41 protein-coding genes (1 of these 41 running past the window's edge) are annotated in these 47,693 nt (G+C 39.2%); 24 read left to right on the plus strand and 17 right to left on the minus strand.

The genetic code is table 11. The features are described from left to right. The 3 genes from AC106S_RS16030 to AC106S_RS16040 form a co-directional block, all read left to right on the plus strand. A protein-coding gene (locus AC106S_RS16030) for a S8 family peptidase (RefSeq protein ID WP_482440541.1) crosses the window boundary here: on the plus strand, window positions 1–79 show its end. 1,184 nt of this gene lie to the left of the window's left edge; only the last 79 of its 1,263 coding nucleotides appear in the window; its start codon lies beyond the left edge, outside the window; its stop codon occupies window positions 77–79. Then, window positions 76–279, plus strand: a complete 204-nt coding sequence (locus AC106S_RS16035; RefSeq protein ID WP_482440542.1) for a hypothetical protein — start codon at window positions 76–78, stop codon at window positions 277–279. The genes AC106S_RS16030 and AC106S_RS16035 overlap by 4 nt, the downstream gene beginning before the upstream one ends. A gap of 66 nt (window positions 280–345) precedes the next feature. Continuing rightward, entirely contained in the window at window positions 346–1,173 is an 828-nt protein-coding gene (locus tag AC106S_RS16040) for an endonuclease/exonuclease/phosphatase family protein (protein ID WP_482440544.1), read from the plus strand. A 6-nt stretch (window positions 1,174–1,179) separates the two neighbouring features. On the opposite strand, the gene AC106S_RS16045 is transcribed toward AC106S_RS16040, so the two are convergent. Beyond that, window positions 1,180–1,866 carry a response regulator transcription factor gene (locus AC106S_RS16045; protein ID WP_482440545.1) on the minus strand — a complete coding sequence of 229 codons (687 nt, stop codon included), beginning with the start codon at window positions 1,864–1,866 and terminating at the stop codon, window positions 1,180–1,182. Further along, window positions 1,856–3,202, minus strand: coding sequence for a sensor histidine kinase (locus tag AC106S_RS16050; protein WP_482440547.1), 1,347 nt, complete (start codon window positions 3,200–3,202; stop codon window positions 1,856–1,858). Before AC106S_RS16050 ends, AC106S_RS16045 begins: the two co-directional genes overlap by 11 nt. An 82-nt stretch (window positions 3,203–3,284) precedes the next feature. Between AC106S_RS16050 and AC106S_RS16055 the strand changes: the two genes are divergently transcribed. Continuing rightward, on the plus strand, window positions 3,285–5,657 hold the full coding sequence (locus AC106S_RS16055; RefSeq protein WP_482440548.1) for an outer membrane beta-barrel protein: 2,373 nt from the start codon (window positions 3,285–3,287) through the stop codon (window positions 5,655–5,657). Window positions 5,658–5,764: 107 nt separating this feature from the next. Further along, window positions 5,765–7,630, plus strand: coding sequence for a M1 family metallopeptidase (locus AC106S_RS16060; RefSeq protein WP_482440549.1), 1,866 nt, complete (start codon window positions 5,765–5,767; stop codon window positions 7,628–7,630). 557 nt (window positions 7,631–8,187) lie between these two features. On the opposite strand, the gene AC106S_RS16065 is transcribed toward AC106S_RS16060, so the two are convergent. The 5 genes from AC106S_RS16065 to AC106S_RS16085 all read right to left on the minus strand — a co-directional run bounded on the left by AC106S_RS16065 (window position 8,188) and on the right by AC106S_RS16085 (window position 14,357). Next, the gene (locus tag AC106S_RS16065; RefSeq protein ID WP_482440550.1) at window positions 8,188–10,890 is read right to left on the minus strand and encodes a TonB-dependent receptor domain-containing protein; all 2,703 of its coding nucleotides are present in this window, start codon (window positions 10,888–10,890) and stop codon (window positions 8,188–8,190) included. A 68-nt stretch (window positions 10,891–10,958) separates the two neighbouring features. After that, window positions 10,959–11,318 carry a hypothetical protein gene (locus tag AC106S_RS16070; protein WP_482440552.1) on the minus strand — a complete coding sequence of 120 codons (360 nt, stop codon included), beginning with the start codon at window positions 11,316–11,318 and terminating at the stop codon, window positions 10,959–10,961. A 19-nt stretch (window positions 11,319–11,337) separates the two neighbouring features. Next, window positions 11,338–11,967, minus strand: coding sequence for a hypothetical protein (locus AC106S_RS16075; protein ID WP_482440553.1), 630 nt, complete (start codon window positions 11,965–11,967; stop codon window positions 11,338–11,340). 72 nt (window positions 11,968–12,039) lie between these two features. Continuing rightward, window positions 12,040–12,726 carry a response regulator transcription factor gene (locus AC106S_RS16080; protein WP_002982671.1) on the minus strand — a complete coding sequence of 229 codons (687 nt, stop codon included), beginning with the start codon at window positions 12,724–12,726 and terminating at the stop codon, window positions 12,040–12,042. An 83-nt stretch (window positions 12,727–12,809) separates the two neighbouring features. Beyond that, a complete protein-coding gene (locus AC106S_RS16085) occupies window positions 12,810–14,357 on the minus strand; it encodes a sensor histidine kinase (RefSeq protein WP_482440555.1) in 1,548 nt (515 codons plus the stop codon). A gap of 369 nt (window positions 14,358–14,726) precedes the next feature. Here AC106S_RS16085 and AC106S_RS16090 point away from each other — a divergent pair, with 369 nt between their 5' ends. Then, window positions 14,727–15,698: an alpha/beta hydrolase family protein gene (locus tag AC106S_RS16090; RefSeq protein ID WP_482440557.1), complete on the plus strand. Its 972-nt coding sequence runs from the start codon at window positions 14,727–14,729 to the stop codon at window positions 15,696–15,698. Between the two features lie 124 nt (window positions 15,699–15,822). Beyond that, window positions 15,823–16,308 carry an SRPBCC family protein gene (locus AC106S_RS16095; RefSeq protein ID WP_482440559.1) on the plus strand — a complete coding sequence of 162 codons (486 nt, stop codon included), beginning with the start codon at window positions 15,823–15,825 and terminating at the stop codon, window positions 16,306–16,308. Between the two features lie 237 nt (window positions 16,309–16,545). On the opposite strand, the gene AC106S_RS16100 is transcribed toward AC106S_RS16095, so the two are convergent. From AC106S_RS16100 to AC106S_RS16115, 4 genes are all read right to left on the minus strand, one after another. Further along, entirely contained in the window at window positions 16,546–16,884 is a 339-nt protein-coding gene (locus AC106S_RS16100) for a hypothetical protein (protein WP_482440561.1), read from the minus strand. A 67-nt stretch (window positions 16,885–16,951) separates the two neighbouring features. Continuing rightward, a complete protein-coding gene (locus tag AC106S_RS16105; protein ID WP_482440563.1) occupies window positions 16,952–18,994 on the minus strand; it encodes a S9 family peptidase in 2,043 nt (680 codons plus the stop codon). A 155-nt stretch (window positions 18,995–19,149) separates the two neighbouring features. Further along, a complete protein-coding gene (locus AC106S_RS16110) occupies window positions 19,150–19,890 on the minus strand; it encodes a uroporphyrinogen-III synthase (protein WP_482440619.1) in 741 nt (246 codons plus the stop codon). A gap of 12 nt (window positions 19,891–19,902) precedes the next feature. Beyond that, window positions 19,903–20,571: a DUF4271 domain-containing protein gene (locus AC106S_RS16115; RefSeq protein ID WP_482440564.1), complete on the minus strand. Its 669-nt coding sequence runs from the start codon at window positions 20,569–20,571 to the stop codon at window positions 19,903–19,905. Window positions 20,572–20,647: 76 nt separating this feature from the next. On the opposite strand from AC106S_RS16115, the gene AC106S_RS16120 reads away from it, so the two are divergent. The 4 genes from AC106S_RS16120 (at window position 20,648) to AC106S_RS16135 (ending at window position 24,057) form a co-directional block, all read left to right on the plus strand. Beyond that, window positions 20,648–21,364 (plus strand): polyprenol monophosphomannose synthase, encoded by a 717-nt coding sequence (locus tag AC106S_RS16120; protein WP_482440565.1) that lies wholly within the window; start codon window positions 20,648–20,650, stop codon window positions 21,362–21,364. Then, window positions 21,361–21,729 (plus strand): DUF4296 domain-containing protein, encoded by a 369-nt coding sequence (locus AC106S_RS16125; RefSeq protein ID WP_482440567.1) that lies wholly within the window; start codon window positions 21,361–21,363, stop codon window positions 21,727–21,729. The genes AC106S_RS16120 and AC106S_RS16125 overlap by 4 nt, the downstream gene beginning before the upstream one ends. 70 nt (window positions 21,730–21,799) lie before the next feature. Then, window positions 21,800–22,930 (plus strand): tRNA guanosine(34) transglycosylase Tgt, encoded by a 1,131-nt coding sequence (gene tgt / locus AC106S_RS16130; protein WP_482440569.1) that lies wholly within the window; start codon window positions 21,800–21,802, stop codon window positions 22,928–22,930. Window positions 22,931–22,947: 17 nt separating this feature from the next. Then, the gene (locus AC106S_RS16135; protein ID WP_482440620.1) at window positions 22,948–24,057 is read left to right on the plus strand and encodes an LptF/LptG family permease; all 1,110 of its coding nucleotides are present in this window, start codon (window positions 22,948–22,950) and stop codon (window positions 24,055–24,057) included. 2 nt (window positions 24,058–24,059) lie between these two features. Here AC106S_RS16135 and AC106S_RS16140 read toward each other — a convergent pair whose 3' ends face one another. Continuing rightward, window positions 24,060–24,776: a biotin--[acetyl-CoA-carboxylase] ligase gene (locus AC106S_RS16140; protein ID WP_482440570.1), complete on the minus strand. Its 717-nt coding sequence runs from the start codon at window positions 24,774–24,776 to the stop codon at window positions 24,060–24,062. Between the two features lie 87 nt (window positions 24,777–24,863). Between AC106S_RS16140 and rsfS the strand changes: the two genes are divergently transcribed. The 9 genes from rsfS (at window position 24,864) to AC106S_RS16185 (ending at window position 33,883) form a co-directional block, all read left to right on the plus strand. Beyond that, entirely contained in the window at window positions 24,864–25,232 is a 369-nt protein-coding gene (gene rsfS / locus AC106S_RS16145) for a ribosome silencing factor (RefSeq protein WP_482440571.1), read from the plus strand. Between the two features lie 16 nt (window positions 25,233–25,248). After that, on the plus strand, window positions 25,249–27,267 hold the full coding sequence (gene ftsH / locus AC106S_RS16150; protein ID WP_482440573.1) for an ATP-dependent zinc metalloprotease FtsH: 2,019 nt from the start codon (window positions 25,249–25,251) through the stop codon (window positions 27,265–27,267). A 136-nt stretch (window positions 27,268–27,403) separates the two neighbouring features. Continuing rightward, window positions 27,404–27,982 carry an LUD domain-containing protein gene (locus tag AC106S_RS16155; protein ID WP_482440575.1) on the plus strand — a complete coding sequence of 193 codons (579 nt, stop codon included), beginning with the start codon at window positions 27,404–27,406 and terminating at the stop codon, window positions 27,980–27,982. 24 nt (window positions 27,983–28,006) lie between these two features. After that, entirely contained in the window at window positions 28,007–28,879 is an 873-nt protein-coding gene (locus tag AC106S_RS16160) for a phosphatidate cytidylyltransferase (protein WP_482440576.1), read from the plus strand. Between the two features lie 4 nt (window positions 28,880–28,883). Beyond that, window positions 28,884–29,537, plus strand: coding sequence for a phosphatidylserine decarboxylase family protein (locus AC106S_RS16165; RefSeq protein WP_482440578.1), 654 nt, complete (start codon window positions 28,884–28,886; stop codon window positions 29,535–29,537). A gap of 879 nt (window positions 29,538–30,416) precedes the next feature. Further along, the gene (locus AC106S_RS16170; protein WP_482440580.1) at window positions 30,417–31,076 is read left to right on the plus strand and encodes a helix-turn-helix transcriptional regulator; all 660 of its coding nucleotides are present in this window, start codon (window positions 30,417–30,419) and stop codon (window positions 31,074–31,076) included. Window positions 31,077–31,178: 102 nt separating this feature from the next. Then, the gene (locus AC106S_RS16175) at window positions 31,179–31,589 is read left to right on the plus strand and encodes a transposase (protein ID WP_482440581.1); all 411 of its coding nucleotides are present in this window, start codon (window positions 31,179–31,181) and stop codon (window positions 31,587–31,589) included. Further along, on the plus strand, window positions 31,574–31,915 hold the full coding sequence (locus tag AC106S_RS16180; RefSeq protein ID WP_482440582.1) for a helix-turn-helix domain-containing protein: 342 nt from the start codon (window positions 31,574–31,576) through the stop codon (window positions 31,913–31,915). The genes AC106S_RS16175 and AC106S_RS16180 overlap by 16 nt, the downstream gene beginning before the upstream one ends. 168 nt (window positions 31,916–32,083) lie before the next feature. Then, window positions 32,084–33,883, plus strand: a complete 1,800-nt coding sequence (locus tag AC106S_RS16185) for a hypothetical protein (RefSeq protein WP_482440584.1) — start codon at window positions 32,084–32,086, stop codon at window positions 33,881–33,883. 220 nt (window positions 33,884–34,103) lie between these two features. Here the strand turns inward: AC106S_RS16185 and AC106S_RS16190 are convergent, their stop codons facing one another. From AC106S_RS16190 to AC106S_RS16205, 4 genes are all read right to left on the minus strand, one after another. Continuing rightward, complete coding sequence (locus tag AC106S_RS16190) at window positions 34,104–34,451, minus strand: DUF1801 domain-containing protein (RefSeq protein ID WP_482440586.1); 348 nt, start codon at window positions 34,449–34,451, stop codon at window positions 34,104–34,106. 26 nt (window positions 34,452–34,477) lie between these two features. Continuing rightward, entirely contained in the window at window positions 34,478–36,310 is a 1,833-nt protein-coding gene (locus AC106S_RS16195) for an ABC transporter ATP-binding protein (RefSeq protein ID WP_482440588.1), read from the minus strand. Between the two features lie 219 nt (window positions 36,311–36,529). After that, window positions 36,530–37,450 carry a M28 family peptidase gene (locus AC106S_RS16200; RefSeq protein ID WP_482440590.1) on the minus strand — a complete coding sequence of 307 codons (921 nt, stop codon included), beginning with the start codon at window positions 37,448–37,450 and terminating at the stop codon, window positions 36,530–36,532. A gap of 569 nt (window positions 37,451–38,019) precedes the next feature. Next, window positions 38,020–38,409, minus strand: a complete 390-nt coding sequence (locus AC106S_RS16205) for a DUF4293 domain-containing protein (RefSeq protein ID WP_482440592.1) — start codon at window positions 38,407–38,409, stop codon at window positions 38,020–38,022. A gap of 144 nt (window positions 38,410–38,553) precedes the next feature. Here AC106S_RS16205 and rho point away from each other — a divergent pair, with 144 nt between their 5' ends. Together rho and AC106S_RS16215 are read left to right on the plus strand one after the other, a co-directional pair. Next, window positions 38,554–40,374 carry a transcription termination factor Rho gene (gene rho / locus AC106S_RS16210; protein WP_482440593.1) on the plus strand — a complete coding sequence of 607 codons (1,821 nt, stop codon included), beginning with the start codon at window positions 38,554–38,556 and terminating at the stop codon, window positions 40,372–40,374. Window positions 40,375–40,695: 321 nt separating this feature from the next. Beyond that, window positions 40,696–41,292 (plus strand): superoxide dismutase, encoded by a 597-nt coding sequence (locus AC106S_RS16215; protein WP_482440595.1) that lies wholly within the window; start codon window positions 40,696–40,698, stop codon window positions 41,290–41,292. Window positions 41,293–41,521: 229 nt separating this feature from the next. Here the strand turns inward: AC106S_RS16215 and AC106S_RS16220 are convergent, their stop codons facing one another. Next, window positions 41,522–42,709 (minus strand): endonuclease/exonuclease/phosphatase family protein, encoded by a 1,188-nt coding sequence (locus tag AC106S_RS16220; protein ID WP_482440597.1) that lies wholly within the window; start codon window positions 42,707–42,709, stop codon window positions 41,522–41,524. A gap of 247 nt (window positions 42,710–42,956) precedes the next feature. Here AC106S_RS16220 and AC106S_RS16225 point away from each other — a divergent pair, with 247 nt between their 5' ends. Continuing rightward, window positions 42,957–45,833: a carboxypeptidase regulatory-like domain-containing protein gene (locus AC106S_RS16225; protein WP_482440598.1), complete on the plus strand. Its 2,877-nt coding sequence runs from the start codon at window positions 42,957–42,959 to the stop codon at window positions 45,831–45,833. A gap of 20 nt (window positions 45,834–45,853) precedes the next feature. Beyond that, window positions 45,854–47,254, plus strand: a complete 1,401-nt coding sequence (locus AC106S_RS16230) for a M949_1556 family lipoprotein (protein WP_482440600.1) — start codon at window positions 45,854–45,856, stop codon at window positions 47,252–47,254. Window positions 47,255–47,693 lie beyond the last annotated feature (439 nt).

Genomic DNA, 47,693 nt, shown 5'->3' on the forward strand with positions numbered 1-47,693 from the left:
CATTGAAACCAGGGCCAGACCCATTGAAGGCCTGAAATACAGAGATATAGGAAACGGTTTAATACAGATATACATATGAGTACATACCTTGCTGTTTTAAAGAAAGATATCAATTTTAAAAAACTTGAAGCGCTCCTCAAAAACAGAGAAATCAGGCTGATGGCCCATTATAAAACCATTGGCGTTGTAAAGCTTCAAAGTAAGCAGCCGATTTCAGAAGATGCATTTCAGGATTATTTTATATCCATAGAAGAAGAAAAAGATAATTTAACAATATAATTACATCAATAAAGCTTCCCTGTCGCAGAGAAGTTTTATTTTTGTCTCTTATTGATAAAATAGCTTATGAATTTCAGATTTTCAATGATTTTCCTCATGCTTTTCGCACTGGGATTTTCACAGGACCTTACCGTAATGAGTTTCAATATCAGGCTGAACGTAGCATCGGACAAAGATAATGCATGGCCGGAAAGAAAACAGGATGTTGCAGATCTGCTCACCTATTATCATCCTGATTATTTTGGAGTACAGGAAGCACTTCCGGAGCAGATGAAAGACATTAAAAACGGACTTAAGAATTACGATTATGTTGGAGTGGGAAGAGACGACGGAAAAGAAAAAGGTGAGTTTTCTGCTATTTTTTATAATACAAACAGGCTTAAAGTTTTGAAATCCGGAACGTTCTGGCTTTCAGAAACCCCGGAGAAACCTTCCAAAGGATGGGATGCCGCATTGAACAGAATCTGTACCTACGCTGTTTTTAAAGATAAAAAGTCGGGGAAAGAATTCCTGGCGATGAATCTTCATTTCGACCATGTAGGAAATGTAGCCAGAGTGAAGTCTGCTGATCTTATCCTGAAGAAGATCAGGGAAATTAATCCCGGAAACCTTCCGGTAACGTTAAGCGGAGATTTCAACCTTACAGATGATACGGAACCTGTAAAGATCCTTTCACAGAATCTGAAAGACAGCTTTTACCATTCAGAAACGAAACATTACGGTCCGGTGGGAACATTCACTGCGTTCAATACAAACGAAATACCTAAAGACAGGATCGATTATATTTTTGTACAAGGATTCAGAATAAAATCCCACAGGCACATCAACGACAGACGGGAAAACCTGCTGTATCCGTCAGATCATTTCCCTGTTTTGGCAGAGCTTTCCTTCTAGGCAGATTCAGTCTTTGGGGAAATCTATTTCAAATCCTATCCCTCTGAGGGACTGGATTTTTATGTGGGGATCATGCACAAAATATTTCCTTAGCCTGCTGATGAATACATCGAGGCTTCTTCCTGTAAAATAATCATTTGTTTCCCAGAGAGTATCCAGAATGTCATCTCTTTTGATGGTACTTTGGTTATGCTTCAGAAGATAGAGCAGAAGCTCCTGTTCACGGGCTGTGAGACGGACGTTTCCTTCATGATGGGAAAGCAGGAGTTTCTCCGTATCCAGAGAATAGGTTCCTATTTTCATCATTTGCGGGAAAGCTGCGGGCTGTATTCTTTTCAGGATATTCCGGATGCGCAAGACCAGTTCTTCGGGATCGCAGGGCTTGGCAATATAATCGTCTGCTCCGATCTTCAGTCCGGTAAGACGGTCTATTTTCTGGTTTTTGGCGGTCAGGAAAAGCAGCGGAAAATCATTTTTTTCCTTTAATATCATTTTGGCAAGGGAAAAGCCGTCGATATTCGGCATCATAATATCCAGAATACCTAAGTGAAAAGGAAATCCTGATTGTAAAAGTGGCAGAATATCTTCAGGATTCTGATACCAGATTACTTCAAAATCTTCCAGTTCAAGGTACTGTTTCAGGATCATACCGAAATCCGGATCATCTTCTGCCAAAAGGATTTTAGTTTTCATAAGGAAGGATTATTTTAAAGGTGGTTCCCGTTTCAGGAGAGCTGGAAACATCAATTTTTCCGCGGTATTTGTTCACGATGTTCTTTACAAAGTACAGTCCAAGCCCAAGTCCTTTGCTGTTGTGGATATTATTGGGCTGAATCCTGTAAAATTTTTCAAAAATATTTTTAAGTTCTTTTTTCTCTATACCCTGTCCGTTATCCGTTACTTCTATTTCTACATATTCCGCAAGCCCGCTGAAGGAGATCTTTACCGCTGAAGCACCATACTTTACACTGTTTTCACAGAGGTTTTTAATAACGGTTTCCATCAGGTTTTTATCAAAAGGAAGTACATCTGAAATATTATTTTTCATTTCGAAACGGATCAGGGGATATGTGAAGGCCAGATCCTGGATGAAAAAATCCCAGTCTTCAGGTTGAGTCCGGTTCAGGCCATTTTCCGAATCATCTTTATGAAGCTGGAACATCAGATTTTCAAGGCGGCTGATCTGCCTGTCGATAAGGGGAAGTGTTTCAGGATCCCAGTTTTTTTTTAGTGTTTTTGATGCTATTTTCAGCGTGGCGATCGGAGTTTTGAACTCGTGGGAAATATTATCTACAACTGTGTGAAGAACTTCTACCTGCTTCTGTTGGCGGACCAGGTTGTTTACCGTGAAAATATACAGCATCATAACGCCTGCCAATAGCGCAATACAGCATAAGATCAGTAAAGTAAGGTTCTTAAAAACAATGCTTTTGATATTTGATATTTCAAATTCTGTTTTGCTTTTAACAAGAAATGAGTTGTTTTTAAATTTGTTTTTCCCTGATTCATTTTTTGATGAAGTTTCCCAGCTCCCTTCATTGGTGATTTTGGGATTGGTAACTTTATTACTGGTTTCAAAAAGAAGAATAGGTTTGTCGATCAGACGGGTACTGTCCGGTATATGAATGATAGATGTATATTCTATTTTTGCTGCAATATCGTAGCCGTTGGTTTTCAAACGGTAGTCGAGATAGCGGAGAAGCCTTTCTTTGATGGCTCTTCTGTTTTCAACAAAGAAATTATGAAATTCCTGTTGGCTGATCTCTTTGTCATAATACCGGATGAATGTTTTCTGAAGAGAATCATCCTTCATTTCTTTCACACTGCTGATGTCTTCCAGCTTGTCAGTGTATTCGGAAAGCCCGTCCTGGATGGTTCTGTACACCTCACGTTCCTTTACCTGGTAGGTTTTGTAGATAAAGTAAACCTGTATTCCCAGCAACAGCAGGAATAGAGTTGCGAATAAGGCAATCAGGTATTTACTTTTGGTGATCATCACAGCAAAGATAAAACTTTCGTATTTCCCCAAACAGGCATTAACCTGCCATTAACCTTTCGTTAACCGATATTCTCTCTACGAATCCGGAAGTTTGTGCAGTAAAACTAATGATATGTATAAAGCTTGTCTCTTTCTGCTTCTGCCACTGATGTTTTCTGCCCAGCAGCAGAAGACCGAAGGAATGGTAACGGATGCAGAGAACAGGAAGATATCTGCTGCGGAAGTAGAGGTCTATAACCTGAATAACGAACTGATCCGAACGGTAAAGTCAGATGAAAAAGGATATTTTTTACTGGAAGGAATTTCCGGTGACTCAGTCAGGCTGGCTGTGAAAAAAACAGATTATGCTCCGTTTGAAAAAACGGTTGCTTTAAAAGAAAGCCGTGAAATGCTGAAGATCATTCTGAAGAAAGCCACCCGGGAAATAGAGGGAATTGTAATGACTAAACAGAAACCCCAGGTGATAAGAAAAGTAGACCGGCTGGAATTTAATGTGGAAAACAGTAATATCTCTACACTGAATGCATGGGAGATCCTTCAAAAAACACCCAATGTAACGGTAAATAATGATGTTCTTACGGTAAAGGGAAGCACTGCGATCCTGGTAACAATCAATGATAAAAAAGTCATGCTGACAGGAGATGAACTGAAAAATCTTCTGGAAAATACACAGGGAAACGATGTGAAATCCGTAGAAGTCATTACGAATCCTCCTGCCAGATATGAAGCTTCCGGAAGTGCCGTGCTTAATATTGTGATGAAGAAAAATAAGATCGAAGGCTATCGTGGAATTCTTTCTTCCAAATACGTGCAGACCCAATATGCCAAAGGAAATGTGGGTCTTTCCCAATATTATAAAAAAGATAAACTTTCCCTGATGGGAAGCTATTACAGAGGAATGGGAACTTTTTACCGGGAAGGGACGGATGTTGTCAATTATCAGGAAAGCCAGACCCGCTGGGTAAGCATTATGAACCGTAAGGATAAAAACAATGCACAGAACACGGTAAATTTCAATGCAGAATATGAGATAGACAGCCTTACCAATATCAGCCTGAATTATTCAGGATATTTTTCACCGAAATCTTTCGGTACCTATTACGTGCCTACCCTCATCTATAATGCTCAGAATGCGGTGGAATCCAACTATACCACAGTTAATGACCATCACTCACGTACCGGCAATAATTCCCTGAGCTTCCAGGCAGACCGGAAACTGAATAAGAAAAGCAGCATTTCCTGGATCAGTTATTTTACCGGGAACAACGGTGATAAATACCAGAATGTGATCACAGAACTGAACTTTGCAGGACAGACACCCCGGGAAGATAATTTTTTTACCCGGAATAAAACCGATATAAAATTATATTCCACACAGGCAGATTATCAGTGGAAAGGAGATAAAATAGAGCTGGAATCCGGAGCAAAATACAGTTTTGTGAAAACAGAAAGCAGCCTCAGTTTTTCAGATAATCAAAGCGGAACTCTCCTGTACAGACCGGAAAAAAGCAGCCTCTTCGACTATAAGGAACATAATTTTGCCGTTTATACCTCATTAGCCTACAACCTCGGAAAATGGAATTTTAAAGGAGGTCTCCGGGCAGAAATGACAGATCTTGAGGGAGTGGTATCCGAGCCTTATGAACAGAATAAAAATAACTACTGGAGCCTGTTTCCTACTTTCTATGCCCAGTATACCACAGAAAATAAACATGAGTTCGGGTTTTCTTATGGAAAAAGGATCAGCAGACCCTACTACTCCTGGCTGAACCCCGCCAAATCCTATTACAATCTTTTCTCCTATTATCAGGGAGATCCGAAAATGAAAGCCACGATCATCCATAACCTGAATCTTACCTACTCATGGAAAGGCTGGAACGCAGAACTCTATTACCGGAAAGAACTGTATCCGTCTATGGAAATCTCTTTCCAGGAACCGAGTACCAACCAGATGATCTATTATTTCACCAATATTGAAAAAGATCAGGCGTATGGTCTCAGCCTTTATAAGAATTTCCAGGTTAAGCCGTGGTGGAATGTTGTGATGTCTCAGAATCTGGAACATAACGAAAATTATTTTAAAGGAATTGATGATCAGCTGTACAAAAATGAAATATGGAACTGGGTTTCCGATGTCTCCACAAGTTTTACGCTGGATAAGAGCAGCGACTGGAAAATGGAACTTGGGCACAGGTATTATTCTCCAGGAGTACAGGGAACATTCAGAATTTCAGGTAGGTGGTCTGCCTATTTCGTAATGAACCGTAAATTTTTGAATAAGAAATTAGAAGCGTCTTTTATTTTCAATGATATCTTCAGGAGTATGGAGCAGAAGGTCAGTACGAAATATGCCAATCAGGATAATTATTTCCTGGATTACTCAGATACCCGGGGCTTCACCCTTTCTTTAAAGTATAACTTTGGAAATCAGTCGGTGAAGAATGTTAAAAGCATAAAAAGAACGGATGAACAGAGCCGGCTGTAAATAATTTCAATGTAAAACTAATATCCATAAAACATTATTATAAAAGAAATGGTCATTCTGTGTCACATTTTCGCTAATTTTGATACCGATTTTTAAAAATTGGAGACATGAAAAGACTTCTTTATGCCCTGACTGTTGCTGTATCGATGCAATTGGTCTCTGCTCAGGAACTGTATATGCCGAGAAATATTAAAAAAGCATATGAAAAAGGAACCCGGGATATTTCCGGAGCACCCGGCAAAAATTACTGGCAGAATAAAGGAGTGTACAATGTAGACGTAAAGGTAGATGCAGGAACAAAAATGGTTTCAGGAAAAGAAACGATTATATACAGCAACAACAGCCCGGATCAGCTTAATGAGCTGGCGATAAGATTTGTGAATAACCTTCATAAGCCGCAGTCTCCGAGGTCCGGCTTCGTTTCAAAGGATTTTTTGTCTTCCGGCCTTCATATCAGATCATTCATTGTGAATGGTGAAAAGTATAATATCAACAGTGACGACTGGAGTACCGTTGAAAAAGTAAAACTGAATACACCGCTTAAAGCAGGTTCCAAAGCTGAGATTAAGATCGAATGGGAATATCCGCTTTCTGTACAGAGCGGAAGGGAAGGGCAGATTGACCCTGAAACCTTTTACGTAGCCTATTCATTCCCGAGAATATCGGTTTATGATGACTATAATGGCTGGGATATGCTGCCACACTCCGACAGGCAGGAGTTTTACAACGACTTTAATGATTACAGTTTCAGTATTACAGCGCCGAAGAATTTTGTAGTCTGGGCTACCGGGGATTTCCTGAATCCCGAAGCAGTTCTTCAGCCGGAATATCTGAAAAGATATAAAAGCTCATTGAAAAGCGATAAAGTGATACATATTGCCACTGAGCAGGAAATGAGATCCGGAAAAGTGACCAAACCCAACAAATGGAATGTCTGGAAATTCAAAGCCAGCCATATTACCGATTTCTGCTTTGCATTAAGCAGTCATTACGTTTGGGATGCCGCAAGTGTTCAGCTGAAAACCAAAAGAGCGAGCGTGCAGGCAGCCTACAAAACAGGAGCTAAAGATTTTGAGCATTATGCAGACTGGATGCGCTATAATTTAGACTGGTTCTCGAAAAACTGGCCGGGCGTGGAATATCCTTATAATGTAATGACCGCCATCCAGGGATATGCCGATATGGAATATCCAATGATGATCAACGACAGCAGTATCCCGGATAATTTCCAGGATGCAAGACTCACGGCAGATCATGAGATTGCCCATACCTATTTCCCTTTCTACATGGGAATCAATGAAACCCGGTATGCTTTTATGGATGAGGGCTGGGCAACCACACTGGAATATCTCATCGGAATTGATGAGAACGGTGAAGCTGCAGCAAAAGATTTTTATAAAAACTTCAGAGTGAAAAAATGGATCAAAGACCCTTCCGCAGAACAGGATCAGCCGATCATTACCATGAGTACGCAGGTAAGCGGAGCAGGATACGGAAACAATTCCTACGTAAAAGCCTCTCTTTCCTATCTGGCTCTTAAAGATTATCTGGGGGATGAACTGTTCAAAAAAGCATTACACCATTATATGGATAACTGGAACGGAAAACACCCTGTTCCGTGGGATTATTTTAATTCCATGAATACAGGATCCGGCAAAAACCTGACCTGGTTCTTCAATAACTGGTTCTACACCAATAATTATATTGATCTGAAAGTAAAAGGGGCCTCACAGCTTAATGATCTTCTTACGGTAAACGTAGACAACGTGGGAGGATTTGCCATCCCTTTTGATGCTATTCTGAATTATGAAGACGGAACGACAGAAAAACTTCATTTTTCACCCGCTCTCTGGGAGAAAAACCAGAAGCAGACAGATCTGGCTATTCCCATCAAGAAAAAAGTGAAATCGGTGACGCTGGATGGAGATCTTTTTATGGATTATACGCCGGATGATAATACAAAAGCTTTGTAAGGAGCTGGCTAAATTTTATTTGAAAACAATTTTACAGGATACTAAATAGCCTCGATTCGGGATAAAAAAATCTGAATTATATTATTATAGTAAGTGTTATAACTGATGATCAACGTATAAATTTTTGTAAAAAAATGATACTGTGAGTTTTTTAAGTGCTCCGTAGGAGTACTCTGTTCATAGCATTTAATAGATGATCTAAGGAGAGCTCCGTAGGAGCGACCTGATAATTATATTGATTAATATGTTGGTCTCGCAGAACCTTAATACGGGCAAATTTGAGAACAGTTTACAGCATACTAAATAACCTTAGTCCGGGATAAAAAAACTGATTCAGACTGGTTGGAGCTGAGAGGAAAAAGTTATGAAGGTCATTAAAAATAAGTCCTGAGTTTGTTTTTATCTTTTTAGGGTAATTTAATTTACAATGGTTTTCAATACTTCCGGATCAGCTAAATGAAACATTGCATAAAAAAATAAGCTTATAGGTTCAAAAACCTATAAGCTTTATTATATTCTTACGTAAAAAATCAGTAAAATATATGAGGTGGACGGGTTTAAAACGTTACATCCAGTCCCACATAGAAATTCGCTTTCATGATCGGGGCATATACCATTCCTCCGTCAAAATAATTTCCGAAAGGATTCCTGAAATCAACGATGGCATTTTTCTGATAATAAGAAGTTAAATTTTCACCTCCTACATACGCTCTGATCTTCTTGTTGAAGTTTCTTGAGATCTGGGCATTCAGTACAGCGTACGAATCGGAGTACACCGGAAGCTGAAATTCTGCAGGATTGCCGGAAGTATCAGGTAACCTTTGTTTTCCTACCCAGTTCAGCGTAGTATCAAAACTCCAGAATCCGCCTTTATCATTTTTACTGGTAGCATAAGCAAGGTTGACGAAACCTCTGTGCTTGGCCATAAAAGGAATCTCCCTTCTTCCGCCGATATAATCTGCCTGTACATCATAATATTTGTAAGCAAGCCTTACATCAAAATTTCTGAAAGGCGTAAAATCCCACTGAGTCTGGAAAGAGTTGGCAAAGGATTTTCCCTCCAGATTATAGAACGTAAGCTGCTGAGGAGATCTGTCCAGGTCCACAAGCACCTGATCCTGGAAATCCGTTCTGAAAAAATCAGCGATTACGGTAGATTTTCTTCCGAAAAGCTTAAATTCCTGCTGTAAGCTGGCTCCGTAGTTCCATGCGATTTCCGGTTTCAGTCCATAGATGTTCCCATTGTTCGGAAGAATCTGAATACTTCTGTTGGAAGCAAAGTACTGTTGGTTTTCCGCAAAAACATTAGCTGTTCTGAATCCTCTTCCTGCAGAAAGCCTTAAAATTGTCTGGGGAGTGAAATCGTATTTAAAATTAAGTCTTGGTGTAAACTGGGTTCCTGCCAGATTATGGAAATCTACCCTTGAACCGGCTACTAACGTATATTTTAAGCCTGTTAAAGTATATTCCGCAAAAATACCGGGAACAATTTCATTTCTTCTCAGATCATCCGTTAAATAAGTTTCCTTATAGCCGTCATATAAAAAGCTGGCTCCCGCTTTATACTTATGGTTGGTATTTCCGATGATGCTTTCAAAGATCAGGTTGGAATAATATGTATGCTGCTGACCGTTATAATTTCTGAGCCCGAAAAAGCTGTCCTGCTGATGGAATACATACTGATTCATCCAGCCTAAACTCTGATAAGGCTTTCCTTTGAATACATAACCCGTTTTGTTCCATACCTGGAATCTTGAAATATCAATACCCACACCGTAAGCCGACTGCTTGTCCTGGGGCAGTTTTTTGTCAAATCCGGTCTGTCCGGCCGTTCTTTCATCCCTGATAAAATTGATTCCGAAATGAGATCCGAAACCGGATTTTTCAAGATCATTGAAATTAAGCAGGTAGGCGGCATTAATCTGCGTCCCTTTCGGTCTGTCCAGAAACCCGTCATCATTCATATCCGTATTCCCGAAAGTTCCGTTTCCGTGCAGAAGGAAGGTCTGTGACCATTTATCGTTGATAGGAGATACGCTGGTGATATTGGCTTCCGCTCTTCCGTTGAAATCCGAGAAAAGGTTCAGGGAAGTTTCCGGCTCTTTGGCATTTTTCAGAAGCTCGGTATTGATCTGCCCGGTGATGCTCTCGTACCCATTGGTAACCGTACTTCCGCCTTTTGTCAGCTGAATACTTTCAATCCATCTTCCCGGAATAAAGTTTAACCCATAAGCAGAAGCCAGACCTCTGATTTCCGGAAGAAGTTCTTTGGTAAGGCTGGTATATTTCTGGTCAAGCCCCAGCATTTTCAGCTGTTTGGTTCCTGTTACCGCATTGCTGAAAGAAACATCTACTGTCGCGTTGGTTTCAAAGCTTTCAGACAGATTACAGCAGGCTGCCTTTAAAAGCTCCTTTTTATCAATATTAAAAACCAGCCCGGCTTCCTTTTTACTTAAAGCAGTTGCTGCTTTAGAACCAGTTACGACAACTCCGTCAATGCTTTTTTCATGTTGGGAATGATCTTTTTCAGAAGCTGTTGCCGTATGTTCTTTATGATCTTCATGTTTTGCGGTCCCTTCTTCATAATGAACTTTTGGATTGGCTTCCCCGAAGGTAAATTCCCTGTCATACAGACAACATCCGGGAAGTCCATTGTAAACTGCATCTGACGCTTTGAATTTTTCGTTATCATGTCCTGCGTCAGCAATTGCTTTTAAAATTTTATCTGATGAGGTTTTTGCAGGATCGAAATTCAGAACGACAGTCTGCTTTTCGGCATTCCATTCTGCGGCATTTGCTCCGGCTCCTTTTGCAGCCTTTTCAATTCTGGCTTTACATGAACCACAGTTTCCTCTTACATAGAACTCATTGTCTTTTTTAGCATCAGTCTCGTGGTTATGATGCTGGGGTTCTGCTGCAGATGGCTGAAGATCTCTTTCATAGTGACAGCATCCGGGAAGCTTTTCATAGGTTTCGTTGGATGTTTTGAATTTTTCGTTGTCGTGGCCTGCCTCCGCTACTTTCTTTAAAATTTCATCAGTAGATATATTCGCTTCGGTTTCTACGGTTAACTGTTGAAGATCAGTAGAATAAACGGCCGTTTTGGCACCTGCTTTTTTAGCCGCAGTTTCTATCCTTGATTTACACATATCACAGTTTCCTTTTACCTGAAACCGGTTTTTTGTAAGATTTTGGGCTGATATAAATTGTACAGACAGGATCAATAGTCCAAGAATAAACCTGGAAATAGATAATTTCATTTTGTTTAAAGTTTAGATTAATTAAAAAACGGTTCATTAAAAGATGTAATGAACACTCCGTAGGGTAATTAACCTATTTTAGGCGGCTGCCAGATCTCCTTTAAACGGTCTGATAAGTAGGGGTCTGAATACTGGAACTGCGGATTTTTATTCTTCTTATAATAAGAAAGTTCAAAGCGCAGACTTTTTGAAAAAGGGGTTTCTATAAAGGTATAGCATGCAACACAGGATGAGCAGCAGTCATCATTGCATGACGATTTTGTTTTGCTGTCATTATGTTCTTTTGAAGAATGATCTTTACAGCAGTCACTTTTCTCAGATTTTGCCATACAGCAGGTCTCCTGCATAGATTGTGCATAGAAGCTGTCCTTAGGAACTAAAAAAATTCCCAGGCAAAAAACAACTGCAAGAATGTGAAACAGCTTCATGACTGCAAAAATACGAAATTTATGGCAAAGGATCACCAACTTTTACCGCGCAGTTGTGCCAGGGTTCTCCGTGAGCCGGGTTTACTTTAGGTTTTTCACCTGTCGGTTGCGGAGCGGGTGCCGGAGCCGGTGTATTCTGTACTATGTTTTGTACAGGTTGTGGTGCCGGAGCGGGTTTGCTGTTAAGAGGCTGTCCTACCGGAATATCACATCGGTGGCCTGGCTGTCCGTGAGGAGGATTCATTCCCGGAGCAGTTTTTACCTGCTTCCCGTTATTGTCGATCATTACTTTTCCCGGTGAAAGGGAATTAGGATCTATATTGATGCTGTTACTGCTGTTGGCGGCTGCATTATTGGGAGCGGGAGCCGGCGGAGTGCCATTGAGCGGCTGTCCTACGGGGATATCACACCGGTGGCCAGGCTGTCCGTGCGGGGGATTCATTCCGGGGGCTGTTGCCATAGGAGCGGGATTGGTATTGGACTGGATACCTGCCTGATCCATCAGGGAGGCTTTAGGAGAATTCACAGCCATACCTGATGACTGTACACCTGCTTCTTCTTTCAGATAAGTGGCTTTTTCATCTTTCTTACATGAAACAGCAAGTACGGAAACAGCGATAACGCCTAAAAGTGTATTTTTCATATCCAATCGTATGAAACAAAATTAGCAAAACATTTTCAATTGTTTTGCTAATTTTTTATTTATAATCGGATTTTAGATCTAATTTTTAACCAAAAGTCTGAAACCTTCTCCGTGTACGTTGATGATTTCCAAACCTTCGTCATCCTTCAGAAGCTTACGCAGCTTGGCAATATATACGTCCATACTCCTTGCGGTAAAGTAATTTTCTTTCTTCCATATCTTTCTCAGGGCAAGATCTCTCGGCATGAAATCGTTTCTGTGGATGCATAGAAGTTTAAGAAGTTCATTCTCTTTTGGCGAAAGTTTGTACTCTTTATCGCCTACTTTAAGCTGTCTCAGCATAGAGTCAAAGAAAATATTACTGATCTTGAACTGTTCCTGTTCTTCATTTTCCAGGGTAGAGCTTCTCTGAAGAATGGCCTTGATTTTATACAGGAGAAGTTCTGTGTCGAATGGCTTCGTAATATAGTCATCAGCCCCAAGCTGGTAACCTTTAAGAATATCCTCTCTCATATTTCTTGCCGTAAGGAAGATGATTGGGGTATTTTTATCGATTTTTTTCACATCTTCAGCCAATGAAAACCCGTCTTTTTTCGGCATCATCACATCAAAAATACAGATATCGAATTCATTCTCTGTAAATTCCTTCAGTCCTTGCTCTCCATCTGTTGCCAGGGTTACCTCAAAGTTATTGATCGTTAAGTAATCTTTAAGCACAGCTCCGAAACTCTGATCGTCTTCTACTAATAATATTCTGTTGCTCATAATTTTAATCATTAAAAATTAATAAATAAGAATGAACGTTCTCACTCTATCTTCCTATATTTTGTTATCTGGTTTTATGTATATCAGCTCATCGGCAGCTTGATCACAAACGTACTTCCTTTTCCTTTGTGAGAGTCTACAATGATCTGTCCTTTATGTAGTTCTACAATTTTCTTCACATATGAAAGCCCTAATCCCTGACCTTTTACATTGTGAATATTCCCGGTTTCTTCCCTGAAGAATTTCTCAAAGATCTTTGTTTTATTCTGGCTTTCCATTCCCATTCCTTTATCGGAAATCTCAATCACATACCAAAGTCCCTCATTTCTGGTTTTCACATGGATTTCCGGAGCTTCCGGAGAGTATTTATTGGCATTGTCCAGTAAATTCACCAGCATATTTGAAATGTGAAATTCATCAATCTTAAAGTTATAGTGAGAAGCATTGAATTCCTGGGTAAGCGATCCGTTTCTTTGCTCCACAATAAGGTTGAATGACTCTGTTGTCCTTTTGATCAGTTCTCTTACATTGGTTTCCTTCAGAAACAGCTCCACTTCATTTCTTTCAAGCTTCGACATATTCAGGACGTTTTCCACCTGTTTTTTCATTCTCAGATTTTCCTGCTTGATCAGCTCAGAATAATACTTTACCTTATCCGGATTGGTGGCAATCTTGTCATTGGCCAGAGAATCCGTGGCAACTGAAATGGTGGCCAGGGGAGTCTTGAACTCATGCGACATATTGTTGATGAAGTCGGTCTTCACTTCTGCCAGCTTTTTCTGCCTCATCATATAATTGATGGAAATAATATAGATTCCCAGAATGGTAAGCAGCGAAAGGAAAGTTCCCAGAAGCATCGGCCAGTTGTTCATAGCCAGAGAATATTCTTTTTTGGGGAAAACCAGGGCCAGCGTATATAAAGTGGTATTTTTATTATCTGTAAAAAGCGGATAGCTGTAAGTGTTATTATCTTTTTTCTCTCTAAAAGCTTTATTGACGATGCTGGTAAGTTTGTTGCTTTTATCGGTAACCCCATAACCGAATTTTGCTGTAATTCCCTTCATTCTCAGCTCTTTGGCAATAACGGAATCCAGAACAACAGGATCCACTCTTTTGGTAATCGGAAGATTGGTTCCGACTATTCTTACAAAATTTTTCATGGAATAGTCGCCACTCTCAATATCATTGTTGATATCGGTGGTCAGCAGTTCCCGGTTGGAAGTATCCCTTTTCACCTTGTAGGCCGCTTCATCGGTATACAAAGTGGTCAGATTCACAGAATCTCCTTTTTTAGAGATGGGAAGCTGTGTTTTGGAGATGATGTTTTTAGAGTAAATGATCTGTCTCTGAGTGCCGGAATCCTGTACCTGCTGAATGGTGGTTAATGAAGGCTGATCCTTGCTGGCGAGAATATCATTTCTTAGATTATTGTTATCCTTATTCAGGTATTTATCCACTTCAATCTCTTCAATATTTTTTGAAGTGCTTTCTAAAGCAGAATACACTTTATTGGAAAAATCCTGTTCCAGTGCACCATAATAACCTTTCAGCCAATAAAATTGGAGCGTAACAAAGACAATCAGTGAGATCGTCATAAACACCGAAATTATTGGGATGAATTTATTATTCATTTACAGTTTTTTATACGTTTGCAAAAAATGAATGTTAAAATTAATTATTTTAAGACTTCATAAACAAAAAACGAGCCAAAAAATTGTGTTATTTCTCTTAAAAGTGTGTTTTTTAACGTTTATTTATGAATTAAAGTGTAATAATCTTTCAGGAAATTAAAGACTGTAACTCACTAACTCCCTTCTGACGGAATGTTTAAGTAGACATTTAAACCCTTGTTGTCAATTAGTTCAACATATTAAAAAATATTTATTGATTTAATATCCGGAAGAAAATAAGCGGTTTCAAAAAGAAGCTGATAAACTTTGGTATTTAAAAAAAATTAACGAAAAAAATTAAATATTTTTGTTGAAAATGTCAGTTCTGAAATGAAAATAAAAATTTCTTTATTCCTTATTCTACTGTACACTGTAAGTTTTTCTCAGAATACAGTTATAAAGGAATATAACGATAAATATAAAGGTACCTCTGTTCATTATATTATCTGCTCACAAAAGGGGGAAGAAGACCGTAAGAAACCCCTGTTCTTTTTTTGCCAGGGAAGTCTTGCGAGACCATTACAGTATACTACGGACAAAGGCACTTATCCTGTTTTTTTACCTTTCGATCTGGATATTATCACCAAAGATTATCATTTAATTGTCGTAAGCAAACCGGCAATTCCGGTCACGGAAGATCAGAAGAATTTACAGGAAAACTTCAGCTATCCCAAAGACGGGCTTCCTCCCGTAGAGTATATCGTTAACAATAATCTGGATTATTATTACAGCCGTAATAATTTTATCCTGAAAAAACTGCTGGGTAAGCCCTGGGCAGATGCAAAAAGAATAATTGCAGCCGGACATTCCGAAGGTTCCTATGTCGCACTGGAAATGGCGGCCCACAATAAAAAAATTACTCATCTTGTATATTCCGGAGGTAATCCTTTGGGCAGAATAATGAGCATCATCAGTGAAAACCGTCAAAGTACGGATGAAGAAGAAAGCTGGAATACCGAAAGTATTGATTTCTGGAAAAAAACAGTGGCAAACAGTGACAAAAAAGAAACAGACCAGGAAAATACCAGCTTTTATAATTATACCCTTTCTCAAAACTTCACTCAGGATTTATTAAAACTGAAAATTCCTGTAATCGTAACCTACGGAACGAAAGATCAGAACGGAATTTTTAATGATTATCTGCAGGTGCTGACGATTCAGAATCATAAGAAGAACTATACTTTTAAATCTTATTTTGGGTGTGATCATAATTTTTTTCCTCTAAAGAACGGGCAGCCGGATTACGAAACAGATAACTGGACCCAGGTGGCCCATGAATGGATCAGCTGGCTGAAAGGATAAACTGATTTCAATGCGGAATAAGAGCCGGTAATCTGGGCAGCCGCTGTTAAATGTTTGAATTTACCTGCCATATGAAAAGTATTCTCCATCAATAAAGCAGTAACTTTATCAAAAATAATTACTTATGGAATCGAATATCACTTTCAACAAAGATTTTGACGCGAAAACAGTGTATGTAATGAAAATTTATAATGCTGATGTCTCAAAAGTATGGGACCATTTTACGCAGGCCGGATTATTGGATCAATGGTGGGGACCGAAACCGTGGAAATGTGAAACCCTGAAGCAGGATTTTAGTGAAGGCGGAATCTGGCTGTATGCAATGGCAGGTCCTAACGGAGAAAAAGCCTATTCCCGGTCAAAATACGGTGAAATCATTGAGCACAGAAGCTTTGACTGGATGAGTGCTTTCTGTGATGAAAACGGAAAGGTAAATGATGATTCTCCGCAATCCAACTGGCTGATCGGTTTTACAGGTGTGGAAGAGGGTACGAAAGTGACTGTTAATATTCATTACCAGTCCCGGGAAATCATGAGCAAAATGCTGGAAATGGGATTTGAAGAAGGCTTCAAAATGGGACTTACCCAATTGGAAGAACTTTTGGGGTGAAAAATTTCTGATTAATGAAGATTTGATACCGGAAGAGGGCAGTTGTGAATGCCATCCATAATAAATGCTTGTCTTTAGATCATCTGATCTTACAGCATACAGCTGAATGTAACTTCAATTCTTCTTTCTTCCATATTTCAGCCTTTAGCCCGGATTCGGACAGTGCCTGGAGAAATGAAAAAAATCAGCCCCATTGGTGAGGCTGATTTTTATATCCGGGCAGGTTACCGTCCGTATTTATATCAGGTTCTCTTCCTGAAAATAGTGAATAATCGCTTTTTTCATGAGAAGAGACTGTTCATTCGGTCTTAATTCCGGAAGGTCTTCCAGCTTTTCAAACTGAGGCCATCCGTCTTCATAATGAGTAAATTTATAATAACCGAAGGGTTCCAGCAATCTGCATACTGCAATGTGTATCAGATTTACTTTATCGTCTTTTGTATATTTCTGCTGTCCACTTCCCAGTTCCTGAAGCCCGATCAGAAACAGAAGCGTTTCAATCGGAGGATTTTTTTCAGTCTGGAAATTGTCTTCAAAAAACTGTTCTATTTTTTTCCAGTATTCAGACTCATTCATATAATTGATCTATGATGATTTATATTTGATTTTAAATTTTCTTAGTTCTGACTTTAAAAAAGAGCTGTTATTCCTGATCTATTTTCAGCAGGAATGCATACTCCAGTGCATCTTCCTTCAATGATTCAAATCTTCCGCTTGCTCCGCCGTGGCCCGAGCTCATGTCGGTTTTAAATAATAAAAGGTTGGAATCTGTTTTTAATTCCCTTAGCCTGGCCGTCCATTTTGCCGGCTCCCAATACTGAACCTGGGAATCGTGAAGGCCTGTTGTGATCAGCATATGAGGATAATCTTTAGCTTCCACATTGTCATAAGGAGAGTATTCTTTCATGTAGTGATAGTATTCTTCATCATTAGGATTTCCCCACTCGTCGTATTCTCCGGTCGTCAGAGGAATGGTTTCATCAAGCATGGTGGTTACCACATCTACAAAAGGAACCTGGGCCACAATTCCGTGGAAGAGTTCCGGCTCATAGTTTACAACGGCACCTACCAAAAGGCCTCCGGCACTTCCTCCCATCGCATACATATGTCTGGATGAAGTATAGTTTTCTCTGATCAGGTGTTTCCCGGCATCGATAAAATCGAAGAAAGTATTTTTCTTAGAGAGCATTTTTCCATCTTCATACCATTCTCTTCCCAGATATTCCCCGCCGCGGATGTGGGCAATGGCGTAGATAAAACCTCTGTCCAGAATAGAAAGTCTTACATTGGAAAAGCTTGCATCTACGGTATGGCCGTAACTTCCGTAACCGTATAAAAGCAGTGGCGTATCCGCAGATTTTTTGGTGTCCTTATGATAAACCAGCGAAACAGGAATCTTGGTTTTCCCGTCTCTGGAATCTGCCCATATCCTTTCCGAAATATAGTTTTCAGGATGGAATTTTCCGCCCAGAACTTCCTGCTGTTTCAGAAGTACGGTGGTTTTTTCCTTCATATTATATTCATAGGTGGAGCCTGGCTGTGTAAGAGAAGTATAGCCATAACGGAGTACTTCAGTATCAAACTCCATATTGATCCCGATATACGCGGTATAGGTTGGGTCGGAAAAAGGCAGGTAGTGGGATTCCTGAGTTCTTTCATCAATGATTTTAATCTGCAGAAGTCCCTGTTCTCTTTCTTCAAGAACCAGATAATCTTTGAAGATCTCAAAACCTTCCAGTAAAACTTCGGCGCGATGAGGAATAACATCTGTCCAGTTTTCCATGCCGCAATTGTCGATTTTCGTTTTTACGATCTTGAAATTAGTAGCATCATCTGCATTGGTGATGATGTAAAATTCATCTTTATAATGTTCTACGGAATATTCAAGATCATCTATTCTTGGCTGAATGACAGTCCACTCTGCAAAAACATTGTCGGAAGGAATAAACCTGTGCTCATCGGAGATGGTACTTGAGCTGGCAATGAAAATATATTCCAGAGACTTGGTTTTGAAAACATTCACATCAAAAGTATCGTCTTCCTCATGAAAGATCAGAACGTCTTCTGAAGAATCGGTCCCGAGTTTATGTCTGTATACCTGGAAGGCACGCAGACTGTCATCTTTTCTGATGTAGAAAACGTGTTCATTATCATTGGCCCATACAGCCTTGCCGGTCGTATTCAGAATCTGGTCTGGGAAAACTTCTCCTGTGTCCAGGTCTTTGAAATTGATGGTATAAATCCTGCGGCTTACATTATCCGTTGAAAAAGAAGCCAGCCGGTTATTTGGGGATACGGCTACGCTTCCTACCTCAAAATAATTTTCACCTTCTGCGAGGATATTGACATCAACCACAATTTCTTCCGGATTGTCCAGTGTTTTGTGTTTTCTGCAGAAGATCGGGTACTCTTTTCCTTCTTCATAACGTACAATATACCAGTATTCATTGAAGAAGTAAGGTAGAGATTCATCGTCTTTTTTATAGCGGGCTTTCATTTCCTCGAAAAGTTCTTCCTGAAGAGGTTCTGTGTCTTTCATCACGAATTCCTCATATGCGTTTTCCTCTTCCAGGTATCTGATCACTTCAGGATTTTCTCTTTCGTTAAGCCAGAAATAATGATCTGTTCTTTTATCACCGTGTATTTCAAGTAGTTTTTCTATTTTTTTTGCCTGTGGAGCTTTCATCCGGATTTTTTAATTTTTTAAGGTGCGGATTATCGTCTGCGGTACATTTTAAGTGCACACGATTTATTCAATATTAAATTTTGTTCAAATTTAATTAAAAAAAAGCCATCTTTCCTGTATGAAAAGACGGCTGTATTTATTTTCTGTATGAAAGACTACTTATGCAGTGCCTTAATATACTTTTCCAGTGCCATGGTCATAGATGGAGTTTCCTTTGTAGGAGCCATCAGATCTACCTTCAGTCCTGCTTCTTCTGCGGCAGCTAAAGTGGTATTTCCGAAAACACCGATCTTGGTTTCTTCCTGTTTGAAGTCCGGGAAGTTCTGCTGTAAAGATTTTATTCCCTGCGGGCTGAAGAAAATCAGCATGTCATAATCCTTAATGGTAATATCGGTAAGATCACTGCAAACCGTACGGTACATGATTGCTCTTGTCCAGTCTACGCTGGCAGTGTCCAAAGTCTTTACAATATCCGGGCTCAGCACGTCAGAAGACGGCAGGAGGTATTTTTCAGATGGGAATTTTTTGAAAAGAGGAAGCAGATCCGAGAAATTCTTTTCTCCGAAGCTGATTTTTCTTTTTCTGTATACAATGTGTTTCTGCAGATAATTGGCAATAGCTTCAGACTGACAGATGTATCTCATCGTGTCAGGAACTGAAAAGCGAAGCTCTTCAGCAAGCCTGAAGTAATGATCAATCGCATTTTTACTGGTAAAAATAATACCCGTATACTGCGTCAGATCTATCTTCTGCGTTCTGAGTTCTTTGTTGTCAACTCCTTCGACGTGGATGAAAGGGCGGAAATCAATCTTTATCTTTTCCTTCTTCGCTATATCCAGATATGGAGAGGACTCACTTGGCGCTGGTTGAGAAACCAATATAGACTTTATTCTCATCATTGACTTTTATTAAAAAAATAACAACTTCCAAAGCAGCAATAAAGGTGCAATTTGGAGGGTGCAAATATACAAAAATTTATAATACCATTTTTCAGGAAGAATATTGTTTTTGTGAAACAGATAGAAGAACACCTTGAATATGAACACAAAAGCAAAGAATGAAAAATAATATAAAAACATTCTATTTCTGTCTACGGGGAAATAATAATGGGCTACACAAAGAATTATCAGTAAAAACGACAGAATAAAATAGAACTTGGTAGCGGTGAAATAAAAAACAGACCATTTTTTGCCGTCTCCTATACTTTGATAAAATAAAAAGCCTAGTGCAGATTTCGAAAGATAAAAAAAGAGAACAGCCAGAAATGTATATCCGAATTTATTAAGCTGATATCCAAAAAGCTGAAGATCGGCTATATATTTGGGAACAATCGGAATGTACTGGGAGATAAGAACGGAAAGGGTAAGTGCCGTTACACAGGACGTAATGATCCAGCTCGGCAGGTTGTTGCTCGCGTCAAAATATTTCTGAAGCAGAAAGTCTTTCAGGCTGGCATCCCTTTCTATAATATTCATCATAAAGACATATAAAAATATACATCCCAGCAGGATAAAAATTACCCAATCATTGTTCTCGGGTATTCTTACGTGGTTTATAAAGTTTTGTGATAACGGCAAAGGAATATTTTTTGCAAAATTATAGATTATTTTGTATAAAATAAAAAGGTTAAATAAACTATCTTTGCAAACTGAAATGAAAAAACTAGTCATTATCCCCACCTATAACGAAAAGGAAAATATTGAAAATATTATTTCCGCGGTTTTTGCATTGGAGGATGACTTTCATATTCTTGTTGTGGATGATTCCTCTCCGGACGGAACCGCTGAAGTGGTGAAGGATCTTCAGAAAAGATTTCCCCATTATCTTCACCTGTCTGTAAGACACGTAAAAGACGGTTTGGGAAAAGCCTACATCCACGGATTTAAATGGGCTATTGAAAACAGGTACGATTATATTTTTGAAATGGATGCCGATTTTTCTCATAATCCCAATGATCTGCCCAAGCTTTTTGAAGCCTGTCTTCAGGCCGATATGGCAATCGGATCCCGGTATTCAAAAGGAGTGAATGTGGTCAACTGGCCTATGGGAAGAGTGCTTCTTTCTTACTTTGCCTCCAAATACGTACGGTTTATCCTGGGACTTCCGATTCATGACACAACGGCAGGATTTGTCTGCTTCTCAAGAAAAGTACTTGAGGAGATAGGACTTGACAATGTAAAACTGAAAGGTTATGGATTTCAGATTGAAATGAAATTCAGGGCCTTCAAAAAAGGATTCAGAATTGTAGAGGTGCCTATTATATTTACCAACAGGATTCTGGGTGAAAGCAAAATGAACGGAGGAATTATTCATGAAGCTGTTTTTGGGGTTTTAAACTTGAAATGGAAATCAATCATCAACCGGTTATGAAAAAACTGATCTTCATTTTTATAATGATGTGTATGTTCTCCTGCGGAGACTATATCGATAAGCCTGAAAACCTGCTGGGGAAAGATGTTATGGCTGAAATTCTGGCCGATCTTGCTGTTAATGACCAGACGGTCAATATGTATCCGGACAAAAATCTGGAAGCAGGAACAAGATTTGTATTGAAAACTCACAATGTGAAATCTGAAGACTTTGTAGAAAGTTTCAAATATTACGTTGTAAAAGATAAAATGAAGGAAATTGTGGAAGAGTCCCAGCTTATCCTTCTGAAAAAAGATCCGAAAGCAGAAAAGTACATCAGGGATAAGATGAACAACAGGGGAGATCTGCCGGTTCTCAATAAATAATCATTAATGAAGAAATGGGTTTCGTGTACAGAAACACCAGCCGTATAACGGGTAAGCAAAAAGTATACAGATGAAATTTTTTAATATAGAAAAAACCTCTGAAGGAAAAGCAAGAGCAGGAGAAATTATTACAGACCACGGGAAGATACAGACCCCTATTTTTATGCCTGTCGGAACAGTGGCAAGTGTGAAAACGGTTCATCAGAGAGAATTAAAAGAAGACATTAAAGCCCAGATTATTCTGGGGAATACCTATCATCTTTACCTCCGTCCCGGTATGGAAATCATGCAGCAGGCGGGAGGCCTTCATCAGTTTATGAACTGGGATCTCCCGATTCTTACCGACTCAGGAGGATTTCAGGTGTTTTCCCTTTCCAAAAGCAGAAAAATGTCTGAAGAAGGAGTGAAATTCAAATCCCATATCGACGGAAGTTATCATATGTTTACTCCCGAAAAATCGATGGAGATCCAGAGACAGATCGGAGCCGATATTTTTATGGCTTTTGACGAGTGTACCCCTTATCCGTGCGAATACAATCAGGCAAAATCATCCATGGAGCTTACCCACAGATGGCTGAAGAGATGTATTGACTGGACGGAACAGAATAAAGAACTTTACGGGCATAAACAAAGGCTTTTCCCTATCGTTCAGGGATCTACCTACTCAGACCTCAGAAAAATATCCGCAGAAGTTATTTCAGAAGCCGGAGCAGAGGGGAATGCCATCGGAGGGCTGTCCGTAGGAGAGCCTGAAGAAGAAATGTACAGAATTACCGACGAGGTTACTGATATCCTTCCGAAAGAAAAACCAAGATATCTTATGGGAGTGGGTACACCGTGGAATATTCTGGAATCCATAGGATTAGGTATCGATATGATGGACTGCGTAATGCCGACGAGAAATGCAAGAAATGCTATGCTTTTCACCTGGCAGGGCGTGATGAATATGAAAAATGAAAAATGGAAAGCCGATTTTTCTCCCCTGGACGAATTCGGGACCAGTTTCGTAGATCAGGAATATTCAAAAGCTTACCTTCGCCATCTTTTCGTATCCAAAGAATATCTTGCCAAACAGATTGCATCCATTCATAACCTTGCGTTCTATCTTGATCTGGTAAAAGTAGCCAGAGAGCATATCATGGCAGGAGACTTCTATGAGTGGAAAAACTCTGTCGTTCCGGTATTGAGACAAAGGCTTTAAAATAAAGAGAGGACATGATCAAAATTATAGACAGATACATCATCAAAAAATATCTTGGAACATTCAGTTTCATGCTGATCCTGCTGTCTATTGTGGTGCTGGTCATCGATGTTCAGCAAAAGATTCCAAGAATAGAAAACGCCAAAGCGATTGATCCGAAACTGGATCTGGTGTATTTTCTGATGCACTTTTATCCTTTCTGGATTCTCAATCTTGTGGTGACCTTCCTCTCTATTCTGGTGTTCATTTCCGTGATCTATTTCACCTCCCGAATGGCCAATAACACGGAAATTGTTGCTGTGATCAGCAGTGGTGCCAGTTTTCACAGGTTTGCAAAACCCTATTTATATACTTCAGTTCTGATAGCCCTGCTGTCACTCACCGTGAATCACCTCGTTCTTCCGTGGGCGAATATTAAGAAAAACAGACTGGAGGCTTATACCTATAACGCAGCCAATAAAGAGAAAATCCTGGGAACAGCTCCTGCATCTGCACAGCTCAGTAAAACAGAATACATCTTCGTGAATTCCTGGAATAAAATGGAAAAAAGAGGATCGGGGTTCGTTTATCAGAAATTTGACAGAAACAGAAAGCTGATGTATGAGCTGAAAGCTTCTGAAGTTTCCTGGGATAAAGACAAAAAACAGTTTGTCCTTTCAAGTTACCTGGAAAAGACCATCAATAAAGATGATACAGAGAAGCTGAACACTGGCTTTGATGTCAGGAAAAGTTTCGGGCACTCTCCGGAAGAACTTTTTCCGAATGAACTTCTCGGGCAGAATAAAACCACTCCTGAACTCATCAAGTTTATTGAACGTGAAAAAGGTAAAGGAAACAGCAATCTGAATTCTTACCTGAATGAATTTCACCAGAGGACATCCATGCCGGTTTCCATTATTATTCTTACATTCCTGGCACTTTCGCTGGCTTCCCAGAAAAAAAGAGGAGGTCTTGGGGTAAACCTTGCCATAGGGATTTCCCTTGCGTTCGTTTTTGTTTTCTCTTTTGAAGCATTGAAAGTGGTCTCCGAGAACAAGAGTTTATCTCCTGCTGTGGCCATGTGGCTGCCTAACATGGTGTTTCTTCCGCTTACCCTGTATCTGTACCTCAAAAGAGCCAATCAGTAAGATCAGTAGAGGAGCTTTACCTCTTTATGGTAGAACTTCTTCATGCCGTCATTTTCCAGCTCAATCCAGAGTTCTCCGTTTTCGTCTGCCCGGCGGATAATGCCATTTTGTCGCTCTTTTTCAATTTCAAAAACGGAAATCTCATCTTTCCGGAAGAGATTTTGGTTGAAAAGGCTTAGGATTTCCTGTTCAGAAGGAATGTTTTTCAGTTTTTCAATCATGAAAGTGTGAAGCTGTGACGTAAATTCTTCAAGGTTAAAAACTTTCCCTGTCAGCGTCAGAATAGAGCCTGCATTGGATATTTCATCAAAATTCTCCTGAAGGATATTAAAACCTGCTCCAATAATGAAATAATTATTTTGATTAATTTTTCTCTTTTCGATCAGAATCCCTGTAATTTTTTTATTTTTAAGGATGATATCATTCGGCCATTTGATTTTTACGGCATGACCAGTCAAATTGGCAAGGAAATCCCGGATAATGATTGCGGTATAATAATTGAACAGAAAATCAGAGAGGAAAAAGTTCTGAGTCTTCACCGCCAGCGTATAGGCAAGATTTTTTCCGGCCAGTGAAGCCCATGTATTTCCGTACTGTCCGCGGCCTTTGGTTTGATTGAAGGTATGCAGTCCTGTAAAATCTGAATTTTCATAAAGTAAAAACTTAGAAATTTCGTCATTAGTAGAAGAGCAGTCTTTCAGGTAGAATAGTGGGGTCATTTAAGAAAACTTTAAGACTTTCAGAGCCTAAAAGTAAGGCTAAAGTAAAGAAAAAACAATAAATTTGCAGATTATAGTATTTTTTTAATGAATAAAACAGCAGAAAAGCAAGAATTATTAGATAAAATCGTTGAAGCTATCCAGGATGTAAAGGGAGAAGATATCATGATCTTCGATCTGTCCAGGATTGAAAATTCAGTAGCGGAAACGTTTGTAATATGTAGTGGAAACTCAAATACGCAGGTAGCCGCACTTGCAGGCAGCGTAGAGAAAAAAGTAAGAAACGATCTTAAAGACAGACCATGGCACGTAGAAGGTACAGAAAATGCGATGTGGGTGTTGGTGGATTACGTTACCGTAGTGGTGCATATTTTCCAGAAAGAAGTACGTGAGTACTATGATATCGAGGAACTTTGGGGAGATGCTGCCATTACCAGAATTGAAAGTAAATATTAAATTTTAAAAAGTATAAATGAACAATAAAGGATTCAACTGGTTTTTTCCAATTGTGATCATAGCTCTTTTGTTATTCTTCGGTTCACAGTTTTTAGGAGGCGAGAGTGCAAAGTCTATTGATGAAGATGGTTTCTTCAGAGAGATGCAGGCGGGGAAAGTCCAGAATATAATTATATATAAAGACATAGAAAAAGCTGATGTTTTTCTTACTAAGGAAGCAAAAGCGGCGATGGTAAAAAAATCCGCCAATGAAAACAATCCTTTTTCTGCATTAGATGTCGCTCCGAAAGCAGATTATTCTGTAAAATACGGAGATCTTCAGATTTTCCTTCAGAAATTTGACCAGATTAAATCGACAAATCCTGCTGTTAAGACAACTAAAGATTATGGAACCGGTAAAAGCCCGTTCACCGATATCTTAGTGTCTGCACTCATCTGGATTGCTATTTTAGGACTATTCTATTTCCTTCTTTTCAGAAAGATGGGAGGCGGTGGAGGCCCTGGAGGACAGATCTTCTCTATCGGGAAATCCAAAGCCAAGCTTTTTGATGAAAAAGAAAGAATTCAGGTGACATTTAAAGATGTTGCCGGTCTTGAAGGTGCTAAAGAAGAGGTGCAGGAAGTGGTGGATTTCCTTAAAAACTCTGAAAAATATACCAAACTGGGAGGTAAAATCCCTAAAGGAGTCCTTTTGGTAGGTCCTCCGGGAACCGGTAAAACCTTACTGGCAAAAGCGGTTGCAGGAGAAGCTAAAGTTCCGTTCTTCTCACTTTCAGGTTCCGATTTTGTGGAAATGTTCGTAGGAGTAGGAGCTTCCAGAGTAAGAGACCTTTTTGCCCAGGCGAAAGCAAAATCCCCGGCTATTATCTTTATTGATGAGATTGATGCCATCGGACGTGCCAGAGGCAAAAATAACTTCTCAGGCGGAAATGATGAAAGAGAAAATACCCTGAATCAGCTTCTTACAGAAATGGATGGTTTCGGAACAGATACCAACGTTATTGTAATGGCCGCAACCAACAGAGCCGATATCCTTGATAAGGCTTTGATGAGAGCAGGACGTTTTGACCGTTCCATTTATGTAGACCTTCCGGAACTTCATGAGAGAAGACAGATCTTTGACGTACATCTGAAGAAAATCAAGCTTGATGATACGGTAGACCGAGAATTCCTGGCCAAACAGACTCCCGGATTCAGTGGAGCAGATATTGCTAATGTATGTAATGAAGCGGCTCTTATTGCAGCAAGAAATAATCATACTTCTGTAACGAAACAGGATTTCCTTGATGCAGTAGACCGAATTATCGGAGGCCTTGAGAAAAAAAATAAAGCAATCAAACCTTCTGAAAAGAGAAGAGTGGCTTATCATGAGGCAGGACATGCTACCATTTCATGGCTTGTAGAACATGCATCACCGCTTTTAAAAGTGACTATTGTTCCAAGAGGACGTTCGTTAGGAGCAGCATGGTATCTTCCGGAAGAAAGACAGCTTACCACTACCGAGCAGATGCTGGATGAAATGTGTGCCACTTTAGGGGGAAGAGCTGCTGAACAGGTGATCTTTAATAATATTTCCACCGGTGCACTTTCCGATCTTGAAACGGTAACGAAGAGAGCACAGGCTATGGTAACGATCTACGGATTAAGCCCGAATATCGGTAACATTTCTTACTATGACAGTTCAGGGCAGTCCGAATATTCTTTCGGAAAACCTTATTCTGAAGAAACCGCGACTAAGATTGATGCCGAAATCAAGGCGATTATTGAAAATCAATACGACAGAGCCGTAAGAATTCTTACCGAAAATAAAGATAAGCTGGACGCTCTGGCGAATAAACTTTTAGAGAAAGAAGTAATCTTCCGCGAAGACCTTGAAGAAATCTTCGGTAAAAGAGCATGGGATCCTGAACTGACAGAAAAACCTGTGACGAATACCATTCCTGAAAAAGAAAAGGAAGAAACTGAAGAACCTCAGATCAGAGAAAAAGAAGAAGAAAGCGAAATTCAGGCTCCGGAGAGTCCTACACAGCTTTAAAACTTCTGAAAAATAAACAGAAAAAAACCTGACAGCCTCAAAATTGTCAGGTTTTTTCATATTTAAAGAGACATTTTTAGAATCTATTGTAATTTATTTTCTATTTTTGTATAAAGTTGACTAAAAATAAATTAAGTTGAATTTATTCAAGAGGATTGTAAGCAAACTGACCAACCAGCCTGAGGAAGAGGATAAGCAGAGCCTGGAGAAGCTAGGGGATTCGCTGAAAAACGCGGATCTTGACTATAAGTTTGCGCAATTATTTACGCATTCGGGGGGATTTTTTAATTATTGTGCGGATGAAGCGGAAGCTCTACAGACTTTAAACCAAATTATCAAAATAGAAGGCATCAGCAACACATTTTGCTGGGATAAAGAACTTCAGAGTTTTTTAAACGTCATCAAGACCCCATACACTTCAGAACTGGAGCATTCCAATGATGCTGCGTTCATTACCTGTGAGTACCTTATTGCCTACGACGGAAGAATTATGCTTTCGCACAACAATATCCTCCATTATCATTCTTCAAGGTTACCCAATAAAATCATCATTATGGCCAATGTATCGCAGATTGTGAACAATCTGAATGATGCTATGGGGAAAATAAAAAGAAACGGCAATATTAAAAACCTGACCTCCATCAGCGGAAGCCAGTCGAAACTGGATTCTTCCAATACCAATACCAAACTTTTTTTATTGCTGCTTGAAGATTAAGCATCAACTTATAAACTCTACATTTTGGACAAAAACCTTATTCAAAGAACCATTTCCGGACTTGTTTATGTGGCTGTGATCATCCTTTGTACCACACCCCTGGGAGCACAGCTCATCAACAGTATTTCTCCGGGACTCATCAGACAGGAATATCTCTATTACGGCTTAATCGCCCTCTTGCTGGTTGTTGGTTCCTGGGAATGTGTAAAGATCATGAAGTTTGGGAAAGGCTATGAAAAATGGGTGGTATTTCCACTGGTTATCTTTATCTTTTATATTTTTTCCAAAAGATATTTTCATCACGATTTCTTTTTCGATTTCAGATTGAGCGAGGTTCTGGCTCTTGCATTAATTGCAATTGCTGCGGTTACTTTATTCAAATATCCCAATGAACTGTATTACGACAGCGGGAAGCTTATCTTTACCGTGATCTATGTGGCGCTTCCGTTCAGTTTTGCACTGGGACTGCCTAAATACTCAAGCTATAACGAAACCTTTTCACTGGAAGTGCTTTTCCTGTTTATCCTGATCTGGAGCAGCGACACTTTTGCTTACCTTGTAGGAAAGTTTTTCGGAAAGCACAAAATGGCCCCTAAAATTTCGCCTAAAAAAACCTGGGAAGGGTATGGGGGCGGGGTAGTCCTTACATTGGTTTTATCATACTTTATAGAACATTACCAGCCTGAACTCAGAGGGAACTGGATGATTGTAGGATTCCTGGTTGCCGCATTTGCTCCGCTGGGAGATCTGGTGGAGAGCCAGCTGAAAAGAAATTTCGGCGTGAAAGACAGCGGAAACATCATTCCGGGGCATGGAGGAGTTTTAGACAGACTGGATAGTTTTATTATCTGCGTTCCTGTCGTATATTTGTACTTTATTTTAGAAAAATTTATTTAATCTCATGAAATTACACAGAGAATCGAAAGGAACGATCACCGTAGCCACCATCGTTTTTATTATACTGGGAGCGCTGGCCATCTATTTTTTAAAGATGTGGTCGCTGCTGATCATTATGCCGTTACTGGTTGTTTACAGTTTGGTATTTTGGTTTTTCAGAGTTCCGAACCGTGATATTCTGGAGCACAGAGAAAATGTAATAGCTCCGGTAGACGGGAAAGTAGTGATGATCAAAGAAGTGGAAGAAACTGAATTTCTGAAAGGAAAAGCCATTCAGGTTTCTATCTTTATGTCTCCGCTGAACGTTCATATCTGCCGTTACCCGGTATCCGGAAAGGTAATCTATAAAAAGTACCATCCGGGAAAATATCTTGTGGCATGGCATGAAAAGTCTTCTACCGAGAATGAAAGAACGACCGTAGCCGTAGAGACTCCTACCAATCATCAGGTGGTATTCAGACAGATTGCCGGATATGTGGCCAGAAGGATCGTTTTCTACTGTAATGAAGGAGATCAGGCTAAAGCGGGACATGAGTTCGGTTTCATTAAATTCGGATCAAGAATGGATGTATTCCTGCCGTTGGATACAGAGATCATCTGTAAGATCGGAGATATTACAAAAGGCGGTCTGGATGTGATCGCAAGAATGAAAGATTAAGAATTACAATTCATCATAAAAGCAAAAGACTATTCATATCGAATGGTCTTTTTTTGTTTTTTGAAATGATAAACATTGATAAATAGGTATAAATTGTTAAAGTCCTTGCACTGTTTGGTTATGCTCACAGAAGTCATTGATGATCTTTGGTATGAGTTTTAATACGCGTGAGTAGAATTGAGTGATCAGGGCGGATGCCCGTTTTTTATGGTTGTATAATTTTGCAGTATCTTAAAATATTAATTGGCATATGTTTAATTTTACATGTTTTGGTGAAGTTGTATATTTAATATTCATTTTAATGTTTGAATTCATTGTATTTTTTTAATTAAATGATTATTGTGAATTAAAAAAATATTTATATTTATCCGATTGCCATTTAGCATAGGAATTAAACCAAACCACTGGTCAGTTTTCATTAAAGCCAGTATTTCAGGCACTTTTCTGTCCCCTGCATTTTTATGTGTTTTAGTGAGTATTGAAATGTGCTTAAGTAGCTATTGGTGATAAAAGCTTCAGGGCATTTAAAAAAAACAAAACAAAGAGATGATTTACGAATTTTTCGTTAAGGTGATCCACGGTGAGCCTGAAAAAAGCAATGGCGATTTTGAAAGTAACTATTTGAACCTTATCAACAGATATTTGCTGTTTTTATTCCTGTTGTTCTTTTTTTATTCTGTTTTCATTATTCTTTTTTTTGGAGATATTCTGATATCTACATTTCTCACAATAATTACTTTATTCTGGCTTTTTTTATTGTCTTTGAAAGGTAAAACCAAAAGGTTTAAAAGGGTTTTTAAAGGTGTCGTGTTCTCTATTTTTATTCTGTTGGTATTTATTGTCAGTTTTTTTCATATATACACCTTTAAAAATGCAGGGGTGGAATACTTTTATTTTTCTATACTGTTTGCCCTGCCTTTTTTTCTGAATTACAGAGAAGACAATTATTTGATTCATATTGTTACTGTGCTTATCAGTGTCAATTTTATCAGTTGTCTTTATTTTGATTTCAGTTTTCTTCCCAAAAGCAGTTTTTTTCAGGAGGGAGATTTCAAAACGGTCAGACTTCTCAATATTATGTTTTCCATAGCTACCTTTTTTATGGATATTGTTTTTATCAAGCAGAAAGATGATCTCATTTACGGTCTGATCAATGATACCCGGATGAAAGATTCTACCATAGAAGATCTGCTTAAGGAAAATAATGAACTGCTGAAACAGCAGATGCTGCTTAATGACCTGACTGAAGAAGATATACAGGAAATTTTCAGCCTTGCGGAAAATAATTCGCCGCTGTTTTTTGATAAATTTCAGCTATTCTTCCCTCATTTTATTCCGGCAGTTCTGGAGCTGAATCCCGGTCTCATTCACTCTGAATTATATTTCTGCGCCCTGATGAAATTGGATTTTGATACCAAAAAAATTGCCCAATGTACCAATAATAGTATCCGGGCCGTTGAAAGCAGAAAATACAGGATCAGAAAAAAACTGAATATTCCCTCTGAAATCAACATGAACAGCTTTATTCTGAAGATCTGAGATCCTGTTGGTGATTTTTATTACGCACAAGTAGAATTGCGTACCGGTATACATACCGTCATCAAAGGATAGAAGGTACTTTTGTCTGTAAAGAATAAAAACATGAATTTGAAAACCATTCATATAGGGACTTTGGTGAAATCAAAAGCCGAAGAACTCTGTATACCCCTCAGCAGAATTACAAAATTTATGCACTGTAATGACGAAGAGGTAGAAAGTATGTATTTGAAAAATAGTATGGATACGGAAGTGCTGCTGAGATGGTGTAAACTGCTGGAATTTGATTTTTTCAGAATATATACAGGACATCTGATTCTTTATGCACCTCCCACCATGACAGACCGTACAATTAAAGTCGGGAAATCTGCAATGGTATTCAGGAAAAGTATCTATACAAAGGAAGTGAAAAACTTTATACTCGATAAAATAAATTCAGGACAGATGAGTGCGGCTGAAGTTGTTTCAACATATAAAGTACCCAAAACCACGCTTTACAAATGGATCAAGAAATGAGCAGGCTGCATCCGGACTACCAACGTATCTACACGGATATTATTTATGAGAAATTTCCTGAAAAATTATCAGATCCGCTCATTCGGAAAAAGCTTGAGTCACTTTTCACAACCATAGATATTTTACGGCTTGAACAATTAATTTTCGGAGATATGGAGTATACCTCCGAATTAGAAAATCAACGGATGAAATCTTATGACAAAAATTCTGTCCTGAAAATTCTTGCATACCAGAAAAAGAACAAGCTGACGAATACCCAGACTGCCGCCCATTTTAAAATGAGCAGAAATACCCTTGCGAAGTGGAAATCTTTATTTCAGAAGTAATTCTGATCTTTCAGAAAGACCCCTGCTGAGGAAAACATGAGTTTTATTACGCACGCGTAGTATTGCGTAGTCTTCTTTTAAGCTGAAAGAGAGAAAGGAATATACTTTTGCGGAGGATCATATCGGTCCCTTTTAAAGAACGCAATATTAACCAACAATTAAAAAACGATGAAAACAAAATTTACAAAGCCCGGATTGCAAATGCTGCTTTTAATACTGCTCCTGACTTTTGGAAAGCTGTATTCACAGACCAGTAACGGGGCGGTAGGTATCAATACTACAACACCTAATGAAAATTCCGTACTGGATGTTGTTTCAACGGCTCACAATAAAGGAATACTTATTCCCCGGCTTACAGAGACTCAGAGAAATGCAATCACTATTAATAAAGCGGCAGACGACGGTCTTACCATCTATAATACTACGGAAGACTGCTTTAATTACTGGAGTCTGGCAGATGATGAATGGAAAAGTGTATGCGGACAACTGGGAAAGGCGGTGTTTACGGTGGACTGTTCCAATACCAAAGCTATGGGAACTTATGTAAAAGGGCGCGAGTTAACCCCTTCAAATTATCTGAGTATTGCTGTGAACGTTACCAAAGCAGGAAATTATACCATCTCCGGCACTACTTCCAACGGATATAATTTCTACGGAACAGGCGTTTTCCTCAATACAGGTGTACAGACGATCCAGATCGCGGGACAGGGAACCCCTCTGAATATTCAGACAGATAATGTATCATTAACAGCCAATGGCGCAGATATAACCTGTACACCTCCTGTTTCAGTGAATGTACTCAGTCCTGCGGGAAGCTATACGATGAGCTGCGGAAGTGCAACAGTGAACGGAGTTTACAAAGTGGGAACCGCTCTTACCGCCTCCAATACCATTACATTACCGGTCAATGTTTCAGCATTAGGAAGCTATACCATTACAACAAATACCGTAGATGGAATTTCTTTCAGGGGTTCGGGAACATTTACCGCAACAGGGAATCAGAATGTTACCTTAAGCGGAACAGGTACACCAACTTCCACAACAGTGAAAAAGATGACGATCACTTCAGACAGCCAGGGAGGGGTTTCTACCACCTGCAGCGTAAATGTCATAGTAGTGATTCCTGCAAAAAAATTGCTTACAATAGGACTTGGAACAACGTACGGATATAATTTCAGCAATACCGGAAGACCTTCCAACACCTTAATCACAACCAATACCAACTACGGAACGCTTCCTGCAAGTACCGTAAAATACGAAGGATGGTCTCAGATTATTGACGGAAGCAATTCACCAAGTGCAGCTCAGCTGAATACCTGGCTGCTGGGCCCGGCCCCTGTTGATATAGTGGTAATAGGGTACAGTTATGGAATGAATGCTGCCGAAGCTTCCATTTTCCTGCAATATCTGCAGAAAGGAGGAGTTGTTCTTTCGTTCTGTGAAGATAATTCAGGAAATCAGAATTTCTTCAGAACCATCTTTAACGACCCGAGTATTTCTCAGTCTACAACAGGAGGTTCCGGAGACGGGAGAACATATACTTTACCTATTACTTCCGATGATATTACTAACGGTCCTTTTGGAGATATCAGGGGTAAGCTTTGGGGGGACGATGCAACAGATGTCGTGTATTTCACAGGATTGCCATCAGGGGAAATAAATGTCTATTCCAATGCTACCAATGCCAATAACAATACAGGAACGGTTGCAGGTGCTGTTACAGCGTTTAAACATAAAAGTTTCAACCTGATATGGGTTGGAGAGGGAGGATTTAATTCTCAAAGCGGAAATACAGGTGATTTAAATTCAAGTACTATTTGTCCGTTTGTTTTGGATACGAATAAAAAGCCAACTCCTAAAACGACTTACGGACCGGCAGGAACATTGATTTATAATTCTACTTTTACAGCCAATGCTTTTGCATGGGCACTTAAACAGGCGGAATTCAGCGGAATTAATACACAGTGATGAAGAATAGTTTTTAAAGAGGACTGCGGTAGGGGAAATCCTGCCGCAGTTTTTATTTCAGCCTGATTCCGGGTTAAGGCTTAAGTATAAAAGGCGGAAGCTGCTTTAGTGACACTGTAAAATAAGAATGGCATAAAAGTAAAAACAAATCAACTCTTATTATTGATGACCTTTATAACTTTCCTCTGCCTCAAAACCTGCATCAGTTAATTGATTCAGGTTATTTTATATGTTTCTTAACTTCTTCTGTAAGGCTTATAATAAGCTCCACAGGCAGATCCTTTTCCATATCGATAAGAAGTATTTTGAACTTTTTCCGGTCTTCCTGAAGCAGTTCCGGATGATCAAGCCGGTCTCCGTGATAAAAGCTTACATAATGTTTCTGATGCTTTTTGCTGTAATACAGATAGCACAGCATTTTCTTTTTATACTTGAAGAAGGGAAGCCCGAAGCTTAAGGTCTCCGTGATGTTTTCGGGATCAGATTCGAGGATCTTTTTACGTAAAAACAAAAGAGTACTTCTTTCAGGCTCGTCGATTCTGTAAAAGTACTCTTGTATAGGATTCATTTGAATAAAATTGAATGCAGTAACGGTTAATCGAAATTCTGAAGTTCCACCAGTTTGTGGTACATTCCTTTTTTCGCGATCAGTTCGTGATGGGTTCCCTGCTCTACAATATCTCCTTTTTCCATTACCACGATCCAGTCTGCTTTCTGAATTGTTGAAAGTCTGTGGGCAATTACCAGGGAAGTCCTGTTTTCCATCATTTTCTCCAGGGCATCCTGTACAAATCTTTCGGATTCCGTATCCAGGGCTGAAGTAGCTTCATCCAGGATCATTACCGGAGGATTTTTCAATACTGCTCTGGCGATAGAAACCCTCTGCTTCTGTCCTCCGGAAAGTTTTCCCCCATCGTCCCCGATATTGGAATCATAGCCTTCAGGAAGCTGGGTGATGAATGAGTCTGCGTTGGCTATTTTAGCCGCAGCAATAACTTCTTCTCTTGTCGCTTCTGGTTTACCCATTAAAATATTATTGTAAACGGTATCATTGAATAAAACCGATTCCTGTGTTACCATCCCCAGAAGCTGGCGGTATTCATTCAGCTTTAAATGTTTGATATTGGTTCCGTCAACAAGGATTTCACCTTCGCTTACATCATAGAATCTTGCCAGAAGGTTGGCAATCGTTGTTTTGCCGCTTCCGCTCTGTCCTACAAGGGCAATTGTTTTACCTTTAGGGATAACAAGTGAGAAGTTTTTAAGAATCACATTGTCTTTATCATAATAGAAACCAATGTTTCTGAATTCAATCTGGCTGTTCAGGGTAGAAATAGATACAGGTTCCGCAATTTCTTCTACTTTCAGATCATAATCAAGAACTTCCGCTACTCTGTCTAAACTTGCCATTCCCCCCTGAATGGAAGAGATGGCACTGGATAGTTTTTTAGCAGGATCCAGGATCTGGAAGAACATTCCAATGAAAACCAGGAAAGCCTGAGGCTGCATCGTCTGCTCTTCAAGAATCTGGGTACCGGCGTACCACGTGATGATAAGAATGGTGATAGAACCGAGGAATTCGCTCATTGGAGAAGCCAGTTCACGTCTTCGGCTCATATCAATGGCGAAATTCTGCCAGTTGGTTGTTGTCTGATTAAATCTGTTCTTCAGGATCTTATCTGCATTGAAGATCTTGATTACCTTTGAAGATTTTAAAGTCTCGTCTACCAGTGAGAAAAGATTTCCCAGTTCTGCCTGTGCCTGGTAAGCCTGTTTTTTCAGACTTTTTCCAGTCCAGGAAATAAGAAGACCCATAACCGGGAAAACGACTAACGAGAACAGGGTAAGCTGCGGAGATAAGATGAATAAAGCAATCAGGGAAGAGATGATCATGAACGGAGCGTTGATAAGGTCTACCAGTACCCCCATAATTCCGCCTTCCACACCTCCGATGTCATTGGAAATTCTGGACATCATATCTCCTTTTCTCTGCTCGGTAAAAAAGGAAACAGGAAGCTGCAGAAATTTATTGTACATGGCGCTTCTCAGATCACGGGTAATACCTACACGGTAGTTTACCAATAAAAAAGCACCGATATATCTGAAAATATTTCTCAGTAAAAAAGAAAATGCAGTGATGGCACAAAGAGCGGCCAACACCTGAACAGCACCATGCTGAGCAATTTCAGTCTGTACGAAAAAATAAGCCTTGTTCTTTAAAAATTCAAAATAATCGCCTATCTCTCCGGACCATACAGGAGGTTTATCCTGTTTTTCAATGGTACCGAACATTAACCCTAAAATAGGAAGCATGGTTCCTACGGATAAAATGTTGAGTAACGAGTAAAGGATATTGAAAAACATACTCCCGAAAAGGTATTTCCGGTGGGGTTTTGCGAAATGAAGTATTCTTTGTAATGGTTTCATTCAATGAAAAATTGGATAGCAAAATTACGTAAAATTAAAGGAACAGACGTTCTAAATCTTTTTTTACTTTACTTAATAGGTGTTCATTAATTTGATTTTGTTACAATTCCTGTCAGAACCCTGATATACTGTGAATTTTAATGTCGTTTTATACTGAAGACGGATGTATAAAATAATTTATAACATAAAAAAACCGCCATTCCGGCGGTTTTTATTCTATTAAAATTTCACTTTATCATTGTATTTCGGAGCAAAATTGGAAGGTTTTAATTTTTCAAGTGTTTTTCCGAAATTGTTGATAATATCCGTCAGGTTATCGAAATCCACTACGCTGATGTCATCACTTTCATTATGATAATGATGGGCTTTGGTCATATCTACGGTAGAGAATGAATGGGCAATGATCTTCTTTTTAACGAAACTCACATTGTCTGATCTGTAAAACAACTGCTGTGAGGCATAAGGATCCGGATTGATTTTCATTCCGTTGGCGGCATTTCTGTTCATCAGTTCATCAAGGTCCGAAAACTCATCACCGGTCATGAACAGTGCGTTTTTTCCCCATTGGGATTCTGTGGCCACCATTTCAAAATTGAAAAGAGCGGTCATATTATGGTAGACTTTATCCAGACTGGCATCTGTGGAGATCGCTTTGGAACCGAGCATCCCTTTTTCTTCCCCGTTGAATGCGATGAAAACCATTGAGAAATCCGGTTTTTTATTTTTAAAATAATCAGCAATACCTACCAGAGTAGTGATTCCGCTGGCGTCGTCATCAGCACCGTTATAAATATTGTCTCCTGTTTTATCGCTGGTTCCTATATGATCGAAGTGGCCGGAAAAGCCTAAATATTTATCTGTTTTTCCTTTTTTGATTCCACATACATTATATGCTTTCTGTCCTTTGTACTCGAATGGGATCAGGTAAGAATTTCCCGTACAGTATTCAAGATTGTTTTCTTTGAAAAGTGAAGCGATGTATTCGGCTGCCTTATCGTTTTCCGGAGTCCAGATCTCACGGCCTTTCATTTCATCTGAGGCGAGTGTGGATAGGATAGTCTGTACTCTTTCCTTAGAGACCTGCTGGGCGAAAGTGCTTATTGAAAAAAAAGATAAAGCAAGAAAGGTTAATTTTTTCATGTTGATTACTATTTAATATGATCAGTCGTATCCTTAACGGAAATGTTGCATCAAGTTATATAAAATTAATGAAATATGCCTGGCAGGCAATAGAAATTTATTGGCTTAAAGATAAATTTAATATATACATTCGCTTAAAAAAATCAATGCAATTGATTCCACTCTTTGTTTCATTAAAATATGGCACAACAAAAATCAGGCTTTGCAATAAAATAATTCTCACTTTATTAAAATGAATTGGAATCCGGCTCAAAGTCTGGAAAAAACATTTTTAAAACTGTTTAATCTTTTTTATTAAGCGCAATGGAAAACAAGGACAAATAATAACGGACGCTTTTAAGATAATCAAGGCCGCTTCGCTTATTTTTGAAATACAAAGACTTTGTAAGTTTACGCCTTTGTTTATCTTGTCCGGAAGCTAGATCAATATTTTTGGTCTATCCTTGCGGGAACTCTGTTTTCAATTTCTGCTCAATTTTGAACTTTTACCTGATTTACACCAATTCCTGCATCTAAATAAAAAAACAGCTCCTTTCGGAACTGTTCTCACTCAAAAAATCGTTGTAAGGCTATCGGAGTCGGTCGACAGATTTTACGAGCCTCTCATCTCTGCGGATGTATGTGTTTGCAATAAGCAGACAGATTACCGCGATCAATGGGAAAACCGGCTCAATACCCTTCTCAGGAAACTGAATTCCTCCGGATAAGTTTAGTAACCAGTACGCCAATACACCAATCAACAAAACGTTTATAATGATGCTGATGGTATTCAGCAAAATTTGTCTTTTTCTGTTTTTGTAACTGAAAATACTCAATGCACCTGCTAAAACAAGTACCACACAGCTTATATCAATTACCGGAATATTGCCGAAAACAGCAACATCCTGTCCTGAAATAAAAAGGAAAACAGCAGCTAAAACTGCTAAAAAAGTCCATATGGTCTGTATTCTCTGTAACATCGAATCTTAAATTCCAGGCAAAAATAATATAAATTTTGCACAATTCAAAAATAAGTGTAGATTTGCATTATACAATGTACTTGAAAACAAAAGTCACCGGACTTACTTTTCTTACTCACAATTAATTACATTTTTACATTAAATATGTTTAACATAGAAACGTTAAGGTCAAAATCCGTAACGGAACTGACTAAAATCTTAAAAGATTTGGGCGTTAAAGTTGCAAGAAACAGCAATGAAAATGATAAGATCTTTGCTATTCTTGACTTTCAGGCTTCTAATCCTAAAGTCTCAAAAGATTATTTCAATGCCACAGAAAGCAGTGTGACTACTGAAGAAGCCCCAGCAGAAAAACCTGCAAAAGCTCCTGCCAAAAAAGCAGCCCCTAGAAAAACTGCGGCCAAGCCCAAAGCAGAAGCAAAAGCTCCGGCAGAAACGAAACCTAAGGCTGAAGAGAAACCGGAAGAAACGGTACCACCGGTTGTTCAGGAAATAAAAACGGAAGAACCCGAAGCTGAGACTGCTCCGGTTACAGAAGAACCCCCGGTACAGGCAGCAGCCAAAAAGAAAAGAAAAAGAGTTACGGCCAATACCGGCAATACAGAAACTGCTCCGCAGGAAAAAACCGAAACTCCCAAAAACACAGAACCCAAAGAATCTGCTCCGTCAGAAGAAAGGCCAAACAACCCTCAGTCTCAGGCCAGACCTCAAAATCAAAGAGGACACAATCATCCGCAAAACGGCGGAAACCAGCATAAAAATCAAAACCAGAACCAAAACCAGAATCAGAATCAGCACAGACATGCTGAGAAAACTGAAGAACATACCGAGCAGAAGAAAGAATTCAACTTCGACGGTATGGTAAGCATTGAAGGAGTTCTGGAAATCCTTCCGGATAATTACGGATTCCTTCGTTCATCAGATTTCAGCTATATCTCTTCTCCTGATGATGTGTATGTTTCTACTGCACAGATCAGAAATTATGGCCTGAAAACCGGAGATACCGTTAAAGGAATCGTAAGACTTCCAAAAGAAGGTGAAAAATATTTTTCTTTATTAAAGCCTACGGAAGTTAACGGACGTGATCTGGCTTTCATTAAAGACCGTGTTGCGTTTGAATATTTAACACCACTTTTCCCTGAGGAGAAATTCAACCTTGCCGGAAACAATTCAACTATCTCTACCAGAATCGTTGACCTGTTTGCCCCGATCGGAAAAGGACAGAGAGCCATGATCGTTGCCCAGCCTAAAACGGGTAAGACCATGCTTCTTAAAGATATTGCCAACTCTATTGCTTCCAACCACCCTGAAGTATATATGATGGTTCTTCTGATCGACGAACGTCCCGAGGAGGTTACCGATATGGAAAGAAGCGTAAATGCAGAAGTTATCGCATCTACATTTGATGAAGCCGCAGAAAAACATGTGAAAGTGGCCAACCTTGTTCTGGCAAAAGCTCAGAGAATGGTAGAATGCGGCCATGATGTAGTGATCCTGCTGGATTCCATTACCAGGCTGGCAAGAGCTTATAATACCGTGACACCTGCATCAGGAAAAGTTCTTTCCGGTGGGGTAGATGCCAATGCTCTTCACAAACCGAAAAGATTTTTCGGGGCTGCCAGAAAAATTGAAGGGGGAGGGTCATTAACGATCATTGCAACAGCACTTATCGATACCGGTTCCAAAATGGATGAAGTGATCTTCGAAGAATTCAAAGGAACAGGTAACATGGAACTTCAGCTGGACAGAAAAATTGCCAACAGAAGAATCTATCCGGCCATCGACCTTGTATCTTCCAGCACCCGTAGAGATGATCTCCTTCTTGATGAAGTAACTTCCCAGAGAATGTGGATCCTGAGAAAGTATCTTTCGGAAATGAATCCTGTGGAAGCTATGGAATTTGTGAATAAAAATATCAAAGGAACGCTCAATAACGAAGAATTCCTGATGTCTATGAATAAATAAATTAATTTAATTGTTGTTAAATGAAAAGCACGGAGATCCAATATCTTCGTGCTTTTTTATTTTTACGGATTTAAAATTCCGGTTTCTAAATTAAGTTCAATCACGGTAGAATGAGATTGATCGGCGGATAATACCGCATTTTTACATTAATGGAGTCCTGATCAGGATAACGGGTATTTGTGAAAGTATCCGGATATAAATTAAAATTTAATTCATTCTAAATCAATATATCAATGTTAAAGATTTATTAAAGTAATCCCCAGTTTTTGATTATAGTTTAAATAATGGCTAAATTTGGGTATAACATTAAAAATAAAAATTATGTCATTTGAATTACCAAAATTAGGATATGCTTATGATGCATTGGAGCCTACTATTGATGCAAAAACAATGGAAATCCACTATACAAAACATCACCAGGCATATATCGACAATTTAAATAAAGCTATTGAAGGAACTGATCTTGCAGACAAAACAATCGAAGAGATCTGCAAAACAGGAACTGATAAGCCTGCGGTAAGAAACAATGGAGGTGGACATTTCAATCACTCTTTGTTCTGGGAAATCCTTACTCCGGGCGGAAGCAAGGAGCCGGTAGGAAACGTAAAAGCAGCGATCGAAAATTACGGAGGTTTTGATAAATTCAAAACTGATTTTTCTGATGCTGCTAAAACAAGATTCGGTTCAGGATGGGCATGGTTAGTGAAAAATGCTGACGGGTCTGTAACTGTTTCTTCTACACCCAACCAGGATAATCCTTTAATGCCTGTTGCAGATGTGAAAGGAACTCCGGTTCTTGGACTGGATGTTTGGGAGCACGCTTATTACCTGAATTATCAGAACAGAAGACCTGATTATGTTTCTGCTTTCTTTGAGGTGGTAAACTGGGATAAAGTAGAAGAATTATTCAACAAATAATTTTCAGCTATTATAAAAATAAAAGGTTCGGAAGAAATTCCGGACCTTTTTTGTATCTGGCTATTTTATTTGAATAATGTAATTGTAAGTGTCTGCTGTCTGAATTATTTCAAAGATCATTTATTTTCATCTGTACTGTCTGTTTAGAAAATAAACGTGCAACCATCGGCCGGCTTGAGTTTGGATAAAACATAAAAAAAGCACTCGAAAATGAGTGCTTTATATTATTTTAAGGTTCTTTCTGGAGAACGACAAAAGCGGGGAAGTGGTCACTGTATCCTCCAGTGAACTGATCACCGTTCCAGGACCTGAAAGGATAGCCTTTGTAATTTCCCTCTTTATTGACGAGGTAAGCAGGTGCAAAGATTTCAGTTTTGTAAACAGAATACTCTTTCGTTACCTGATCTGAAATAACGTTTTTAGAAACAATGATCTGGTCGAACAGATTGGGAGCATCCTGGTATGCTAAAGAAGCGATTCCTTTTTTGTATAAAGGATACATTAAGTTAAGATACGGAGTTGTTTCGCTAAGATCTTTAGGGCTTGCCACTGCTTTTAAGTGGTTTTTTAAACTCGCGCTTACAGGATCATCGTTGAAGTCTCCCATTGCAAAAAGCTTGGTAGAAGGGTCTGCTGCCCTTACGCTGTCCATTTGCTGCTTAAGTAAAGCGGCCGCTGCATTTCTTTTTGGAAGGGAAACTGCTTCACCTCCTCTTCTTGATGGCCAGTGATTCATAAAAAAGGCAACTTTTTCATTGTCAAGGAATCCGGTTACTACCAGGATATCTCTGGTATATTCTCTTTTTCCTTTTTCATCAAAGATTTTCAGTTCTTTCTTTAATGAGTTGCTCACTGTGAATCTTCTTTTCTGATAGATCAGAGCTACATCAATACCTCTGTAATCATAAGAATTGTAGTGTACAATCCCATAATCGTATTTTGCCAGGGCCGGTTGCTTGATAAGGTCTTCAATTACCTGTCTGTTTTCTACTTCAATCAAACCTACTACTGCAGGAGCTGTTTTGGTGTATTGGGCACCCATTTCAGAGATTACCTTAGCTTCATTGGCTAATTTTGCCTTATAGATTTTGGTATTGTAATTTTTAGCGCTGCTTGGAGTAAATTCTTCTGAGCCGCTTTGGTATCTCACTGCTTTTTTACCTTTTAAAGCATAATCACTCCAGGGCCCATCATGCTTTTCAGCTTCTAAAAACCGGATGGAATCAATCGGAATACTTCTGTGAAAAGCCGGATTACGGATATCTTTGGTCCCATCAATATAATCTGCAGAACGTATTGTATCCCAAAGGTTTTCTACATTCAAAAAGCCAACAGTAGCCACTTTCCTAAGTTTCCCCTGTTGTGCAAAAGCCATTATTGAAAAAACGATGGCCATAAAACTCATAAATCTCTTCATCCTCTAGAGTATTAAAATTATTTAAACGACAAATTTACCTTTTTTTAATTCATTCCATTTTAAATATTTGTAAATTTAAAACAGTATAAATATAATTCTTTTATATAATGATTCATAAAAGTGTGCAATGTTAAGAAAAAATAACGTTAAAAAAGTTTTAAATTCTAAATTTTGATTAAATTTGTGCCCCCAAGTTTTAAACTGTTGAAAATTAAGAAGAAAAGTATTAAAAAAAATAAATATACTCATGATTAAAAAACTATCATTAGTCTCTTTATTTACTTTACTTCCTGCTTCCTACTATTTTGCGCAGACCACTGTGTTTGCGTATCTTAAGGATGCGGAAGGAAAGCCTGTTGAAAGGGCTGAAGTAGATCTTAAAGGGAGTGAGAATGATGTAACGGCTGACAAAATTGGATATTTCCAGTTTGTAGACCTTCAGCCGGGCCATTACCAAATTGTGATTGCGAAACCGAACTTCGAAACGAAAGTAATGGAGTTTGATGTAGCAGCAGATGAGAAAAGAAAGGATTTAGGGACTATTACCCTTTATTCTGCTCTTGCAAGCGCAGATCAAGGTCTGGCTATCATTGAGGGTGACGATGATGACGACGGCAACAGCGGCCAGGCTTCTACAGTAGGTTTGCTGCAGTCTTCTCAGGACATCTTCAGCAGAATTGCTGCTTTTGATCTTGGATTTTACTGGTTCCGCCCGAGAGGTATTGACGGAAGAACCGGAGAATCAATGCTGAATGGAGTTTCTATGGTGAAATCTGATAACGGTAATGTAGACTTCAGCAACTGGGGAGGTCTGAATGAAATTACACGATATCCGGAAATTGCCTCTAACCATTCCCCGTCTGAATACGCTTTTGGTGGTAACAGCTCTGTTGTTTATAAAAACACCAAAGCCAGTGAGTATAGAAAAGGATTCCAGTTTACACAATCTTTAACCAACAGAAATTACAGAAACAGAACCTCTCTCCGGTATACATCAGGAATGAGTAAGAAAGGATGGGCATTCACTGTAATGGGAGCAAGAAGATGGGCGGAAGAAGGAATCCAGGAAGGAACATTCTACGATGCTTACGGAGCATACCTGGGAATTGAAAAGAAATTCAGTGACAGCCATACGATGACTTTCAACTTCATCGGTGCCCCATACAGAAGATCTACCGCAAGTCCGAGTACTCAGGAAGTTTATGATTACAGAGGAGTACATTATAACTCCTATTGGGGATGGCAGGATGGAGAAAAGAGAAGTGAAAGGGTAAGAAGAGGATTCCAGCCGATTTTCCAGATTCAGGATTTCTGGAAGATCAACAAGAATTCAAGCCTTTGGACTTCCCTATCTTATCAGTTTGGAAAGGACAGAGGTTCCCGTTTGGATTGGAACGGTGTAACTAACCCTTCTCCTACCTATTACAGAAACTTACCAAGTTATTACATAAACAGCATTAATTATAACGCTGTTAATAATACCCTTAATCCCAATTTATTTGGAACACTGTGGGAAGGATATAACGCAAGTCTTTCTGCATGGCAGAACGGTGATCCGGATGTAACGCAGATCAATTGGGGCAGAATTTATGCCAATAACCAGAAAGATGATGCGGTAGATCAGAATGAAATGACCCGTTTATACGGATTGAGCGGAAGACGTTCCAAAGTTTATCTGGTAGACGATGTAAGTGATGATAAGATCTTCAATGCAGCGACCCACTATACCTATAATTTTAACGACCGAACGAAGTTTATTTTAAACGTTTCTTATCAGAACTATAAATCAGAGCTTTATCGTGAGGTAAAAGATCTTCTGGGAGGAGATTACGCGATTAATGTAGACCCTTTCAGAGAATCTGCAAAACCGGGTTCTACAGGATTCTACAATACGCTTGATCCAACTATCCAGGTTAAAGAAGGAGATCGTATGACGTACAATTATATCCTTAGAAGACAGGAAGCAAAAATAAACCCGGGACTGAAATTCTCAACAGGTAATTTCGACGTGTTTGTTTCTGCTTTGGCTGGGTATTCCACATCAAACAGAGAAGGTCTTTTCAAACATTATTTATACGAAAACTCTTACGGAAAAGGGAAAGATTACAACTTCTGGAACTATGGTCTTAAAGGGCAGATCGTTTACCGTATCAACGGAAGAAACTTCCTTGTATATAACGGAGCCGTGTACAACCAGGCACCATTCTTAGAGGATTTATTCATCAACCCAAGAATCAACGCGTTGGTGAATCCTAACATCAGAAGTACGGTATATACTGCTAATGATTTAAGCTATGTGATCAGTACGCCTTTCCTTAAATTAAGAGCATCAGGATATATTGTAGATACTCAGAACGAGACCAATGTGCAAAGGTTCTTTGCTGATGGTATTCAGCTGAGCAGCACCAATCCGGACGGATCTGTTTCTCAGGTACAGAGTGCTTTCGTTACCCAGGTAATGTCAAATGTTGAAAAAAGAAACATGGGAGCAGAATTGGGTGTGGATGTGAAGATACTGCCTACTTTATCATTGCAGGGTCTTGCAAGCTACGGACAGTATACCTACCGAAATAATCCGGAAGTATATCTGGTATCTGATGCTTCTGGAAGTAGCGTAACGTCTTTCGGGCAGGCTTATATTAAGAATTATAAGCAGGGAGGTACGCCTCAGCAGGCCTTCTCGTTAGGATTCCGTTATAACAATCCAAAATATTGGTGGGTAGGAGCCAACTGGAACTATTTTGATGATAATTATCTGGATCCCGCTCCGGCTTTAAGAACCAATAATTTTATTCAGAACCCGTATTCCAGTACTCCATATTTAAATCTTACTGAATCTGATGTAAGAGATATGCTGAAGCCTGTGAAACTTCCTTCCGCATTTTTCCTTAATGCTAATGCCGGGAAATCATTCATGATTGGAAAGTATTACCTGTTATTAACTGCTTCTGTGAATAACATCCTAAATAATAAGAGATTTATTACCGGAGGATTCGAGCAGACAAGAGAAACAAAAGCTGCAGATTTTGCTACTGATTATTATAGCTCTGCACCTTCCTTCGGACCGAAATACTGGTACACCCAGGGACGTTCTTATTTTGTTAACCTACAATTCAGATTCTAATAAAAAATAAAAAAATAACAATGAATAATTTCACTAACTTTTTCAAAACGACATTTTTAGCAGCGGGTGTGCTTGCTGTAGTGTCTTCTTGTGTAAAGAATGACGATTGGGAAAATCCTCCTATCGCTTGTTCTAATAAGTTTGCGGCACCTACAATGTCGATGGCAGATTTCGCAGCTCAGGCTCCGGCTACAGGTTTTAAACTAATCGAAACAGATCAGATCTTTGACGGATATATTATTTCTTCTGATGCTCAGGGGAACTTCTATAAAACGATCTCTTTCCAGGATAAAACATCTAATCCTACAGTTGGGCTTCAGATTGAAGTGGATAAGGCAAGTAATTTTGCTGATTTTCCGGTAGGGGCTCACATCAGAATTAATGCAAAAGGACTACGTTTAGGATTGGACAGAGGAACTCTTAAATTAGGTTCGGTAGATCCTGTATTTGCGATTGGAAGAATTCCTCAGGCTCTTGTGGGAAGATATGTTTCAGGAGTGTGTAACGGGAACGGACTGGATATTCAGACCATTATTCCAACTAAGTTAGCATCTTTAGCAGATGCGAAACAGGCTAACCTTATCAATACATTAGTTACTGTACCTGATGCACAGTTCAACATTGCTGAACTATTCCCGGTTCAGAAAAAGTATCTTGACTATGATGCTGCCGGACAGGGATTAGATACAGACCGAAATATTGAAGATAAAATGGGAGGAACTGCTATAATCAGAAACTCAGGATTCTTCAAAAATGGAGGAGAGCTTCTTCCAAAAGGTAGCGGGAACATTACTTTTGTTGTAAGCAGATACAATTCAACCTGGCAGATGCTGATCAGAAGCTTATCTGATGTTCAGTTCACAGAAAGTACAAGAGTTGATCCTACGCCACCAAAGGGTGGAACTGCAATTGCTTATTCAGGATCATTCCTTGAAGATTTTGAGAGTTATCCGACTACTCCTGCCAATCTTGAAGTATATCCTAAATATATCAATGATCCTCTGTTAGGAAACAGATACTGGCAGTTGAAAACGTTTAGCGGTAACAAGTATATTCAGCTGGGAGCGAATTCTGGTACTGGAAATTATGTCACTTATTTTGCTGTACCGGTTGACTTTACCGCTGCTAACCAACTGAAATTTGACGTTAACGTTGGATTCTGGAATGGTAATGCTTTAAAAGTATACTATACTACCAACTATACTCCGCTTGGAGATATTACAGCAGCAACAAAAGTAGATATTACATCTGCCTTCACAATTCCGCAGGCTCCGACAGTTAATTACGGTACATTAGCTCCGGCGGGTACCTATAATATTCCTGCTTCATTAACAGGTAACGGTTTTATTCTGTTTGAATATACCGGAAACGGAAGTGGGGTTACTACAACAATCCAGTTAGATAATATTCAGGTTCTTTAATCAACCGGATATTTTAAATATAAAGACCGTCTTTTTTAAGGCGGTCTTTTTAGTTACTGAATAACCTGATCTGATTGTAAAATAATGTATAAGTTATTTTCCATCTGATTAAATTATTAAAAACACGACACGTTCTGTCGCTTTGAAGCCATAGCTTTGCCAAAGAGAGAAAATTTCTCTTGTAAAATTGAGAAAATATGGAAATGATAAAATAAATAGTATTAGATCCCGTTCAAGTGATACCGTTGTCTTAAAAAGTGTTAAATTTGCAGCGGGAATACAAAAACTAATATTAACTAAAAAAAAGACATCAATACATGAGAAAAAGCTATGCAGGCGTTCTGGCTGTATGTGCTGTCCTTACTTTTCCTGCTCAGGAAGTAGTATGGCAGAAAGATCTCAAATCCTCTACCCAGGATTTCTTAAGCCAGATTACCAC

The sequence above is a fragment of the Chryseobacterium sp. FR054 genome (assembly GCF_056844565.1).

Excerpts from the sequence above, each read along its gene's own strand:
- AC106S_RS16105 (WP_482440563.1), bottom strand. The coding sequence starts at position 18,994 with ATGAAAGCTCCACAGGCAAAAAAAATAGAAAAACTACTTGAAATACAC.
- AC106S_RS16185 (WP_482440584.1), top strand. The coding sequence starts at position 32,084 with ATGAAAACAAAATTTACAAAGCCCGGATTGCAAATGCTGCTTTTAATA.
- rsfS (WP_482440571.1), top strand. The coding sequence starts at position 24,864 with ATGAATAAAACAGCAGAAAAGCAAGAATTATTAGATAAAATCGTTGAA.
- AC106S_RS16035 (WP_482440542.1), top strand. The coding sequence starts at position 76 with ATGAGTACATACCTTGCTGTTTTAAAGAAAGATATCAATTTTAAAAAA.
- AC106S_RS16180 (WP_482440582.1), top strand. The coding sequence starts at position 31,574 with ATGGATCAAGAAATGAGCAGGCTGCATCCGGACTACCAACGTATCTAC.
- AC106S_RS16215 (WP_482440595.1), top strand. The coding sequence starts at position 40,696 with ATGTCATTTGAATTACCAAAATTAGGATATGCTTATGATGCATTGGAG.
- AC106S_RS16040 (WP_482440544.1), top strand. The coding sequence starts at position 346 with ATGAATTTCAGATTTTCAATGATTTTCCTCATGCTTTTCGCACTGGGA.
- AC106S_RS16140 (WP_482440570.1), bottom strand. The coding sequence starts at position 24,776 with ATGACCCCACTATTCTACCTGAAAGACTGCTCTTCTACTAATGACGAA.
- ftsH (WP_482440573.1), top strand. The coding sequence starts at position 25,249 with ATGAACAATAAAGGATTCAACTGGTTTTTTCCAATTGTGATCATAGCT.
- AC106S_RS16090 (WP_482440557.1), top strand. The coding sequence starts at position 14,727 with ATGAAAATAAAAATTTCTTTATTCCTTATTCTACTGTACACTGTAAGT.
- AC106S_RS16200 (WP_482440590.1), bottom strand. The coding sequence starts at position 37,450 with ATGAAAAAATTAACCTTTCTTGCTTTATCTTTTTTTTCAATAAGCACT.
- AC106S_RS16085 (WP_482440555.1), bottom strand. The coding sequence starts at position 14,357 with ATGAATAATAAATTCATCCCAATAATTTCGGTGTTTATGACGATCTCA.
- AC106S_RS16165 (WP_482440578.1), top strand. The coding sequence starts at position 28,884 with ATGAAATTACACAGAGAATCGAAAGGAACGATCACCGTAGCCACCATC.
- AC106S_RS16045 (WP_482440545.1), bottom strand. The coding sequence starts at position 1,866 with ATGAAAACTAAAATCCTTTTGGCAGAAGATGATCCGGATTTCGGTATG.
- AC106S_RS16225 (WP_482440598.1), top strand. The coding sequence starts at position 42,957 with ATGATTAAAAAACTATCATTAGTCTCTTTATTTACTTTACTTCCTGCT.
- AC106S_RS16195 (WP_482440588.1), bottom strand. The coding sequence starts at position 36,310 with ATGAAACCATTACAAAGAATACTTCATTTCGCAAAACCCCACCGGAAA.
- AC106S_RS16110 (WP_482440619.1), bottom strand. The coding sequence starts at position 19,890 with ATGAGAATAAAGTCTATATTGGTTTCTCAACCAGCGCCAAGTGAGTCC.
- AC106S_RS16060 (WP_482440549.1), top strand. The coding sequence starts at position 5,765 with ATGAAAAGACTTCTTTATGCCCTGACTGTTGCTGTATCGATGCAATTG.
- AC106S_RS16065 (WP_482440550.1), bottom strand. The coding sequence starts at position 10,890 with ATGAAATTATCTATTTCCAGGTTTATTCTTGGACTATTGATCCTGTCT.
- AC106S_RS16100 (WP_482440561.1), bottom strand. The coding sequence starts at position 16,884 with ATGAATGAGTCTGAATACTGGAAAAAAATAGAACAGTTTTTTGAAGAC.
- AC106S_RS16095 (WP_482440559.1), top strand. The coding sequence starts at position 15,823 with ATGGAATCGAATATCACTTTCAACAAAGATTTTGACGCGAAAACAGTG.
- tgt (WP_482440569.1), top strand. The coding sequence starts at position 21,800 with ATGAAATTTTTTAATATAGAAAAAACCTCTGAAGGAAAAGCAAGAGCA.
- AC106S_RS16175 (WP_482440581.1), top strand. The coding sequence starts at position 31,179 with ATGAATTTGAAAACCATTCATATAGGGACTTTGGTGAAATCAAAAGCC.
- AC106S_RS16205 (WP_482440592.1), bottom strand. The coding sequence starts at position 38,409 with ATGTTACAGAGAATACAGACCATATGGACTTTTTTAGCAGTTTTAGCT.
- AC106S_RS16230 (WP_482440600.1), top strand. The coding sequence starts at position 45,854 with ATGAATAATTTCACTAACTTTTTCAAAACGACATTTTTAGCAGCGGGT.
- rho (WP_482440593.1), top strand. The coding sequence starts at position 38,554 with ATGTTTAACATAGAAACGTTAAGGTCAAAATCCGTAACGGAACTGACT.
- AC106S_RS16125 (WP_482440567.1), top strand. The coding sequence starts at position 21,361 with ATGAAAAAACTGATCTTCATTTTTATAATGATGTGTATGTTCTCCTGC.
- AC106S_RS16220 (WP_482440597.1), bottom strand. The coding sequence starts at position 42,709 with ATGAAGAGATTTATGAGTTTTATGGCCATCGTTTTTTCAATAATGGCT.
- AC106S_RS16055 (WP_482440548.1), top strand. The coding sequence starts at position 3,285 with ATGTATAAAGCTTGTCTCTTTCTGCTTCTGCCACTGATGTTTTCTGCC.
- AC106S_RS16070 (WP_482440552.1), bottom strand. The coding sequence starts at position 11,318 with ATGAAGCTGTTTCACATTCTTGCAGTTGTTTTTTGCCTGGGAATTTTT.
- AC106S_RS16120 (WP_482440565.1), top strand. The coding sequence starts at position 20,648 with ATGAAAAAACTAGTCATTATCCCCACCTATAACGAAAAGGAAAATATT.
- AC106S_RS16080 (WP_002982671.1), bottom strand. The coding sequence starts at position 12,726 with ATGAGCAACAGAATATTATTAGTAGAAGACGATCAGAGTTTCGGAGCT.
- AC106S_RS16190 (WP_482440586.1), bottom strand. The coding sequence starts at position 34,451 with ATGAATCCTATACAAGAGTACTTTTACAGAATCGACGAGCCTGAAAGA.